Source organism: Klebsiella sp. JN_Kp126 (assembly GCF_033843325.1).
GTDB lineage: Bacteria > Pseudomonadota > Gammaproteobacteria > Enterobacterales > Enterobacteriaceae > Klebsiella > Klebsiella michiganensis.
This window is the reverse complement of the sequence record NZ_JAWXQV010000101.1, coordinates 1-47,251: the sequence shown is the minus strand read 5'-3', so window position 1 is coordinate 47,251 and position 47,251 is coordinate 1. Positions and strand designations below refer to the sequence as shown.

At 53.9% G+C, this 47,251-nt stretch carries 46 protein-coding genes and 3 tRNA genes; 40 read left to right on the top strand and 9 right to left on the bottom strand.

What is annotated here, in order from left to right:
* The first annotated feature begins 1 nt into the window (after position 1).
* The 4 genes from SIK97_RS28740 (at position 2) to SIK97_RS28725 (ending at position 1,076) form a co-directional block, all read left to right on the top strand.
* Positions 2–78, top strand: a tRNA-Met gene (locus tag SIK97_RS28740).
* A gap of 45 nt (positions 79–123) precedes the next feature.
* Positions 124–198, top strand: a tRNA-Gln gene (locus tag SIK97_RS28735).
* A gap of 97 nt (positions 199–295) precedes the next feature.
* Positions 296–370, top strand: a tRNA-Gln gene (locus tag SIK97_RS28730).
* Positions 371–494: 124 nt separating this feature from the next.
* The gene (locus tag SIK97_RS28725) at positions 495–1,076 is read left to right on the top strand and encodes a hypothetical protein (protein WP_032748715.1); all 582 of its coding nucleotides are present in this window, start codon (positions 495–497) and stop codon (positions 1,074–1,076) included.
* Positions 1,077–1,083: 7 nt separating this feature from the next.
* Here SIK97_RS28725 and ubiF read toward each other — a convergent pair whose 3' ends face one another.
* Positions 1,084–2,259, bottom strand: coding sequence for a 3-demethoxyubiquinol 3-hydroxylase (gene ubiF, locus SIK97_RS28720; protein WP_025106392.1), 1,176 nt, complete (start codon positions 2,257–2,259; stop codon positions 1,084–1,086).
* Positions 2,260–2,467: 208 nt separating this feature from the next.
* Between ubiF and miaB the strand changes: the two genes are divergently transcribed.
* The 11 genes from miaB (at position 2,468) to SIK97_RS28665 (ending at position 15,540) form a co-directional block, all read left to right on the top strand.
* Entirely contained in the window at positions 2,468–3,892 is a 1,425-nt protein-coding gene (miaB, locus tag SIK97_RS28715) for a tRNA (N6-isopentenyl adenosine(37)-C2)-methylthiotransferase MiaB (protein ID WP_004111391.1), read from the top strand.
* Positions 3,893–4,036: 144 nt separating this feature from the next.
* A complete protein-coding gene (locus SIK97_RS28710) occupies positions 4,037–5,083 on the top strand; it encodes a PhoH family protein (RefSeq protein ID WP_004134159.1) in 1,047 nt (348 codons plus the stop codon).
* Positions 5,080–5,547 carry an rRNA maturation RNase YbeY gene (ybeY, locus tag SIK97_RS28705; RefSeq protein ID WP_004130446.1) on the top strand — a complete coding sequence of 156 codons (468 nt, stop codon included), beginning with the start codon at positions 5,080–5,082 and terminating at the stop codon, positions 5,545–5,547. The genes SIK97_RS28710 and ybeY overlap by 4 nt, the downstream gene beginning before the upstream one ends.
* Before the next feature lie 98 nt (positions 5,548–5,645).
* A complete protein-coding gene (gene corC, locus SIK97_RS28700; protein WP_004130445.1) occupies positions 5,646–6,524 on the top strand; it encodes a CNNM family magnesium/cobalt transport protein CorC in 879 nt (292 codons plus the stop codon).
* Between the two features lie 22 nt (positions 6,525–6,546).
* A complete protein-coding gene (gene lnt / locus SIK97_RS28695; protein WP_025106393.1) occupies positions 6,547–8,085 on the top strand; it encodes an apolipoprotein N-acyltransferase in 1,539 nt (512 codons plus the stop codon).
* A 358-nt stretch (positions 8,086–8,443) separates the two neighbouring features.
* Positions 8,444–9,355, top strand: a complete 912-nt coding sequence (locus SIK97_RS28690) for an amino acid ABC transporter substrate-binding protein (RefSeq protein WP_004848819.1) — start codon at positions 8,444–8,446, stop codon at positions 9,353–9,355.
* Positions 9,356–9,518: 163 nt separating this feature from the next.
* Positions 9,519–10,259, top strand: coding sequence for an amino acid ABC transporter permease (locus SIK97_RS28685; protein WP_014837812.1), 741 nt, complete (start codon positions 9,519–9,521; stop codon positions 10,257–10,259).
* Complete coding sequence (gltK, locus tag SIK97_RS28680; RefSeq protein WP_004848815.1) at positions 10,259–10,933, top strand: glutamate/aspartate ABC transporter permease GltK; 675 nt, start codon at positions 10,259–10,261, stop codon at positions 10,931–10,933. The genes SIK97_RS28685 and gltK overlap by 1 nt, the downstream gene beginning before the upstream one ends.
* Complete coding sequence (locus tag SIK97_RS28675) at positions 10,933–11,658, top strand: amino acid ABC transporter ATP-binding protein (RefSeq protein ID WP_004848813.1); 726 nt, start codon at positions 10,933–10,935, stop codon at positions 11,656–11,658. Before gltK ends, SIK97_RS28675 begins: the two co-directional genes overlap by 1 nt.
* Positions 11,659–12,029: 371 nt before the next feature.
* Positions 12,030–13,697: a ShlB/FhaC/HecB family hemolysin secretion/activation protein gene (locus SIK97_RS28670; RefSeq protein WP_049101536.1), complete on the top strand. Its 1,668-nt coding sequence runs from the start codon at positions 12,030–12,032 to the stop codon at positions 13,695–13,697.
* Positions 13,698–13,752: 55 nt separating this feature from the next.
* On the top strand, positions 13,753–15,540 hold the full coding sequence (locus tag SIK97_RS28665) for a filamentous hemagglutinin N-terminal domain-containing protein (protein ID WP_057173505.1): 1,788 nt from the start codon (positions 13,753–13,755) through the stop codon (positions 15,538–15,540).
* Between the two features lie 198 nt (positions 15,541–15,738).
* On the opposite strand, the gene SIK97_RS28660 is transcribed toward SIK97_RS28665, so the two are convergent.
* The gene (locus SIK97_RS28660; protein WP_004848806.1) at positions 15,739–16,221 is read right to left on the bottom strand and encodes a zinc ribbon-containing protein; all 483 of its coding nucleotides are present in this window, start codon (positions 16,219–16,221) and stop codon (positions 15,739–15,741) included.
* Positions 16,222–16,447: 226 nt separating this feature from the next.
* Between SIK97_RS28660 and leuS the strand changes: the two genes are divergently transcribed.
* The 15 genes from leuS to lipA all read left to right on the top strand — a co-directional run bounded on the left by leuS (position 16,448) and on the right by lipA (position 31,849).
* Positions 16,448–19,030 (top strand): leucine--tRNA ligase, encoded by a 2,583-nt coding sequence (leuS, locus tag SIK97_RS28655; RefSeq protein WP_025106396.1) that lies wholly within the window; start codon positions 16,448–16,450, stop codon positions 19,028–19,030.
* A 14-nt stretch (positions 19,031–19,044) separates the two neighbouring features.
* Positions 19,045–19,635, top strand: coding sequence for an LPS assembly lipoprotein LptE (lptE, locus tag SIK97_RS28650; RefSeq protein WP_004130425.1), 591 nt, complete (start codon positions 19,045–19,047; stop codon positions 19,633–19,635).
* Positions 19,635–20,666 carry a DNA polymerase III subunit delta gene (gene holA, locus SIK97_RS28645; protein WP_032748700.1) on the top strand — a complete coding sequence of 344 codons (1,032 nt, stop codon included), beginning with the start codon at positions 19,635–19,637 and terminating at the stop codon, positions 20,664–20,666. Before lptE ends, holA begins: the two co-directional genes overlap by 1 nt.
* Positions 20,659–21,309 (top strand): nicotinate-nucleotide adenylyltransferase, encoded by a 651-nt coding sequence (gene nadD, locus SIK97_RS28640; protein ID WP_004848799.1) that lies wholly within the window; start codon positions 20,659–20,661, stop codon positions 21,307–21,309. The genes holA and nadD overlap by 8 nt, the downstream gene beginning before the upstream one ends.
* Positions 21,310–21,355: 46 nt before the next feature.
* Positions 21,356–21,985 (top strand): adenosylcobalamin/alpha-ribazole phosphatase, encoded by a 630-nt coding sequence (locus SIK97_RS28635; protein ID WP_032748697.1) that lies wholly within the window; start codon positions 21,356–21,358, stop codon positions 21,983–21,985.
* 221 nt (positions 21,986–22,206) lie between these two features.
* Positions 22,207–22,524 (top strand): ribosome silencing factor, encoded by a 318-nt coding sequence (rsfS, locus tag SIK97_RS28630; RefSeq protein ID WP_004100162.1) that lies wholly within the window; start codon positions 22,207–22,209, stop codon positions 22,522–22,524.
* Positions 22,525–22,527: 3 nt separating this feature from the next.
* Positions 22,528–22,995, top strand: a complete 468-nt coding sequence (gene rlmH / locus SIK97_RS28625; protein ID WP_004100160.1) for a 23S rRNA (pseudouridine(1915)-N(3))-methyltransferase RlmH — start codon at positions 22,528–22,530, stop codon at positions 22,993–22,995.
* Positions 22,996–23,022: 27 nt separating this feature from the next.
* Positions 23,023–24,924 (top strand): peptidoglycan DD-transpeptidase MrdA, encoded by a 1,902-nt coding sequence (gene mrdA, locus SIK97_RS28620; RefSeq protein ID WP_004130417.1) that lies wholly within the window; start codon positions 23,023–23,025, stop codon positions 24,922–24,924.
* Complete coding sequence (gene mrdB / locus SIK97_RS28615) at positions 24,924–26,036, top strand: peptidoglycan glycosyltransferase MrdB (RefSeq protein ID WP_004100156.1); 1,113 nt, start codon at positions 24,924–24,926, stop codon at positions 26,034–26,036. The genes mrdA and mrdB overlap by 1 nt, the downstream gene beginning before the upstream one ends.
* Positions 26,037–26,046: 10 nt before the next feature.
* On the top strand, positions 26,047–27,147 hold the full coding sequence (gene rlpA / locus SIK97_RS28610; protein ID WP_057173504.1) for an endolytic peptidoglycan transglycosylase RlpA: 1,101 nt from the start codon (positions 26,047–26,049) through the stop codon (positions 27,145–27,147).
* Positions 27,148–27,290: 143 nt separating this feature from the next.
* Positions 27,291–28,490 carry a D-alanyl-D-alanine carboxypeptidase DacA gene (gene dacA, locus SIK97_RS28605; RefSeq protein WP_014228398.1) on the top strand — a complete coding sequence of 400 codons (1,200 nt, stop codon included), beginning with the start codon at positions 27,291–27,293 and terminating at the stop codon, positions 28,488–28,490.
* A gap of 106 nt (positions 28,491–28,596) precedes the next feature.
* Entirely contained in the window at positions 28,597–28,860 is a 264-nt protein-coding gene (gene ybeD, locus SIK97_RS28600; protein ID WP_004100153.1) for a DUF493 family protein YbeD, read from the top strand.
* A gap of 100 nt (positions 28,861–28,960) precedes the next feature.
* Complete coding sequence (lipB, locus tag SIK97_RS28595; protein ID WP_014228397.1) at positions 28,961–29,605, top strand: lipoyl(octanoyl) transferase LipB; 645 nt, start codon at positions 28,961–28,963, stop codon at positions 29,603–29,605.
* A 137-nt stretch (positions 29,606–29,742) separates the two neighbouring features.
* Positions 29,743–30,696: a YbeF family transcriptional regulator gene (locus SIK97_RS28590; RefSeq protein ID WP_032748694.1), complete on the top strand. Its 954-nt coding sequence runs from the start codon at positions 29,743–29,745 to the stop codon at positions 30,694–30,696.
* A gap of 187 nt (positions 30,697–30,883) precedes the next feature.
* Positions 30,884–31,849 carry a lipoyl synthase gene (lipA, locus tag SIK97_RS28585; RefSeq protein ID WP_004848774.1) on the top strand — a complete coding sequence of 322 codons (966 nt, stop codon included), beginning with the start codon at positions 30,884–30,886 and terminating at the stop codon, positions 31,847–31,849.
* 226 nt (positions 31,850–32,075) lie between these two features.
* On the opposite strand, the gene tatE is transcribed toward lipA, so the two are convergent.
* A complete protein-coding gene (gene tatE, locus SIK97_RS28580) occupies positions 32,076–32,279 on the bottom strand; it encodes a twin-arginine translocase subunit TatE (protein ID WP_004130411.1) in 204 nt (67 codons plus the stop codon).
* A 127-nt stretch (positions 32,280–32,406) separates the two neighbouring features.
* Complete coding sequence (locus SIK97_RS28575; RefSeq protein WP_057173503.1) at positions 32,407–33,195, bottom strand: deaminated glutathione amidase; 789 nt, start codon at positions 33,193–33,195, stop codon at positions 32,407–32,409.
* Positions 33,196–33,286: 91 nt separating this feature from the next.
* On the opposite strand from SIK97_RS28575, the gene crcB reads away from it, so the two are divergent.
* The gene (gene crcB / locus SIK97_RS28570; protein ID WP_025106403.1) at positions 33,287–33,670 is read left to right on the top strand and encodes a fluoride efflux transporter CrcB; all 384 of its coding nucleotides are present in this window, start codon (positions 33,287–33,289) and stop codon (positions 33,668–33,670) included.
* Positions 33,671–33,734: 64 nt separating this feature from the next.
* Here crcB and cspE read toward each other — a convergent pair whose 3' ends face one another.
* Positions 33,735–33,944, bottom strand: a complete 210-nt coding sequence (gene cspE / locus SIK97_RS28565; protein ID WP_004100146.1) for a transcription antiterminator/RNA stability regulator CspE — start codon at positions 33,942–33,944, stop codon at positions 33,735–33,737.
* Positions 33,945–34,139: 195 nt separating this feature from the next.
* Positions 34,140–34,709, bottom strand: coding sequence for a lipid IV(A) palmitoyltransferase PagP (pagP, locus tag SIK97_RS28560; protein WP_014228393.1), 570 nt, complete (start codon positions 34,707–34,709; stop codon positions 34,140–34,142).
* A gap of 296 nt (positions 34,710–35,005) precedes the next feature.
* On the opposite strand from pagP, the gene dcuC reads away from it, so the two are divergent.
* The 4 genes from dcuC (at position 35,006) to uspG (ending at position 38,460) form a co-directional block, all read left to right on the top strand.
* Complete coding sequence (gene dcuC / locus SIK97_RS28555) at positions 35,006–36,379, top strand: anaerobic C4-dicarboxylate transporter DcuC (protein WP_057173502.1); 1,374 nt, start codon at positions 35,006–35,008, stop codon at positions 36,377–36,379.
* A gap of 92 nt (positions 36,380–36,471) precedes the next feature.
* On the top strand, positions 36,472–37,266 hold the full coding sequence (gene rna / locus SIK97_RS28550; protein WP_025106404.1) for a ribonuclease I: 795 nt from the start codon (positions 36,472–36,474) through the stop codon (positions 37,264–37,266).
* A gap of 155 nt (positions 37,267–37,421) precedes the next feature.
* A complete protein-coding gene (gene rnk / locus SIK97_RS28545; protein ID WP_032748687.1) occupies positions 37,422–37,832 on the top strand; it encodes a nucleoside diphosphate kinase regulator in 411 nt (136 codons plus the stop codon).
* Between the two features lie 199 nt (positions 37,833–38,031).
* A complete protein-coding gene (gene uspG, locus SIK97_RS28540) occupies positions 38,032–38,460 on the top strand; it encodes a universal stress protein UspG (RefSeq protein WP_004100140.1) in 429 nt (142 codons plus the stop codon).
* 76 nt (positions 38,461–38,536) lie between these two features.
* On the opposite strand, the gene ahpF is transcribed toward uspG, so the two are convergent.
* Positions 38,537–40,102 carry an alkyl hydroperoxide reductase subunit F gene (ahpF, locus tag SIK97_RS28535; RefSeq protein WP_004848755.1) on the bottom strand — a complete coding sequence of 522 codons (1,566 nt, stop codon included), beginning with the start codon at positions 40,100–40,102 and terminating at the stop codon, positions 38,537–38,539.
* A 169-nt stretch (positions 40,103–40,271) separates the two neighbouring features.
* Positions 40,272–40,835 (bottom strand): alkyl hydroperoxide reductase subunit C, encoded by a 564-nt coding sequence (gene ahpC / locus SIK97_RS28530; RefSeq protein ID WP_002894394.1) that lies wholly within the window; start codon positions 40,833–40,835, stop codon positions 40,272–40,274.
* A gap of 869 nt (positions 40,836–41,704) precedes the next feature.
* Here ahpC and citR point away from each other — a divergent pair.
* The 3 genes from citR to SIK97_RS28515 all read left to right on the top strand — a co-directional run bounded on the left by citR (position 41,705) and on the right by SIK97_RS28515 (position 44,558).
* Positions 41,705–42,616 (top strand): DNA-binding transcriptional repressor CitR, encoded by a 912-nt coding sequence (gene citR, locus SIK97_RS28525; protein WP_032748684.1) that lies wholly within the window; start codon positions 41,705–41,707, stop codon positions 42,614–42,616.
* Between the two features lie 104 nt (positions 42,617–42,720).
* Positions 42,721–43,944: a phosphoadenosine phosphosulfate reductase gene (locus tag SIK97_RS28520; protein ID WP_049079612.1), complete on the top strand. Its 1,224-nt coding sequence runs from the start codon at positions 42,721–42,723 to the stop codon at positions 43,942–43,944.
* Positions 43,929–44,558 carry an IbrB-like domain-containing protein gene (locus SIK97_RS28515; RefSeq protein WP_032748682.1) on the top strand — a complete coding sequence of 210 codons (630 nt, stop codon included), beginning with the start codon at positions 43,929–43,931 and terminating at the stop codon, positions 44,556–44,558. The genes SIK97_RS28520 and SIK97_RS28515 overlap by 16 nt, the downstream gene beginning before the upstream one ends.
* On the opposite strand, the gene SIK97_RS28510 is transcribed toward SIK97_RS28515, so the two are convergent.
* The gene (locus SIK97_RS28510) at positions 44,559–45,704 is read right to left on the bottom strand and encodes a pyridoxal phosphate-dependent aminotransferase (RefSeq protein ID WP_162934460.1); all 1,146 of its coding nucleotides are present in this window, start codon (positions 45,702–45,704) and stop codon (positions 44,559–44,561) included.
* 194 nt (positions 45,705–45,898) lie between these two features.
* Between SIK97_RS28510 and mtnC the strand changes: the two genes are divergently transcribed.
* Both mtnC and SIK97_RS28500 read left to right on the top strand, forming a co-directional pair.
* Positions 45,899–46,588 (top strand): acireductone synthase, encoded by a 690-nt coding sequence (gene mtnC / locus SIK97_RS28505; RefSeq protein ID WP_014837800.1) that lies wholly within the window; start codon positions 45,899–45,901, stop codon positions 46,586–46,588.
* Positions 46,585–47,127 (top strand): 1,2-dihydroxy-3-keto-5-methylthiopentene dioxygenase, encoded by a 543-nt coding sequence (locus SIK97_RS28500; RefSeq protein ID WP_004848741.1) that lies wholly within the window; start codon positions 46,585–46,587, stop codon positions 47,125–47,127. The genes mtnC and SIK97_RS28500 overlap by 4 nt, the downstream gene beginning before the upstream one ends.
* The last annotated feature ends 124 nt before the right edge of the window (positions 47,128–47,251 follow it).

Here is a 47,251-nt window from a genome sequence, read left to right as displayed (position 1 = left end):
TGGCTACGTAGCTCAGCTGGTTAGAGCACATCACTCATAATGATGGGGTCACAGGTTCGAATCCCGTCGTAGCCACCATACAAAGGAATTATTGATTCAGTTCGATAAATCCAAAAGAATTGTTGGGGTATCGCCAAGCGGTAAGGCTCTGGTTTCTGATACCAGCATTCCGAGGTTCGAATCCTCGTACCCCAGCCAATTTTAAAAGTCGCCCACGCTGTGCGCGCACCCGTTGGAGTATCTCCAGGCGCTAAGCCACCGGTTTGACCCCGGTACGAAATGGTCAACGTAAAATTGGGGTATCGCCAAGCGGTAAGGCACCGGATTCTGATTCCGGCATTCCGAGGTTCGAATCCTCGTACCCCAGCCAACAAAAAGCAAAAAGCTCGCTTCGGCGGGCTTTTTGCTTTATGAATTCCGAAAAAAGCTGACCTGAAGTGTACCTCGTTCTCAGCTCTGATAAATTACAGAGTCAATGAGTAAAAGGATTTACGATGAACTATCAGGTTTTCCCTCTCTTTACCCGCACCATAACCTTGCTCTTTTTTCTGATCGGCTTCGCTTTCTGCCTGTTCGGGATTTCAGCCTTACTAACCTACAGCATCGTGGTTGGTTTGTTTTTTCCCGTCGGCATATCCATGCGCCTGCATCGGCTCAACGAAACGGGCCTCGCGCTAACGCTCACCGAGGATACCCGCTGGATAACCTACATTCATGGCTTCCCGGCTAAGGAGCAGAGAGACGTCATTAAGAATCCCTGTTTTTGGTCAACAGAAAGAATGCGGCAATTTTTTCTTCGCTGCTTTGCGAGCAAGATGATTCTTCAGGCAGCATGTATCGCCATCCTTGCCTGTGACGTTCTGTCTTCCGAAGGCGACGCGGTAACTGCCATCCTTGCGCTGCTGGCGCTGCTGTTCCTGCTCTATATGTCAGGTAAAAGCGCCTATTCCTTCTATTTGCTCGCCACGAATCAGTGGCAGTGCGAATCCCTGACAACCTCTGGCGGCAGTATCTGGTATCAGGGATTCTTGCCCAAAAAAGAGGGTAAAGACACGCTGTTTGCGCGATTATTTTGAATGCGGATTATAGCCCCAACGCGTATTTCAACGCCTGACGCTTCAGTCCGCCGGCGCGTTCGGCCGCCATCAGCCCAATGTTTCTCAGCATACGCACCGGGGGCAGATCGTTGCTAAACCCGGCGTAAAACAGATCCATCCCAGACTGCATAATAAAGTTGTCCGCCTGACGGCGCGTCTGGTAGCGCTTAAGTACCGGCAGGCTGGCCCACTCTTCGCCGTGGGCTTTTGCTCTGCCAAGAATATCGAGCAGCGCATCGACATCGCGATAGCCGAGGTTAACTCCCTGCCCCGCCAGCGGATGAATGGTGTGCGCAGCATCGCCCACCAGCGCCAGCCCCGGCTTAACATACTGCAATGCGTGGCGGCGGGTGAGCGGGAAGGCGCCCGCGCTCAGCGGCGTAATCTCTCCCAGCCGCGACGGGAAGTGGCGAGTAATTTCCTGCTGTAGCTGAGCCATGCTCATGCCCTGCAGCTGGCGGATCCGCGCCGGCGCGTCGTACCACACCAGCGAGGCCCAATGATCGAACAGCGGTAAAAACGCGCGCGGCCCCGCCGGTGTGAACTGCTGCCAGGTGCTGTCGCCGGGATCGTCCGCACACTGTACGCTGATCAACATACAGGATTGCTGATACTGCCACGCGTGGATGCCGATTCCGGCCAGCTGACGCACCTGCGAACTGGCGCCGTCCGCACCCACCACCAGCCGCGCATCAAGCTGGCTGCCGTCGGTCAGCGTTAAGGAGGCGTACGTTTCTTCCCGACGCATCTCCTGGAGCGATGTCCCCACCTGCAGCGATATGCGCTCATGGGCTTCCAGCGCCTGCCACAGGGCTCGCTGCAGGACGTTATTCTCCACCATATAGCCCAGTTCCGGCAGCTTCAGCTCCGCGGCGTTGAAGACAACATGGGCGCTTTCCCACTCCCAGGTTTCTAGCTGGCGGTACGCATGGGCGCGCATGGACCGCACGCTGTCCCAGACGCCGAGGCCTCTCAGCAGCCCTACCGATGACGCGCTGATTGCCGAAATACGCACGTCAGGCGGTGAAGACGCATCAAAAACCGGTGGCGCGTTTTTTTCAATGACCGTCACCGTAAAGCCCAGCTGCGCCAGGCCAAGCGCGAGGGCGCCGCCAACCATCCCGCCGCCGACGATAACGACATCTGTTGCATGAATTGTCATGGCTATTATCCTTAAACCCGAATCCCCTCAGTTTACCGGATTTTTATTCGGCTTGTGGTGATTACGGTCGTACTGGTCAGGGCGCGGTCAAAGCATTACAATACGCGCCCTGCAATCCTGGCTTTATATCCGTCACCCTTCACATTGCAGAGCAACATCCGGTGAAGACGCTGACTTTGGGTATACCTAATTAAGCATGAGCAAGTCGATGACAAAAAAACTCCATATTAAAACCTGGGGCTGTCAGATGAACGAATACGATTCATCAAAGATGGCCGATCTGCTGGATGCCACCCACGGGTATCAACTCACTGAAGTGGCGGAAGAAGCGGATGTGCTGCTGCTCAATACCTGCTCAATCCGTGAGAAGGCTCAGGAAAAAGTATTCCATCAGCTAGGACGCTGGAAGCTGCTGAAAGAGAAGAATCCCAACCTGATCATCGGCGTTGGCGGCTGCGTGGCCTCTCAGGAAGGCGACCATATTCGCCAGCGCGCCCACTACGTCGATATTATTTTTGGGCCGCAGACCCTGCACCGTCTGCCGGAAATGATCAACTCGGTACGGGGCAACCGCAGCCCGGTCGTCGATATCAGCTTCCCGGAAATCGAAAAATTCGACCGCCTGCCGGAACCGCGCGCCGAAGGCCCAAGCGCCTTTGTTTCCATCATGGAAGGCTGCAACAAGTACTGCACCTACTGCGTGGTGCCATACACTCGCGGTGAGGAAGTGAGCCGCCCAAGCGACGATATCCTGTTTGAAATCGCCCAGCTTGCGGCTCAGGGCGTGCGTGAAGTCAACCTGCTCGGGCAGAACGTAAACGCCTGGCGCGGGGAAAACTATGACGGCACCACCGGTAGCTTTGCCGATCTCCTGCGTCTGGTTGCGGCGATCGACGGTATCGACCGGATCCGCTTTACCACCAGCCATCCCATCGAGTTCACCGACGATATCATTGAGGTTTACCGCGATACGCCGGAGCTGGTCAGCTTCCTGCACCTGCCGGTACAGAGCGGCTCCGACCGCGTGCTGAACCTGATGGGCCGAACCCACACGGCGCTGGAATATAAAGCGATTATCCGCAAACTGCGCGCGGCGCGTCCGGATATTCAGATCAGCTCCGACTTCATCGTCGGCTTCCCTGGCGAAACCACCCAGGATTTCGAGCAGACCATGAAGCTGATTGCCGATGTGAATTTCGATATGAGCTACAGCTTCATCTTCTCCGCGCGTCCGGGAACGCCGGCGGCCGATATGGTCGACGACGTACCGGAAGAGGACAAGAAGCAGCGTCTGTATATTCTCCAGGAGCGCATCAACCAGCAGGCGATGGCCTGGAGCCGCCGTATGCTCGGCACCGTGCAGCGCATTCTGGTGGAAGGCACCTCACGTAAGAGCATCATGGAGCTGTCTGGCCGCACCGAAAATAACCGCGTGGTGAATTTCGAAGGCTCGCCTGAGATGATCGGCAAGTTTGTCGATGTCGAGATCACCGACGTCTGGACAAACTCCCTGCGCGGTAAAGTGGTGCGCACCGAGGACGAAATGGGTCTGCGCATCGCGGAAACCCCGGAGTCGGTGATTGCCCGCACCCGTAAAGAAAACGATCTTGGCGTCGGTATCTACCAGCCATAATCCGTTCAGGCCTGCCGGCTCCGGCAGGCCTTGTATTTCCTCTCCTGAACCCAATATCTATAGCGATGCTTGCGCCATATTCCGATGACGTGAATAATTTCCTGACCGGCTACCTTCCGGCTATCTATGTATAAGAGGAACAGCTTGAATACAGACACTCGCGAAATCACCCTTGAGCCCGCGGACAACGCCCGTCTGCTGAGCCTGTGCGGCCCGTTTGATGACAACATTAAACAGCTGGAACGCCGCCTCGGCATCGAGATTAACCGTCGAGACAACCACTTTAAACTGACCGGTCGGCCGATTTGCGTCACCGCTGCGGCGGATATCCTGCGCAGTCTGTACGTCGATACCGCGCCGATGCGCGGCGAAATTCAGGATATTGAACCGGAACAAATTCATCTGGCGATCAAAGAAGCCCGCGTGCTGGAGCAGAGCGCCGAAAGCGTGCCGGACTACGGTAAGGCCATCAATATCAAAACCAAGCGCGGCGTGATTAAGCCGCGTACGCCGAATCAGGCGCAGTACATCGCCAATATTCTCGACCACGACATTACCTTCGGCGTCGGCCCTGCCGGGACCGGGAAAACCTACCTGGCGGTCGCCGCCGCGGTAGACGCGCTGGAGCGCCAGGAGATCCGCCGTATTCTTCTGACCCGTCCGGCGGTTGAGGCCGGCGAAAAACTGGGCTTCCTGCCCGGCGATTTGAGCCAGAAAGTTGACCCGTACCTGCGGCCCCTTTACGACGCGCTGTTCGAGATGCTCGGCTTCGAGAAAGTCGAAAAGTTGATTGAGCGCAACGTGATTGAAGTCGCGCCGCTGGCCTATATGCGCGGCCGTACGCTGAACGATGCGTTTATCATTCTCGACGAAAGCCAGAACACGACCATTGAACAGATGAAAATGTTCCTGACCCGTATCGGCTTTAACTCTAAGGCGGTCATTACCGGCGACGTCACGCAGATTGACCTGCCGCGCAGCACCAAATCGGGCCTGCGCCACGCGATTGAAGTGCTGGCAGAAGTCGATGAGATCAGCTTCAACTTCTTCCATAGCGAAGACGTCGTGCGCCACCCGGTGGTCGCCCGCATCGTTAACGCCTATGAAGCCTGGGAAGAAGCAGACCAGAAACGTAAAGCAGAACTGGCCGCCGAGCGCAAACGCGAAGCCCAGGAACAGGAGCATAAATGAGTCAGGTCATTCTCGATTTACAGCTGGCTTGCGAAGATAACAGCGGAATGCCGGATGAAGCCCTGTTTCAGCGCTGGGTCGATAGCGTTATCCCACAGTTTCAGGAAGAGTCGGAGCTGACGATTCGCCTGGTTGATGAAGCGGAAAGCCACGAGCTGAACCTGACCTATCGCGGGAAGGACAAACCGACTAACGTGCTCTCTTTCCCGTTCGAAGCCCCGCCGGGTATCGAAATGCCGCTGCTTGGCGACCTGGTCATCTGCCGTCAGGTGGTTGAACAGGAAGCGAAAGAGCAAGGTAAACCGCTGGAAGCGCACTGGGCGCATATGGTGGTCCACGGTAGCCTGCATCTTTTGGGCTATGACCACATCATTGATGAAGAAGCGGAAGAGATGGAATCCCTCGAAACAGAGATAATGCTTGCTCTGGGCTATGAGGATCCGTACATTGCCGAGAAGGAATAACCCGTTGCCGGCTTTGCCGGCGACTGGCCGCTATGCCGGGCGCTGAGTATACGCGTGACGAGCGACTATTTAACTAACATGAGAACCCATACGACGCCATGAGCGACGACAATTCACACAGTAGCGACACAGTAAACAGCAAAAAGGGATTCTTCTCCCTGTTACTCAGCCAGCTCTTTCACGGTGAACCCAAGAATCGTGACGAACTGCTGGCGCTGATCCGTGATTCCGGGCAAAACGACCTTATCGACGAAGATACGCGCGATATGCTCGAAGGGGTAATGGATATCGCCGACCAGCGCGTCCGCGACATCATGATCCCCCGCTCGCAGATGATTACCCTGAAACGCAACCAGACGCTGGACGAGTGCCTCGATGTGATCATCGAATCGGCCCACTCGCGTTTCCCGGTGATCAGCGAAGATAAAGATCACATCGAAGGGATTCTGATGGCCAAAGATCTGCTGCCGTTTATGCGCAGCGATGCCGAAGCCTTCAGCATGGAAAAAGTGTTGCGTCCGGCGGTTGTCGTGCCCGAGAGCAAGCGGGTTGACCGCATGCTGAAGGAGTTTCGCTCTCAACGTTATCATATGGCTATCGTTATCGATGAGTTTGGCGGCGTCTCAGGTCTGGTGACCATTGAAGACATCCTTGAGCTCATCGTCGGTGAAATAGAAGACGAATACGACGAAGAAGAAGATATCGATTTCCGTCAGCTGAGCCGCCACACGTGGACGGTGCGCGCGCTGGCCTCAATCGAAGATTTCAACGAAGCGTATGGCACCCACTTCAGCGATGAAGAGGTCGACACCATCGGCGGTCTGGTCATGCAGGCGTTTGGTCATCTGCCTGCCCGCGGCGAGTCTATCGACATTGATGGTTACCAATTCAAGGTCGCAATGGCTGACAGTCGACGTATTATTCAGGTACATGTAAAGCTTCCTGATGATGCCCCGCAGCCGAAGCTGGAAGACTAATCCAACGGGACGATTAACCTAAATGGTATTTGCCTCTCTTATTGAACGCCAGCGCGTACGTTTGCTGCTGGCGCTGTTATTCGGAGCCAGCGGAACGCTGGCTTTTTCACCTTATGACTTCTGGCCCGCAGCCCTTATTTCGTTAATTGGCCTACAGGGTTTAACCCTCAACCGACGTCCCCTGCAAAGCGCCGCAATTGGCTATTTCTGGGGATTAGGGCTGTTCGGCTCCGGTATTAACTGGGTCTACGTGAGCATCGCGCAGTTCGGCGGTATGCCCGGTCCGGTCAACGTTTTCCTGGTGGTTCTGCTGGCGGCCTATCTGTCGCTCTATACCGGATTATTTGCCGGCATTCTTTCGCGCCTGTGGCCGAAAACCAGCTGGATACGCGTTGCCATCGCCGCCCCGGTGATATGGCAGGTTACCGAGTTTCTGCGCGGCTGGGTGCTGACCGGCTTCCCGTGGCTACAGTTCGGCTACAGTCAGATTGACGGCCCGCTCAAAGGCCTGGCGCCCGTGATGGGCGTTGAGGCAATTAACTTCCTGCTGATGCTCGTCAGCGGCCTGCTGGTATTGGCTATCGCGCAGCGTAACTGGAAGCCGCTGATTGCCGCCGTCGTGCTGTTCGCCCTGCCCTTCCCGCTTCGCTACATTCAGTGGTATCAACCGCTGCCGGCGCGCGCGACCACGGTTTCGCTGGTACAGGGCGATATCCCCCAGGCGATGAAATGGGACCAGAATCAGCTACTCAACACCCTGAAAACCTATCTGGATCTCACCCAGCCGCATATGGGTAAATCGCAGCTGATCGTCTGGCCGGAGTCCGCGATTCCGGATCTGGAAATTAACCAGCAGCGCTTCCTCAGCATGATGGACGACCTGATGCGGTCGAAAAATAGCTCGCTGATCACCGGCATCGTCGATGCGCGTCTGAACGCGCGGAATCGCTACGATACGTACAACACCATTATTACGCTGGGCAAAGATAACCCATACAGCTACGACTCAAAGAATCGCTACAACAAGAATCATCTGGTGCCGTTTGGTGAGTTTGTGCCGCTGGAATCGATTCTGCGTCCGCTGGCGCCGTTCTTCGACCTGCCAATGTCCTCTTTCAGCCGCGGGCCGTACGTGCAGCCGCAGCTGGTGGCGCATAATATGCGTCTGACGGCGGCTATCTGCTACGAGATCATTCTTGGCGAGCAGGTGCGGGATAACTTCCGCCCGGATACGGATTTTCTGTTAACCATTTCGAATGACGCATGGTTCGGCAAATCTATCGGCCCGTGGCAGCACTTCCAGATGGCGCGAATGCGCGCGCTGGAGCTGGCCCGTCCGCTGCTGCGCAGCACCAATAACGGCATTACCGCGGTCATCGGCCCACGCGGTGAAATACAGGAGATGATCCCGCAGTTCACCCGCGCCGTATTAACCACCAAAGTGACCCCAACGGCAGGACTGACGCCGTACGCGCGTACGGGGAACTGGCCGCTGTGGGCGTTAACCGCCTTGTTTGGCTTTGCTGCGCTGCTGATGAGCCTGCGCCAGCGCCGTCAATAATTGCTTCTCCCGCGGCGGCACTCGTCGCCGCGGTCATCTCCCCTTCTTATCCATTCTGGCACGACCATTGCTTAATAAATTCATGTCGCAACGCGATCCTCGGGGGGTACAACCCGGTTGCACCACCATCGATCGTCAGGCGGCGCTATTTTGGTGCAATGGGGGATTTTTGCCTTTAAATGGTGCGGTGCGCTTCGCAAAAATCAACAATATAAGAGCAAAATCTTTACATTAAGCCAAACTAAATGCTAACAAACACATACAAATGCTGCACGCAAAGACGGCAGCGATAAAAAAGCACACACATTCACAATGGGTATCAATAGCGTCTGACGGCGCTGAGGATAAGGAGTCGGATATGCAATTACGTAAACTGGCCGCAGCAATGCTGGTCATGGGCCTCACCGCTGGGGTGGCGCATGCAGAAGATGCGGCATCCACCGCTGGCCAGAGCACTCTGGATAAAATTGCCAAAAACGGCGTTATCGTCGTTGGTCACCGTGAATCATCCGTTCCGTTCTCTTACTATGACAACAAGCAGCAGGTCGTTGGCTACTCTCAGGACTACTCGAATGCGATCGTTGATGCCATCAAGAAGAAGCTGAACAAACCGGATCTGCAGGTCAAACTGATCCCGGTTACCTCACAAAACCGTATTCCGCTGCTGCAAAACGGCACGTATGATTTCGAATGCGGCTCCACCACCAACAACCTTGAACGCCAGAAACAGGCGGCCTTCTCCGATACGATTTTCGTCGTCGGTACCCGTCTGTTGGTGAAAAAAGGCGGCGCGATTAAAGATTTCCCGGACCTGAAGGATAAAGCCGTCGTCGTCACCTCCGGCACCACCTCCGAAATTCTGCTGCACAAGCTGAACGACGAGAAAAAAATGAATATGCGTATTATCAGCGCAAAAGATCACGGTGACTCTTTCCGTACTCTGGAAAGCGGTCGCGCGGTGGCCTTTATGATGGATGACGCGCTGCTGGCGGGCGAACGTGCGAAAGCGAAGAAACCGGATAACTGGGAGATTGTCGGTACCGCTCAGTCTCAGGAAGCCTACGGCTGCATGCTGCGCAAAGATGACCCGCAGTTCAAAACGCTGGTCGATGAGACGGTCGCCCAGGTTCAGACCTCCGGTGAAGCCGAAAAATGGTTCGATAAGTGGTTTAAAAATCCTATTCCGCCAAAGAACCTGAATATGAACTTTGAACTCTCTGACGAGATGAAAGCGCTGTTCAAATCACCTAACGATAAAGCTCTTAACTAATTAAAAAAACAAAGGGCGGGGAATCCTGCCCTCCCGATTGTTGCTACGGCGCGGACAGACTATACGGCGGCTGGTCGTTCCCCAGCGGCCGCGAATACCGAAACAGGCTGAGCAACAATCTTCGAGGGTAGCGCTGCTACCCTTTTTTTTCCAGGAGTCATTTATGTCAATAGACTGGAACTGGGGAATATTCCTGCAACAGGCCCCGTTCGGCAACACCACCTATTTAGGCTGGCTGTGGAGTGGTTTTCAGATCACCGTCACCCTGTCGGTAACGGCCTGGATTATCGCATTCTTTGTAGGTTCGCTCTTCGGTATTCTCCGTACGGTCCCGAACCGTCTGCTGTCGACTATCGGCACCTGCTACGTTGAACTTTTTCGTAACGTCCCGCTTATCGTTCAATTTTTCACCTGGTATCTGGTGGTGCCTGAACTGCTGCCGGAAAACATCGGCATGTGGTTTAAGTCCGAGCTGGATCCGAATATTCAGTTTTTCGTTTCTTCGATGCTGTGTCTGGGATTGTTTACCGCCGCGCGCGTCTGCGAGCAGGTTCGTTCCGGTATTCAATCCCTGCCGCGCGGCCAGAAAAACGCCGGGCTGGCGATGGGGCTAACGCTCCCGCAAACTTACCGTTACGTTCTGCTGCCCAACGCCTATCGCGTTATCGTGCCGCCAATGACCTCTGAAATGATGAACCTGGTGAAAAACTCGGCCATCGCTTCCACCATTGGTCTTGCCGATATGGCCGCCCAGGCGGGTAAGCTGCTGGACTACTCGGCCCATGCCTGGGAATCGTTTACCGCTATCACCCTCGCCTACGTGTTTATCAACGCCGTTATTATGCTGATCATGTACGTGGTCGAACGTAAAGTCCGCCTGCCGGGCAATATGGGGGGTAAATAATGTACGATTTTGACTGGAGCTCCATTATTCCTTCCATGCCATACCTGCTGGCAGGGCTGGTGATTACCTTAAAAATTACCGTGACCGCGATTGTTGTCGGGATTGTGTGGGGGACGATCCTGGCCGTGATGCGCCTGTCGAGCTTCCTGCCGCTGGCGTGGTTCGCCAAAACCTACGTTAACGTTTTCCGCTCCATTCCGCTGGTGATGGTACTGCTGTGGTTTTATCTGATTGTTCCCGGGTTCCTGCAGAACGTGCTTGGCCTGTCGCCGAAAACCGATATCCGCCTGATTTCAGCGATGATCGCCTTCTCCATGTTTGAAGCGGCCTATTACTCGGAAATTATCCGTGCCGGCATTCAGAGTATCTCGCGCGGCCAGTCCAGCGCCGCGCTGGCGCTGGGCATGACCCACTGGCAATCCATGAAGCTGGTGATTCTGCCGCAGGCCTTCCGCGCCATGGTACCGCTGCTGCTGACGCAGGGCATCGTCCTGTTCCAGGATACCTCGCTGGTTTATGTTCTGAGCCTGGCCGACTTTTTCCGCACCGCCTCAACTATCGGCGAGCGTGATGGAACCCAGGTAGAAATGATCCTGTTCGCAGGCGCCGTATATTTTGTGTTTAGTCTCAGCGCATCGCTGTTGGTCAGCTGGTTGAAGAAAAGGACTGTGTAATGATTACCCTGAAAAATGTTTCAAAATGGTATGGTCACTTTCAGGTGCTGACCGATTGCTCCACGGAAGTGAAAAAAGGCGAAGTGGTGGTGGTCTGCGGGCCTTCGGGTTCGGGTAAATCAACGCTGATTAAAACCGTAAACGGCCTGGAGCCCATTCAGCAAGGTCAAATCATCGTCGACGGCACCACCGTCAACGATAAAAAGACCAACCTGGCCAAACTGCGCTCGCGCGTCGGGATGGTATTCCAGCACTTTGAGCTGTTCCCGCATTTATCGATTATCGAGAATCTCACCCTGGCGCAGGTCAAGGTGCTCAATCGCGACAAAGCCGCCTCCCGGGCGAAAGGGCTTAAGCTACTGGAACGCGTGGGGCTTTCCGCTCATGCCGAAAAATTCCCCGCCCAGCTCTCGGGCGGCCAACAGCAGCGCGTGGCCATCGCCCGCGCGCTGTGTATGGATCCTATCGCCATGCTGTTTGATGAACCCACTTCCGCGCTGGATCCGGAGATGATTAACGAAGTGCTGGACGTTATGGTTGAACTGGCAAATGAAGGGATGACCATGATGGTGGTCACCCATGAAATGGGCTTTGCGCGTAAGGTAGCCAACCGGGTTATCTTTATGGATGAAGGAAAAATTGTCGAAGACGCCGATAAAGAAGCGTTTTTTGCTAACCCGCAATCTGAACGCGCCAAAGACTTCCTCGCCAAAATTCTGCACTAATCTTCCGGCGTGTACGGTACCGTACACGCCTTTTATCTCTTCCCGCTCCTGTCTCTCTCCATAGTTATGGCAATAGCTTTGCCGCTCTCAAATACGCGTCATAAATATATCCAGCCTCACGCCAAATAATTCACGACCTGAAACGCTCAATTCAACAAAAATTCACTCTTTACATCGTGGATTACATAATCTGTCATAGATAACATGGCGCGGATTTGACAACAACGCTGAGCGCCGGCAGCGGATTTTTTTGATTTTAGAAAATTAAGATTCTTAAGATTGAGAACCCGGCTTCGTTAACCCTACTCAGTTAACGCTAAACATTCTTGACAAGGCTATAACGGACGAGTGAAACAAATGGATATTGCTTCGTGAATAATAAAAGTCTCATAACCGCCCTTTCTCTTTATATTCTGTTAACCGCATCGACATTGGCGAATGTATCGATTAGCAATACCAATCAGGTGGAACAGGATAAGGCACGTCAAAGCGCATTGGCACCAGCACAGCAGGAATATTCGGCATCAGGTACAGGATCGCAAAAATATAAACTCGCCTTTCCACTTGAAGCAACCTGCCGATATATTAACCATGTTGAAATTATTTCCGCTGACCACAAGTTGACCCGCGGTCTGTTAGGCAATATCGCTCGCCAGGCAGAAAAAAAGTGCCTGGGTATTGAAGGCATACGTCTACTCACCACAACCTTGCAAAATGAACTCATTGCCCGGGGATATATCACTTCGCTTATTGATGTACCTTCACAATCCTTGAATGATGGCATTCTGAGCATCACGTTGAGCTATGGCTATATCGGTAATATTAGCTGGGCTGCCGGCAATAGCGCGACAACCAGCCTGTGGAATGCCATACCGGCTAAAACAGGGGATATTCTGAAGCTAACCGAACTGGAACAGGGGATGGCTAACCTGCAACGTTTACCCGGCTCATCGGCGCAGATGAAAATCATGCCGGGTAAGAACCATGCGGAAAGCGATATCCAAATCTCCCGGCATCTGGCACGAAACTGGCAAGTAGGCGCATGGCTGGATGATGCAGGAAGCCGTAGCAGCGGGCGTTACCAGGCCGGTGGCGCGCTTTATCTTTATGACCTGACGACGCTAAATGACATTTTCTATTTATCCATGGGGGGCGATGTCGAGTTTAATCAACATAACGATGGCAACCAGAATAAAAGCCTCTATTATTCTATTCCCTTTGGATTTTGGTCACTCAATCTTTACGGTTCACAAAGTGAATATCGTCAGCAGTTCAATGGCAGATACTCCACCATTGAATATAAAAGCAAAAATGATTATGCCAGCGCAACCTTAACGCGTCTAATTTCGCACACCCGCCAGCAAAAAACAACCATTGATGCGCGAATAGCAAAAAGTACCTCACATTATTATTTTGGTGGCAGCGAACTGAGCGTTATGCGCAAACAGAATCCTGCCTGGGATATTACGGCACATCATCAGCGATATTTTACCCATACAATCGTAGATGCCAGCCTGGGCGTACAGCGTAGCCTTCCCTGGCTCAGTTCAATGCCAACTCCGGAGGAAAAAGCCGGTCTGTACAGTAAGCTTTCGCGCATTATTCATGCCGACCTTCAAGCCTTAATGAAGTTTGAATCAACGGGGGATAAATTCAGCTATGCTCCGCATATTAATATACAAATTAGCCCCGATATCTTATCCGCAGACAATCAATTTAATATAGGCAATCGTTGGACGGTACGAGGTTTTGACGGTGAAAGAACCCTTTCAGGAAATCAAGGCTGGTACTGGCGCAATGATTTCATCTGGGATATGCCCGCCCCGGAACGACAGCTGTACTTAGGCATAGACGTTGGACGCATTACAGGAACAGAGCAGTACGGAAATGGCAAAGTCATGTCTGGCGCCACGGTGGGAATACGCGGAAGCATAATTTCAACTCAGTATGATTTATTCATCGGAACCCCACTGATAAAGCCAAACGGTTTTCATACAGACCCTGCAAACCTGGGATTTTCATTACAATGGAGGTATTAAAATCAGTTTTTCAACGCATCAGTTAACCTCATTTATTTCTAAAGGACTCTATTAAATGTTTAAATTCAATTTAACCTATGTTGCGCTAGCAGCAGCATTGAGCTCAAGCTTTGTTTATGCCGACCCGACAACTTACACCCATTTATCAGGCGCCAAAGTCATTGATATTGAAAAACCCAATGCCGCCGGCGTCTCACATAATATGTATCGTGAGTTTAATGTTGATAGTAAGGGTGTTGTTCTGAACAATAGCCCCAGCGATCTCTCCCATGCGACGTTGGGGAATATCGCTAAAAATAACAATCTGACTAATGGTAGTGCTTCTGTTATTCTTAACGAAGTTACCTCAAACCGTGCAAGCTCACTGAATGGATTTATTGAAGTTGCGGGTCAGCGAGCTGATGTGGTTATTGCTAACCCCAATGGTATTTCCTGCTCAGGATGTAGTTTCATCAACACCAATAAGGCGATTTTAACGACAGGAAAGGTAACATTCTCTGATACTGGCGCTATCGCCAGTTATGACGTTACCGGGGGTAAACTGTCCATCGACAAGAATGGAATGGATGCCAGTAATAGCTATGCGGTTCTGCTCGCCGATGCGATAGCCATTAACGGTACGGTTAATGCTACGAACGCGATAGTGGCCGCAGGAAACTTCACCTTTGATAACGGCTCTGGCGCGATAACCTCAGCGGGCAAAGCGGCAACGGCACGGCAGTATGTTTACCCTGAATATAGTATCGACATTAGTGATCTTGGCGGCATCAAAGCCAATAGTATTACTATGGTTGGCAATAATTTAGGTTTTGGCGTTCGAAATAAAGGCGCTATTGTTGCTAACACCAGCCTCTCTTTGACCAGCTTTGGCTCACTCACCAACGAAGGCTCTATCGCCAGTAATGGTATGATGACTCAGGTACTCTCTGCAGGCAATTTTAAAAACACGGGAAATATATCCTCGAATAATATCGCTTTACTGAATAGCCTCAGTTCGATAAGCAATAGCGGAACCATTTCCAGCACAGGAAATTTATTAGTCAACGCATCCGGAAATATCGAAAACACGGGTAAATTCAAAGCAGCCTCCACATTGAGCGTAATGACTAACGGTGACCTGAAAACGACATATGGTTCCAATTTACTTTCAGATAATCAGTTGATAGTCACCGCCGCCGGTAATATTGACAATGGAGGTTCAACAAGAGGTAAAAACACAACGGTGACCTTTGGAGGGGATTCGCTTAAAGTCACTGGCAATATTTTTGGCTACGATACTCTGCTGGTTCAGGCGAAAATAAATGACCAAGCTACATCTGGGGAAATTACCAATTCTGGCACCACCTCCGGCGGCAACGTGACCGTAAAAACCGATGGTACTCTGACGTTAAAAAAAGGGAGTTTTATGGAAGGTGCTGATACGCTGACAACAAAAAGCTACCAGCTAAAGAATGAAGGATATATTGGTGGACACAATATGAATATCGAAAATGATGTTACCAGCAACTATGGCGCGATTGTTGGCCGTGATAACGTTGTAATTAAAACCTATAACGATCTTTACAATGAAGGTGAAATTTTAAGTTCAACAAACATGACCTTGGATACACAAAATCACGGTAATATCACTAACCGTTATCACATTGGTGCTGGCGCCACATTAACCATGTCGGCTAAAAAAGTGATTAACGGAGGATACCGCTGCGGTTTCCTGGGGTGGACAACCTGTGGCAAAGGCACGATTTCCACGACTAATCTGGTTTTAAATTCTTCACATAAATACGCCAGTGAAATGGGCGGCACTCAGCAGTTTAAGAGCGCGACCATTAACACCATCAATTAACATGAAGTTATCATTGAAAATGCGCGTCTTTTTTTAAAAGAAAGTTAATGCTGGTGCTTCGGCACCAGCATTTTTACGCATACAGATGAAGGGTTAGCCTGCCCTTTAAAAGGAAGGCCAATATATTAACGCGCTTTATATTGGCCCTCGGGCTGGCTTAACGCCAGTGTAAAGGCTCCGCAAATATCTCTCCCGTATTTACGGCTCGAATGGCCGGCGCTGGAACTGATCGTGCCCGCATTTTGGACAACGCGGTAGCACATCCGGCGTATAAACCGGCAGATGGTAATGGCACTTCTCACACACCAGATTGCCGAGCCCCACGACTTCGCCGCTGTGATAGACGCCGTGGTGGCTGAGATCCTGGAACACCTCGCGCCACTCAAGCTGAGTTTTATCGGTAATATCCGCCAGCTCCTGCCACAGGCTCTCTTTGATCACCCGCATAAAGACGCTATCAGTTAGCTCATCCTGACTCTCTTCATAACTGAGCGCGAACTCTTCCAGATCGCGTCTGACAGCGCGGATCACATTCTCGATTTCGCTCTGCGTTAACTCGCCGGACTGGCTAATCCTGACCCTGGCCTGCTCCACCAGCGCATCAATATCGCGTTCTCCATTGCGTAACCGCTCGCTGAGCGTCGACACCAGCTCTCGGTAGAATTGAGCAACCTTGTTCATCTTTTCGCCTCCGGTGTGGTTAACTTCTTCTTATGATAGACGTTATCTGCGGATTGCTCTGCCAGCCAAGCCACAGAGTCGCGAAATATTCTCCACCGCTTTCATCTCTGTAAGTGTGTGAAAGGCTGTTTTGACGTTGGCGTTTGGGCTATGCTATGCCGATCTGAAATAACACATCCATTGGCTACATTTTGTAGCTGTATTGAAAACAGGACCACTGGCTGCCATGCAAGAGCAATACCGCCCGGAAGAGATAGAATCAAAAGTCCAGCAACACTGGGACGAGAAGCGTACCTTTGAAGTTACAGAAGACGAGAGCAAAGAGAAGTATTACTGCCTGTCGATGCTTCCCTATCCTTCTGGTCGACTACACATGGGCCACGTGCGCAACTATACCATCGGCGACGTGATTTCCCGTTACCAGCGTATGTTGGGCAAAAATGTTCTGCAGCCTATCGGCTGGGATGCGTTTGGTCTGCCTGCGGAAGGCGCCGCGGTGAAAAACAACACCGCTCCAGCCCCGTGGACCTACGACAATATCGCCTACATGAAAAACCAGCTGAAAAAGCTGGGCTTCGGCTATGACTGGAGCCGTGAAGTGGCAACCTGCACCCCGGAATACTACCGCTGGGAGCAGAAGTTCTTCACCGAGCTGTATAAAAAGGGGCTGGTCTATAAAAAAACCTCCGCGGTAAACTGGTGCCCGAACGATCAGACCGTTCTGGCGAATGAACAGGTTATCGACGGCTGCTGCTGGCGCTGCGACACGAAAGTTGAGCGTAAAGAGATCCCGCAGTGGTTTATCAAAATCACCGCCTACGCTGACGAGCTGCTGAACGATCTGGATAACCTGGATCACTGGCCTGATACCGTTAAAACCATGCAGCGCAACTGGATTGGTCGCTCCGAAGGCGTCGAAATCTCCTTCGACGTTAACGACTACGCCGACAAGCTGACCGTTTATACCACCCGCCCGGACACCTTTATGGGCTGTACCTACCTGGCCGTCGCTGCGGGTCACCCGCTGGCGCAGCAGGCAGCAGCCAATAACTCCGCGCTGGCGACGTTTATCGACGAATGCCGTAATACCAAAGTTGCCGAAGCCGAAATGGCAACCATGGAGAAAAAAGGCGTCGATACTGGCTACAAAGCGATTCACCCGCTGACCGGCGAAGCGATCCCGGTATGGGCGGCAAACTTTGTGCTGATGGAGTACGGCACCGGCGCGGTGATGGCCGTTCCGGGTCACGATCAGCGCGACTACGAGTTTGCCAGCAAGTACGGTCTCAACATCAAGCCGGTCATCCTGGCCGCTGATGGCTCCGAACCCGATCTCTCCGAACAGGCGCTGACCGAAAAAGGCGTGCTGTTCAACTCCGGCGAATTCGACGGTCTGGATCACGAAGCTGGCTTTAATGCCATCGCGGATAAGCTCGCGTCTCTTGGCGTCGGCGAACGTAAAGTGAACTACCGTCTGCGCGACTGGGGCGTTTCCCGTCAGCGCTACTGGGGTGCGCCGATCCCAATGGTGACCCTTGAAGACGGTACCGTGATGCCGACGCCGGAAGATCAGCTGCCGGTTATTCTGCCGGAAGACGTCGTGATGGACGGCATCACCAGCCCAATCAAAGCCGACCCTGAGTGGGCGAAAACCACCGTTAACGGCCAGCCGGCGCTGCGCGAAACCGATACGTTTGACACCTTTATGGAGTCTTCCTGGTACTACGCGCGCTACACCTGCCCGCAGTATGACCAGGGTATGCTCGACCCCGAAGCAGCCAACTACTGGCTGCCGGTCGATATCTATATCGGCGGTATCGAACACGCCATTATGCACCTGCTCTATTTCCGCTTCTTCCACAAGCTGATGCGCGACGCGGGCATGGTGAACTCTGACGAACCGGCTAAACAGCTGCTTTGCCAGGGCATGGTGCTGGCAGATGCCTTCTACTATGTTGGCGAAAACGGCGAGCGTAACTGGGTCTCTCCGAAAGAGGCGACCACCGAGCGCGACGAGAAAGGACGTATCGTTAAAGCCTTCGATCCGCAGGGTCGCGAGCTGGTCTATACCGGCATGAGCAAGATGTCCAAGTCGAAAAACAACGGCATCGACCCGCAGGAGATGGTGGAACGCTACGGCGCGGACACCGTGCGCCTGTTTATGATGTTCGCTTCTCCGGCCGACATGACGCTGGAGTGGCAGGAATCCGGCGTGGAAGGTGCGAACCGCTTCCTGAAACGCGTCTGGAAACTGGTTTACGAACACACTACCCTGGGTGAAGCCCCTGCGCTGGACGTTGCCAGCCTCAGCGAAGATCAAAAAGCGCTGCGCCGCGACGTGCACAAAACCATCGCGAAAGTGACCGATGACATCGGCCGTCGTCAGACCTTCAACACCGCGATTGCGGCGATTATGGAGCTGATGAACAAGCTAGCGAAAGCGCCGCAGGAAAACGATCAGGATCGCGCGCTGATGCGTGAGGCCCTGCTTGCCGTGGTTCGCATGCTCAACCCGTTCACCCCGCACGCCAGCTTTACCCTGTGGCAGGAGCTGGGCGGCGAAGGTGATATTGACAACACGCCGTGGCCGGTCGCTGATGAAAGCGCAATGGTTGAAGACACGACTCTGGTCGTGGTCCAGGTAAATGGTAAAGTTCGTGGTAAAATTACCGTTGCGGTGGATGCAACTGAAGAGCAGGTTCGTGAGCGCGCGGGTCAGGAGCATCTGGTCGCGAAATATCTCGACGGTGTGACCGTACGTAAAGTGATCTACGTTCCGGGTAAACTGCTCAATCTGGTCGTTGGCTAAGCGCAGGAGGAAGCGTGCGATATCTGGCAACATTGTTGTTATCTTTGGCGGTGTTAATCACCGCCGGTTGCGGCTGGCACCTGCGTAGCACTACGCAGGTTCCGACCGCAATGAAAACCATGATCTTCCAGTCGGGCGATCCCAATGGACCATTAAGTCGTGCTGTCCGTAATCAGCTGCGTCTGAACGGCGTTGAACTGGTCGATAGCAGTACCCTGCGCAAGGATATTCCTTCCCTGCGTCTGGAGACATCGTCCATTCAGAAAGATACAGCATCTATTTTCCAGGACGGCCGTACTGCGGAATATCAGATGGTGATGACGGTAAATGCCAGCGTCCTGATCCCAGGCCATGATATCTATCCCATCACGACCAAAGTCTACCGCTCGTTCTTCGATAACCCGCAGGCGGCGTTAGCGAAAGATGCCGAGCAGGACATGATCGTTCAGGAAATGTACGACAAAGCCGCGGAGCAGCTGATCCGTAAGCTGCCGAGCGTACACGTTGCGGATGTCGAAGCCACCAAAGAGGATGAGAAGCCGGTCACGACGACCCCAGCCGCTTCAACCTCCGGCAATCGCGTCTCCACCACGCTGGGTAACTGATGATTCGGTTGTACCCGGAACAGCTCCGCGCGCAGCTCACTGAAGGGCTGCGCGCGGCCTATCTGCTGCTTGGCAACGATCCGCTGCTGTTGCAGGAAAGCCAGGACGCCATCCGCGAAGCCGCGGCCGCCCAGGGCTTTATCGAACATCACACCGCCACCGTTGATGCCAGTACCGACTGGCCTGCCCTGTTCTCGTTAAGCCAGGCCATGAGCCTGTTTTCCAGCCGCCAGACGCTGCTGCTCATCCTGCCCGATAATGGCCCTAATGCGGCAATTAACGAACAGCTCGCGACGCTTGTCGGCATGCTGCATGACGATTTATTGCTCATCGTTCGCGGTAATAAGCTGACGAAAGCGCAGGAGAACGCCGCATGGATGACGGCGCTGACCAGCCGGGCGGTGCAGGTAAGCTGCCAGACGCCGGAATATGCCCAGCTGCCGCGCTGGCTCGCCGCGCGCGCAAAGCAGAATAATCTGCAGCTTGATGACGCGGCCAGTCAGCTGCTGTGCTACTGCTATGAAGGTAATCTTCTGGCGCTGGCGCAGGCTCTGGAGCGTCTGTCGCTGCTGTGGCCGGACGGTAAACTGACGCTGCCGCGGGTTGAGCAGGCGGTGAATGATGCCGCGCATTTCACCCCCTATCACTGGGTTGATGCGCTGCTGGCCGGGAAAAGTAAGCGCGTACTCCACGTTCTGCAACAGCTGCGTCTGGAAGGCAGCGAGCCCGCTATCCTGCTGCGCACCCTACAGCGCGAGCTGCTGCTGCTGGTCAACCTGAAGCGGCAGTCGGCCCATACGCCGCTGCGTTCGCTGTTTGACAAACATCGCGTGTGGCAGAACCGCCGCCAGCTGGTTAGCGATGCGCTGGCCCGCCTCAGCGCCGACCAGCTGCGCCAGGCCGTCACGTTGCTGACCCGTGCCGAACTCACCTTCAAGCAGGATTACGGGCACTCCGTATGGCCCGAGCTGGAAAGTCTCTCTTTATTGCTCTGCCATAAAGCGCTGGCAGACGTTTTTATTGATGGTTGATATGACTCAGTTACTGGCAATGTACGGCGGCACCTTCGATCCGGTGCATTATGGTCACCTTAAACCGGTGGAAATTCTGGCCAACCAGATTGGCCTTAATCAAGTCACCATCGTGCCCAACAACGTGCCGCCGCACCGCCCGCAGCCCGAAGCCACCAGCGACCAACGCAGGCATATGCTGGAGCTGGCCATCGCGGATAAGCCGCTGTTTATCCTCGACGATCGCGAACTCAAGCGCGACACGCCGTCATACTCCGCGCAAACCCTGCGCGAGTGGCGCCAGGAGCAAGGGCCAAAACGGTCGCTGGCGTTTATTATTGGCCAGGATTCGCTGCTCACCTTTACCACCTGGCACGACTATGAAAGCATTCTTGACAACGTGCATCTGATCGTTTGCCGGCGCCCGGGCTATCCGCTGACCATGGCGTGCGAGCAGGATCAGCAGTGGCTGGATAAACATCTCACTCATGACGTCGAGCGGATGCATAGCAGCCCGGCGGGGGTTATCTACCTGGCCGAAACGCCGTGGTTTGATATCTCAGCCACCCTGATTCGCCAGCGTCTTGAATCCGGCGAATCCTGCGCGGACATGCTGCCGGAAACCGTACTCGACTATATCCATGAGCAGAAGCTCTACTGCTAGCCTTGCCACAAGGACAGTCTCATAGACTCCTTTCGAGAGGGTCATCATGAAGTTATGGTTAGTTCGTCATGGCGAAACCGAGGCCAACGTCGCGGGCCTCTATAGCGGTCACGCGCCCACTGCGTTAACCGAGCGCGGAATCAGACAAGCGCAAACGCTGGGAAAGCGGCTGCGGGCCGTTCCGTTTCAGCGCGCGTTTTGCAGTGAGCTTGAGCGCACCCAGCGCACGGCCAGCCTCCTGCTGGGCGACCGTGACGTCCCCCGCCAGTCCTTCGCCGCGCTCAATGAAATGTTCTTCGGCGACTGGGAAATGCGCCACCACCGCGATTTACAGCAGGAAGATGCCGAAAACTACGCCGCATGGTGCGCCGACTGGCAGCACGCGGCGCCCACCAACGGGGAGGGCTTCCAGGCGTTTGCCGAACGCGTCCGCGGCTTTACCGTCACCCTCTCTCAGTTTCGGGAACTTGACCATCTGCTTATCGTCGGTCATCAGGGCGTGCTTAGCCTCTTAGTCGCGCAACTTCTGAACATGCCGGATTCTGCGATGTGGTACTTCCCCATCGAGCATGGCGCGTGGAGCCTTGTCGATCTCCAGCCTGATTTCACCACGCTGCGCGTACTAAATAGCCGGGCCGTTTGGCTGGCGGAAGAAGAATTGCGCGCAGACCATTGACAGTGCAAAGCAGGCTGTTATTCTCCGCAGCCAGGCTGCATCCGCCATTTGAACTTTGCAGAAATTGTTTTACAAAAATGGCGATGCAATCATCGGCGATGGATGGGATGATAGCCGCCTTCACCGCCCGTTTATCGACATTTATCCCGACTTTGCCAACAGTTCGGGTATACTGTCAGGCTGTTTATTGTTATCACTCTTCACACACCCAGGGGGAACTCTTGCAGGGTAAAGCACTCCAGGATTTTGTTATCGACAAAATTGATGACCTGAAAGGTCAGGACATCGTAGCCATTGACGTTCATGGCAAATCCAGCATTACAGATTGCATGGTTATCTGCACAGGCACTTCCACGCGCCATGTTATGTCCATTGCCGACCACGTTGTGCAGGAGTCTCGCGCCGCCGGGATGCTGCCGCTGGGCGTTGAAGGCGAAGCCGCCGCGGACTGGATCGTGGTCGATCTCGGCGACGTTATGGTTCACGTTATGCAGGAAGAGAGCCGTCGTCTGTACGAGCTGGAAAAACTCTGGAGTTAGCGCGTGAAGCTGCACCTGGTAGCCGTTGGCACCAAAATGCCGGACTGGGTTCAGACCGGCTTTAGCGAATATCTGCGCCGTTTTCCAAAGGATATGCCGTTCGAACTGGTGGAAATTCCCGCCGGTAAACGCGGCAAAAACGCCGACATCAAGCGCATTCTCGAAAAAGAAGGTGAAATGATGCTGGCGGCTGCAGGCAAAAACCGCATCGTCACCCTGGATATTCCGGGGAAACCTTGGGATACGCCGCAGTTGGCGCGCGAACTGGAACGCTGGAAACAGGATGGCCGCGACGTTAGCCTGCTTATCGGCGGCCCGGAAGGCCTTTCACCCGCCTGCAAAGCGGCGGCGGAACAAAGTTGGTCGCTCTCAACGCTCACCCTACCTCACCCGCTGGTTCGCGTACTGGTGGCCGAGAGTCTGTATCGGGCGTGGAGCATTACCACCAACCACCCTTACCACCGTGAGTAATGATGACCAGGGTAGACTAAGCAGCGAATGAAATTACAGAATTCTTTCCGCGACTATACGGCTGAATCCTCGCTGTTCGTGCGCCGGGCGCTGGTCGCTTTTTTGGGGATTTTGCTGCTTACCGGCGTACTGATCGCCAACCTTTATAACGTGCAAATTGTGCGTTACACCGACTATCAAACGCGTTCAAACGAAAACCGCATCAAGCTGGTCCCGATTCCGCCGAGCCGCGGCATTATCTACGATCGCAACGGCACGCCGCTGGCGCTCAACCGTACGATTTACCAGCTGGAGATGATGCCGGAGAAGGTCGACAACGTTCAGCAAACGCTGGATGCGCTGCGCGATGTTATCGACCTCACCGATGACGATGTGGCGAACTTTAAAAAAGAGCGCGCCCGCTCGCACCGCTTTACCTCTATTCCGGTCAAAGTTAATCTCAGCGAAGTGCAGGTCGCCCGTTTCGCGGTGAACCAGTACCGTTTTCCCGGCGTGGAAGTCAAAGGCTATAAGCGCCGCTACTATCCCTATAACTCCGCCCTGACCCACGTTATCGGCTACGTCTCTAAAATTAACGATAAAGACGTCGATCGCCTGGATAAAGAGGGGAAGCTGGCTAACTACGCCTCCACGCACGATATCGGCAAGCTGGGCATCGAGCGCTATTACGAAGATGTCCTGCACGGGCAAACCGGCTATGAAGAGGTTGAAGTGAACAACCGCGGCCGCGTGATTCGCCAGCTGAAAGAGGTCCCGCCGCAGGCCGGGCGCGATATCTATTTAACGCTCGACCTGAAGCTACAGCAGTACATTGAAACGCTGCTGGCCGGCAGCCGCGCGGCGGTCGTGGTCACCGACCCGCGCACCGGCGCAATCCTCGCGCTGGTCTCGACGCCAAGCTACGACCCTAATCTGTTCGTTGACGGTATTTCCAGCAAAGACTACTCCGGACTCCTCAACGATCCCAATACGCCGCTGGTTAACCGCGCGACTCAGGGCGTTTACCCACCGGCGTCGACGGTTAAGCCATACGTGGCCGTCTCGGCGCTCAGCGCCGGGGTTATTACCCGCAACACCAGCCTGTTTGACCCCGGCTGGTGGCAGCTTCCCGGCTCGGATAAACGCTACCGCGACTGGAAAAAGTGGGGCCACGGCCATCTGAACGTCACCAAAGCGCTGGAGGAGTCGGCCGACACCTACTTCTACCAGGTCGCCTACGACATGGGCATCGATCGCCTGTCGGAGTGGATGGGCAAATTTGGCTATGGCCACTATACCGGCGTTGACCTGGCGGAAGAGCGCTCCGGCAATATGCCGACCCGCGAATGGAAGCTCAAGCGCTTCAAGAAACCGTGGTACCAGGGCGATACTATCCCGGTCGGCATCGGACAGGGCTACTGGACGGCGACGCCTATCCAGATGAACAAGGCGCTGATGATCCTGATTAACGACGGCGTGGTTAAAGTACCGCACCTGCTGCAGAGCACGGTGGAGGACGGCAAACCGGTGCCGTGGGTTCAGCCGCATGAACCGCCGGTCGGCGATATTCACTCCGGTTTTTGGGAAATCGCCAAAGACGGGATGTTTGGCGTAGCCAACCGCGGCAACGGTACCGCGCATAAATACTTCGCCAGCGCGCCGTATAAAATTGCGGCCAAATCGGGTACCGCTCAGGTCTTCGGCCTGAAAGCCAATGAAACCTATAACGCGCACAGAATCGCTGAACGCCTGCGTGACCATAAACTGATGACGGCGTTTGCCCCTTACAACAACCCCCAGGTTGCCGTGGCGATTATTCTTGAGAACGGTGGCGCAGGTCCGGCAGTCGGTACCATTATGCGTCAGATTCTCGATCATATAATGCTGGGTGATAACAACACCAATCTGCCGAGTGAAAACCCGGCGGTAACGGCTGGGGAGGATCAATAATGACTGATAATCCGAATAAAAAATCGCTATGGGATAAAATCCACCTCGACCCCACCATGCTGCTTATCCTGCTGGCGCTGCTGACCTACAGCGCGCTGGTGATCTGGAGCGCAAGCGGTCAGGACATGGGCATGATGGAGCGCAAAATCGGCCAGATCGCCATGGGGATTGTTATCATGATCGTCATGGCGCAAATCCCGCCGCGGGTCTATGAAGGCTGGGCGCCCTATCTCTATATCTTCTGTATTATCCTGCTGGTGGCGGTTGACGCCTTCGGCGCCATCTCCAAAGGGGCGCAGCGCTGGCTGGATCTCGGCATCGTCCGTTTCCAGCCGTCGGAAATCGCCAAAATAGCCGTACCGCTGATGGTGGCGCGCTTTATCAACCGCGACGTTTGCCCGCCATCGCTGAAAAATACCGCTATCGCGCTGGTGCTGATTTTCCTGCCTACGCTGCTGGTCGCCGCGCAGCCTGACCTCGGGACCTCGATTCTGGTCGCCCTGTCCGGTCTGTTTGTCCTCTTTCTGTCTGGCCTGAGCTGGCGTCTGATTGGTATTGCCGTGGTGCTGGTCGCCGCCTTTATTCCCATCCTCTGGTTCTTCCTGATGCATGATTATCAGCGCCAGCGCGTAATGATGCTGCTCGACCCGGAAACCGATCCGCTCGGCGCGGGTTACCACATTATTCAGTCAAAAATCGCCATCGGCTCCGGCGGACTGCGCGGAAAAGGCTGGCTACACGGAACCCAGTCGCAGCTGGAGTTTCTGCCTGAGCGCCATACCGACTTTATCTTTGCCGTCCTGGCGGAAGAGCTGGGGCTGATCGGCGTGCTGATTCTGCTGGCGCTCTATATTCTGCTGATTATGCGCGGGTTGTGGATTGCCGCCCAGGCGCAAACCACCTTTGGCCGGGTGATGGCCGGTGGTTTAATGTTGATTTTATTCGTTTATGTCTTCGTAAATATTGGTATGGTAAGTGGTATTTTACCGGTGGTGGGGGTACCTTTGCCGCTGGTCAGCTACGGGGGCTCTGCCCTAATCGTATTGATGGCCGGGTTTGGTATCGTCATGTCGATCCATACTCACAGAAAAATGTTGTCGAAAAGCGTGTAAGGGGTTCGCGATGCGTAAGCAATGGCTGGGGATCTGCATAGCAGCAGGGCTGCTGGCGGCATGTTCGAGTGAAGACGTTCAACAGAAAACGGTCAGCACTCCACAGCCGGCCGTTTGCAATGGCCCAACGGTGGAGATTAGCGGCGCCGATCCGCAGTACGAAACGCCTAACGCCACGGCGAATCAGGATTATGAACGCGACGGCAAAAGCTACAAAATCGTCCAGGATCCGTCTAACTTCACCCAGGCAGGCTTCGCAGCCATCTACGACGCCGAGCCTAACAGCAATCTGACCGCATCGGGAGAAGCGTTCGATCCCACGCAGCTTACCGCGGCCCATCCTACGCTGCCGATCCCAAGCTACGCGCGGATCACCAACCTGGCGAACGGCCGCATGATCGTCGTGCGCATCAACGATCGCGGGCCTTACGGTAACGATCGCGTGATTTCACTGTCCCGCGCCTCAGCCGATCGTCTGAATACCTCGAACAATACCAAAGTGCGCATCGACCCGATCGTCGTCGCACCGGACGGCTCGCTTTCCGGTTCGGGTATGGCCTGTACCACCGTAGCCAAACAGACCTACGCGCTGCCCGCCCGCCCGAATCTTGACGGCGACAGCGGCGCGGCAATGAGTCAACCCGCGCAAACTGACGTGCACGCCATCAGTAATTCAACGCTGAAGCCGGAAGACGCCACCGGCGCGCCGGTCAACAGCGGCGGTTTCCTCGGCGCCCCGACGCCGCTGAATAATGGCGTGCTGGAAGGCAGCGAGCCTGTCGTTCAAAGCGCGCCGGTGACCGCCCCGGGTTCAGTACAAGGCAGCGTTGCGCCCGCCGTGGCCGCCACCGCTGCCGTAGCGCCTGCCGCAGCGGCCAGCGCCAGCGGCGATTTCGTCGTACAGGTCGGCGCCGTCAGCGACCAGGCCCGCGCGCAGCAGTACCAGCAGCGTCTGAGTCAGCAATTTTCCGTCCCGGGCCGCGTCACGCAAAACGGCGCGGTATGGCGTATTCAGCTCGGCCCATTCAGCAGCAAAGCGCAGGCCAGCACGATTCAACAGCGTCTGCAAAGCGAAGCTCAGCTGCAGTCATTTATTACTCGCGCCAACTAAAGGCATCGCACCCGCCTCCCCTGCTCGTTGCGCATGACAAAGTCATTAACAAAGTCGTGCGCAATGTCGGATGCTGGTTCGTAGTGCGTTTGTTATAGTAAGGCACTTTTTTTAACTCCATCACGGATGCCGTTGTTCAGACCATGAAGACCTCTTTTACCGCTCGCTTACTCGTTACGGCGCTCTCCGTGGCAGCGCTGTCCTCCGCTGCCCGCGCCGATGACCTGAATATCAAAACGATGATCCCAGGCGCCCCGCAGATTGACGCCGAATCCTGGATTCTTATCGATTACAACTCAGGCAAAGTCCTGGCAGAAAACAACGCCGACTCCCGCCGCGACCCGGCGAGCCTGACCAAAATGATGACCAGCTACGTGATTGGTCAGGCCATGAAAGCGGGCAAGTTTAAAGAGTCCGATCTGGTCACCGTGGGTAACGACGCGTGGGCGACCGGCAACCCGGTCTTTAAAGGCTCCTCGCTGATGTTCCTTAAACCGGGTATGCAAGTGCCGGTTTCGCAGCTGATCCGCGGCATCAACCTGCAGTCCGGCAACGACGCCTGTGTGGCGATGGCCGACTACGTCGCCGGCAGCCAGGATGCCTTCGTCAGCCTGATGAACAACTACGTTAACGCCCTCGGTCTGAAAAACACCCACTTCCAGACCGTACACGGCCTGGATGCCGATGGTCAGTTCAGCTCCGCGCGCGACATGGCGCTTATCGGCCAGGCGCTGATCCGCGATGTCCCGAATGAATACACCATCTATAAAGAAAAAGAGTTTACCTTCAACGGTATTCGTCAGCTCAACCGCAACGGGCTGCTGTGGGATAACAGCCTGAACGTCGACGGGATTAAAACCGGCCATACTGACAAAGCGGGCTATAACCTCGTGGCGTCGGCAACCGAAGGCCAGATGCGCCTGATCTCCGCCGTGATGGGCGGCCGCACCTACAAAGGCCGCGAGTCTGAAAGCAAAAAGCTGCTGACCTGGGGCTTCCGCTTCTTTGAAACCGTTAATCCGATTAAAGCCGGTAAAGAGTTCGCTTCTGAGCCCGCCTGGTTTGGCGATACCGATCGCGCCTCGCTCGGCGTGGATAAAGACGTTTATCTGACTATCCCGCGCGGTCGCATGAAAGATCTGAAAGCCAGCTACGTGCTGAATAACGCTGAGCTGCACGCGCCGCTGCAGAAAAATCAGGTGGTAGGCACCATTAACTTCCAGCTGGATGGCAAAACGATCGATCAGCGCCCGCTGGTCGTACTGCAGGAAATCCCGGAAGGCAATTTCTTCGGTAAAATCATTGATTACATTAAATTAATGTTCCATCACTGGTTTGGTTAAAAATCGACCACTTGAAAGTGTGATTTACATCCCCATATACTAGGTATCCTGATAACTCCCACACGTCGTGGGAGTTATTATTTTTTGTTGTAACACCGGAGCTGACATGAAAACCAAACTTAACGAACTGCTTGAATTCCCTACACCATTTACTTACAAAGTAATGGGACAGGCGTTGCCGGAGCTGGTTGACCAGGTGGTTGAAGTGGTACAGCGCCATGCACCAGGTGATTACTCTCCGACGGTAAAACCCAGCAGCAAAGGCAACTACCACTCTGTCTCTATTACCATCAATGCAACCCATATTGAGCAGGTAGAAACCCTCTACGAAGAGCTGGGCAATATTGAAATCGTACGAATGGTGCTGTAAATCTCTTCCCCTGACCCGGCATCCACGCCGGGTCATTCTCGCTTTCTCGCTGTGATATACTGCCCCACTCAAATCATTCTCTCTCTGCGGAGACGTTGTTTTGCAGCACAATAAAATCCTCATCCGCCAGCTCGGCCTGCAACCTTACGAACCTGTCTCGCAGGCAATGCATGAATTTACCGACACCCGCGACGATGCCACGCTGGATGAAATCTGGCTGGTAGAGCATTACCCGGTGTTCACCCAGGGTCAGGCCGGAAAGGCCGAACATGTTCTGGTTCCCGGCGAGATCCCCGTTATTCAGAGCGATCGCGGCGGACAGGTCACCTATCATGGTCCCGGACAGCAGGTGATGTACGTTCTGCTGAACCTGAAACGGCGCAAGCTGGGCGTACGTGAGCTGGTCACGCTGTTAGAGCAAACCGTTGTGAATACCCTGGCGGAGTACGGTATTGAATCGCACCCGCGAGCCGACGCCCCCGGCGTCTACGTGGGCGATCGAAAAATCTGCTCCCTGGGCTTGCGCATTCGCAAAGGCTGCTCATTCCACGGCCTGGCGCTGAATATCAACATGGATCTGTCACCGTTCCTGAGGATTAACCCCTGCGGTTATGCCGGAATGGAGATGACCCAGATGCGCCAGTGGCTGCCCGATGCCCGTACGGAGACCGTGTCTCCACGCCTGGCCGCCAATCTGCTGGCGTTGCTCAACGATCCACCCGCGGAATATCTTCAAGGCCGCTAGCCATCACGTCCCGCTACCGCGGGACGTCACATTTATCCCTCAGGCGCGATTAAGCCTTTATTTTTGCAATCAATTATCACTAATAAAATAATTGTGGCCGCTATAATGGTGCTAATCATCACTAGCGGAAATACAGAGTGGAAGAAAATAACGCTCAGAGCGTACCAACCGAACGAGTTGACGATCGCTACGATCGTCAGATGTTTCGCATTTTGCGCAACATAGACCTCAATTTACTCACTATTTTTGAAGCGGTTTACGTCCATAACGGTATCGTCAACGCGGCAAAAATACTGAATATCACGCCGTCGGCGATTAGTCAGTCCCTGAACAAACTGCGTGCCCTCTTCCCTGACCCGCTCTTTATTCGCAAGGGCCAGGGCGTGACGCCAACGGCCTACGCCACGCATCTGCATAAGCATATCAGCCAGGGGATGGAGGCGTTTCTCAACGCCCTGGATTTAACCGGCAATACGCAGCGGGAACGGGTAATAACCGTTGCCACCTCCCCGGCTATCGGCGCGTTGATCATGCCGGTTATCACCAAAAAGCTGCGGAGCGTCTTTCCCCAGATTTTGCTGCACAACGTCGCCATTACCGACGCGGCCAGCCAGTTAAACCAGCGTCAGGTTGACCTGCTGGTCGATAGCTTCCCCCACAGCGGGCAGGCGATTGCGCACCATGTGCTATTTCAGGATAGCGTACATATCTTCTGCCGGGCAGGGCATCCGGTCCTCGCGCTCCCCGCAAACTCAGCAAACCTGAGCCAATATGAATTCGCTCTCCTGCAGCCCGAAGGCCAGCGCTATACGACCATCCTGCGTCACCTGGAGGAGCATCTCGGCGAACGCCGCTATGGTTTCAGCAGCTACAATCTGTTAACTCAAGCAGCCCTGGTCAACGACAGCGATATGCTGGGGCTAATCACTTCCGGAATGTTTTCCCTGGTCGAGAAGATTTGGCCCTTAAAAATGCTCGATTTCCCGCCGCTGCGGGAAGAAAAAATTGATATTGCGCTGCACTATAACAAGCTCAGCGCGCAGGAGCCCTTGCTGAAAGAGATCGTAGAGACGATTCGTCAGGCTTTTTAGCCGATAAGGCACGAGAGGGAAAAGCATAAAACAACAACTATTTTACAATTTGCCCGGCCAGCAGGCTGCTTTATGCCCCGTATCAATGATATACTGCCTGCGTTTAATTCAAAAATAGTTGATAAATGCAACATTTACTTGAATTGATTCGCTTTCCTTCGTCACTCGCAACTGGAACACGCACGCTATGAGTAAACCCATTGTGATGGAACGCGGTGTAAAATACCGCGATGCCGATAAAATGGCCCTTATCCCGGTGAAAAACGTGGCAACTGAGCGTGAAGCTCTGCTCAGAAAACCGGAATGGATGAAAATCAAACTTCCGGCTGACTCGTCCCGTATCCAGGGGATCAAGGCAGCGATGCGTAAGAACGGCCTGCACTCCGTGTGCGAAGAAGCCTCTTGCCCTAACCTCGCGGAATGTTTTAACCACGGAACGGCAACCTTTATGATCCTGGGCGCCATCTGTACCCGTCGTTGCCCGTTCTGCGATGTTGCCCACGGTCGCCCGGTGACGCCGGACGCCAACGAACCGCAAAAGCTGGCGCAAACCATCGCCGATATGGCGCTGCGCTATGTGGTGGTGACTTCCGTGGATCGCGACGATCTGCGCGATGGCGGCGCTCAGCACTTTGCCGACTGCATCAGCGCGATTCGCGAAAAAAGCCCGACGATTAAAATTGAAACCCTGGTGCCGGACTTCCGCGGCCGTATGGATCGTGCGCTGGAAATCCTTCAGGCGACGCCGCCGGACGTGTTTAACCATAACCTGGAAAACGTGCCGCGCCTGTATCGCCAGGTCCGCCCGGGGGCCGACTACAACTGGTCCCTGAAGCTGCTGGAACGTTTTAAAGAAGCCCACCCGGAGATCCCGACGAAATCGGGCCTGATGGTGGGTTTAGGCGAAACCAATGCTGAAATCGTAGAAGTGATGCGCGATCTGCGCCGCCACGGCGTCACCATGCTGACGTTAGGCCAGTATTTACAGCCGAGCCGCCACCACCTGCCGGTACAGCGCTACGTCAGCCCGGATGAGTTCGAAGAGATGAAAGCCGAAGCGATGGCCATGGGCTTTACCCATGCTGCCTGCGGGCCGTTCGTTCGTTCCTCCTATCATGCCGATCTACAGGCCAAAGGCATGGAAGTGAAGTAATCTCTGCCTCGACCGCGGCGTGATATTTTTAGCGCAGCGGTCCGTTCTGCCGATGCGTTTCGTTACCCGCTAAAAATCCCACCCCGGTAACAGTTGGTTGCATCTTTTTCGTCAAAACCCAGTGCAAATAACAAAAGAGGCCGCAGCGCTATCGCTGCAGCCTCTTTGCCGACGCGGTTTATCCCCGCCGGTAGCGAGCCCCCTCGTTCAGGAAACTCGTCGCGAATTACTCTTTATGAGAGAGCTTCTGTGCCGGCGCTTCTTCAGCACTGGTCTTTTTCGCACTGTCATCGTCATCGTTCATGGCTTTTTTAAAGCCTTTGATAGCCGAGCCCAGGTCTCCACCCAGCGTGCGTAACTTTTTGGTACCAAACACCAGGATAATCAGCGCTGCGACTACCAGCAGTTTGGTAATACTAATCTCACCCATAGCTAACCTTCTTCTCTAATACAAGCTGCGAATACGCCATCATACACGCATACAATTAACGGCTATTTGACGCGCGGACACAATAGCAATCTGTAACAAGGTGAATCAAGCCTTGTTTAAAAAAACGTCATAATAATTGCGGTGGCGCAAAGCGGCGATTCTGCAACACCGGCAGACGCTCGCGTACCTGCTGAATATAATCAGCTGAAAGTTCGGCAAAAATCAACTGCGGCCGCTCTCCTGCCCCGGCAAGCGTTGTTCCTAAGGGATCGACAATACGACTCAGGCCGATATTACGCGTCCCGCACTCCCCGGCGGCGACAATATAACAGGTAGTATCCAGGGCCCGCGCCGCCAATAGCGTCGCCCAGTGGTGCTCCTTCAGCGGCCCTTTTACCCACGCGGCGGGCAACACGATGAGCTGCGCACCGCTGAGCGCTAACGACAGCGCCAGCTCAGGGAAACGTAAATCGTAGCAGGTCATCAGCCCGACGCGCATCCCATCCACCTCGATAAGCGGCGGAATCTGCCGCCCGGCATCGACCAGCCGGGACTCCTGAATATTGAAAGCATCATACAGATGCAGTTTCTGATATTGCGCAATAATCTTGCCCTGACGTAGCACCACCAGCGTATTCGCTGCCCGTCCTTCGCCGGAAGGTATATGCAAGGTCAGCACCGTCGTCAACGCGCTGTTTTCGCTCTCTGCCAGCAAGAGCCGTAGAAAGCCGCCATCAAGGCGCTGGGCGGATTTAACCGATAAGTCCGCATCGCTATCGTCTCGCGCCAGCAGCGCTTCCGGGAGAACCAGAAGCGCAGCCCCCCGCTCCGCAGCCTGACGCATCATGCTCACGCAGGTCTGCGCGTTTTCCGTCCAGTCCGGCGTTACGGCAAATTGTCCGGCAGCAACAAGCATCTTTTCTCTCCCGTCAGGTTAGTCATAGCCAGTGAGGTCTTTCGCGCGCTACACTCGAAGTTTAGTCTCGATCAATAAACAGGGAATGACCGTGTTGCAACTCCTTTTGGCTGTGTTTCTTGGCGGCGGCACCGGCAGCGTTTTGCGCTGGTGGCTGGGTATGAAGTTTAACCCTATGCATCATGCTATCCCCATTGGTACGCTCACCGCTAACCTGCTGGGCGCTTTTATTATCGGCGCAGGGCTGGCATGGTTTAACCGCCTGACGGATATCGATCCTATGTGGAAGCTGCTTATCACCACCGGCTTTTGCGGCGGGCTGACCACCTTCTCCACGTTTTCCGCCGAAGTGGTGTTTCTACTCCAGCAGGGGCGCTTTAGCTGGGCGTTACTCAACGTACTGGTCAACTTGTTAGGCTCATTTGCCATGACGGCCACCGCGTTCTGGCTGTTTTCACATGCGGCCAGCCGCTAGCCCCTGACCGCAGGCAAAAAAAAACCCGCCATGAGCGGGTTTTTATATTCTACTGACGCGTTGCTTAGATAGGCATTACGTTTGCAGCAGAAGGGCCTTTGGCACCGTTAGTGATTTCGAACTCTACGCGCTGACCTTCAGCCAGAGTTTTGAAACCGTTGGACTGGATTGCAGAGAAATGTACGAATACATCTTTGCTGCCATCTTCCGGAGTAATGAAACCGAATCCTTTGGACTCATTAAACCACTTAACGTTACCTTTAATCTTAGACATCAAAATTACCTTTATATGAAAAAATCGACACTAATACTGTGTCGGGTATCAGTACACCAATTGTGGTACCTTTTGTCCAGCGCAACTTTGCTAAAAAGTGATAAAAGTCTCTATCTTTTTGCACCGGGCTCACGTTAGTCATTGTTTTTCAACAAGACAGTCCGCTTATCTCTTTTATTGCTATAAAAAATCGCATCAAAACTGAATGCGCGCCCAGGCAAAGTAAACGTTTCCGTTGTTATAGGTGCCCGGGATATAGGTCATCTGGAACGTGGCCGGGCCGTAACCGATAGAAGCCAGAGGCAGCACGACCGGAATCGGGATGTAGTTCCAGTTATCGCGCGCCGTCACGCCAAGCGTATAGCCTAAACCCAGATGGAAATTATCGTCTGCTAAGGGACGCCAGGTTTTCTCCCAGCCATAGCCGCCGATAGGCTCCCACTTATTATAAGAGTCTTTAAAGGCCATCAAATAGATGCCATGCCAGTTCCCTTTATCATCCCAGCGCGAGACGCCGAAGCCGGCGCCCCAGGGACGTTCGTTGTAGCGGTCCGTTTTCTCTTTGTCATAGGCGAAACGGGCGTGCCAGGTCACCGCGGGGATATAAAGATCATAGTGCTCAGGCTCATTCCAGGTCTGCGCGACGTTATCGCTCAGCGTATTGTAGCCGTCGCGAAGCGTCGAACTAAACGAAGCATTAGCGGAGGTGGATGATAGCAGCAGGCCCAGGCATCCCAGAAACAACCCTATAAATCGACGTCGCATTACACTTTTCTCTTACCAGTATCATTTTTAAAGCGGAGTAAGATAACAAAGATAATCTTAATACTACCTTAACGGTATTAGGCAAACTCTTGATTTATCCGGTGCAAAAAATCTGAAAATCTCTCGCATCCTGGCTTTGACCAGGCGGGCATGGTATCGCCTGACAGGGATTCTCATCGATTTATTGATTTGCGTCAGCGAGTTTTGCCCGCTTTTTAGGCACATTCCCTCACTAAATTTTTTCTTCGCTTCATTTATTAGTAGATTCTTTGGGTAAATGGTTTAGGGGTAAAAGAATGCTTACGCTAGTAGAGATCCTGATTGGGATTGTGGTCATTGTGGGCGTCGCCCGCTATATCATTAAAGGCTATTCCGCCACCGGCGTGCTGTTCGTCGGTGGCTTAGTATTACTCATCACCAGCGCGCTGATGGGGCATAAGGTTTTACCAGGCGACGCAAAGAGCACCGGTTATTCTGCAACCGATATCGTTGAATATATTAAGATACTGCTGATGAGCCGCGGCGGCGACCTCGGCATGATGATCATGATGCTCTGCGGTTTCGCGACTTATATGACGCACATCGGCGCCAATGACATGGTGGTGAAGCTGGCGTCAAAACCGCTGCGCTTCATTAACTCCCCCTATCTACTGATGATCGCCGCTTATTTCGTTGCCTGCCTGATGTCGCTGGCCGTCTCCTCCGCTACCGGTCTGGGAGTACTGCTGATGGCGACACTGTTCCCGGTGATGGTCAATGTGGGCATAAGCCGCGGCGCTGCCGCCGCTATCTGCGCTTCTCCGGCGGCGATTATTCTCTCCCCCACTTCTGGGGATGTCGTGCTGGCCGCCAAAGCCGCCGAAATGCCGCTGATTGACTTTGCCTTTAAAACCACGCTGCCTATTTCTATTGTGGCCATTATCAGCATGGCGATCGCTCACTTTTTCTGGCAGCGCTACCTGGATAAAAAAGAAAACGTCGCCCATGAAATGCTCGATGTAAACGAGATAACCACGACCGCCCCCGCTTTCTACGCCATTCTGCCGTTTACGCCGATAATCGGCGTACTGATTTTCGACGGAAAATGGGGCCCGGAGCTGCACATCATCACCATTCTTGTGCTCTGCATGCTGCTGGCGGCGGTTCTGGAATTCTGCCGCGGCTTTAACACCAAAAATGTGTTCAATGGCCTGGAAGCGGCGTATCGCGGCATGGCTGACGCGTTTGCCGGTGTGGTGATGCTGCTGGTAGCCGCCGGCGTCTTTGCTCAGGGTCTGAGTACCATTGGCTTTATTAACGGTCTGATCTCTATCGCCACGTCGTTCGGTTCCGCCAGTATCATTCTGATGCTGGTGCTGGTCATTCTGACCATGCTGGCGGCGATGACCACCGGTTCCGGTAACGCCCCCTTCTATGCTTTCGTTGAGATGATCCCGAAGCTGGCGCACTCTTCCGGCATCAATCCGGCTTATCTCTCGATCCCGATGCTGCAGGCATCTAACCTTGGCCGAACCATTTCTCCGGTCTCCGGCGTGGTGGTCGCCGTGGCCGGGATGGCAAAAATTTCGCCGTTCGAAGTGGTGAAACGGACCTCTGTCCCGGTGCTGGTTGGTTTGTTAGTGGTGATTATCGCCACCGAAGTTCTGGTTCCCGGCAGCGCAATCCGCTAACGCTGAAACCGTGTGAAAAGGCGCCTGTTGGCGCCTTTTTTATGCTTTAATAACTCAATGTTATCAATGACCATTTGTCATCAGGAATAAAAATGTTCAGGAAGGATTTCGTTGCCATTGCCCTTTTGCTCAGCGCCGCCCAGGTCAGCGCAGATCCGCTGATCGCCACGCAATACGGTGATTTTGACCGCTACGTGCTGGCTCTCTCCTGGCAAACGGGGTTCTGCCAAAGTATGCAAGACCGAAACCGCAGCGAACCGGAAGAGTGCCGCCTGCAGCAGGAACTCAGCAATAAAGCCGATTTTCTCACCGTTCACGGCCTGTGGCCGAGCCTGCCAAAATCTATTGCCGCGCGCGGGGTGGACGAGCGGCGCTGGATGCGCTTTGGCTGTGCGACCCGCCCTGTTCCCAATATGCCGGAAGCAAAAGCCGGGCAAAAATGTCGGGCGGCTGAAACCGGACTCTCGCTGGAAATGGCCAATAAGCTTAACGGCGTGATGCCGGGTTCGGGCGGTAACTCATGTCTCGAACGTTATGAATATGCCAAGCATGGCGTTTGCTTTGGTTTCGATCCTGACAACTATTTCGGCACCATGGTGCGCCTGAACGGCGAGATCAAACAGAGCCATCTGGGCGCCTTCCTGGCCAGGCACTATGGGCAAACCGTTAGCCGGGATGACTTCAACGCCGCGGTTGCTGAAGCCTATGGAAAACAGAACGTCAGGGCTTTCAAGTTAACCTGCAACGGCAACCCCGCCTATCTGACTGAGATGCAAATCTCCATCAAAGCCGCGGCCATTAATGCCCCTCTCTCCGCTGATTCATTCTTACCCCAACCCCATCCGGGGAACTGCGGTAAGCAATTTCTGCTGGATAAAGCCGGCTAGATTTCATACAACTTCGCTATGGTTCGTTGATGAATGTGCGTTTAATCACTTCAAACCACCAGCAAGTCTCAGTATGATGAGAGGACATTAACCCTTGCCATTTTCGGTGAGGGTTTTCTTTTACGGACAGGTTCCTGGATAACATGGAGTATGAGATGACCAGACCCGCAATTATCATTAATGAACTGGATGCAGAACGCATCGACAGGCTGCTGGAACAACCGGCTTTCGCCAACTCACCGGTAGCGGACGCGCTGAATGACGAGCTCGACCGCGCGCAGATGCTGGCCCCGGAAGCCATGCCGCATGATGTTGTCAGCATGAATAGCCAGGTCAGATTTCGCGATTTAACCACCGGTGAAGAGCGCATCCGCACGCTGGTTTTCCCGGCGCAGGTCACGGATAGCGCCACCCAGCTTTCGGTGATGGCGCCGGTTGGCGCAGCCCTGCTGGGCCTCAAAGTCGGCAGCACCATTCACTGGGAATTACCGGGCGGCACCTCAACGCACCTTGAAGTGCTGGAATTGCTGTATCAGCCGGAGGCCGCTGGCGATTTCCACCGTTAATCTCCCCGCTGCCTGAAGCGTTTCGCGCTTTATCCAGAGGATGTGACTGCATCCTCTTTCTGCATCTTTCGCTCTTCTCCTCTCTTTTGACAAACTTTTACGCCGCCCTCGTACCGTTCTGACAATTTTGCGACCTGAATGGCACAATACTTTCCTATAATGTGTTGATATAAAAGCAGACGAACAAGGAGGAATGCATATGTATAAAACCATCATTATGCCCGTTGATGTCTTTGAAATGGAGTTAAGCGATAAAGCCGTTCGCCATGCGGAGTTTTTAGCCCAGCAGGACGGGGTTATCCATCTTCTCCACGTACTGCCCGGTTCATCAAGCTTCACGATGAGTCGTTTTACCGCCGATCTGCGCCGCTTTGAAGAGCATTTGCAGCATGAAGCAGAAACGCGCCTGAAAACGATGGCCGGCCATTTCAGCATTGACCCGTCGCGAATCAAAATGCACGTCCGCTTTGGCAACGTGCGCGATATGGTCAATGAACTGGCCAATGAAATTAAAGCCGATGTGGTGGTGATAGGCTCCCGCAACCCTTCAATCAGCACCCATCTGCTGGGTTCCAACGCCTCAAGCGTGATTCGCCATGCGCATATTCCGGTGATGGTGGTCAGGTAGCGGCAGTAAGGTAAAAAAAGAGGCTACCCCAGGGTAGCCTCTTTGCTGTGCAGGTTTGGTCTTACTTTATTATGAATTATGCAGTCTTAGTGCGAATCAGGTAATCGAATGAGCTCAAGGACGCCTTCGCACCTTCGCCGGTGGCGATAATAATCTGTTTGTACGGAACGGTCGTGCAGTCGCCGGCAGCGAAAACGCCCTTCACGTTGGTTTCACATTTCGCATCAATGATGATTTCACCCATGCGGTTGCGCTCAATCGCGCCTTCCAGCCAGTTGGTATTCGGCAGCAGACCGATCTGCACGAAGATCCCCGACAGCGCCACGTGATGCTCATCGCCGCTCACGCGGTCGCGGTACTGCAGGCCAGTGACTTTGCTACCGTCGCCCACCACTTCCGTGGTCTGCGCGTTGAGAATGATATCGACGTTTTTCAGGCTGCGGACTTTATCCTGCAGAACCTGGTCGGCCTTCATTTCCGGCGCGAACTCCAGCAGAGTAACATGTTCAACAACGCCAGCCAGATCGATTGCCGCTTCCACACCGGAGTTACCGCCGCCGATAACCGCCACGCGCTTACCTTTAAACAGCGGGCCGTCGCAGTGCGGGCAGTAGGTCACGCCCTTGGTACGATACTGATCCTCACCCGGCACGTTCATGTTACGCCATTTCGCGCCAGTGGCAATGATAACGCTACGCGCTTTCAGCACCGCGCCGGAGGCGGTCTCAACCTGATGCAGGCCGCCTTCAACCGTCGCCGGGATCAGTCTGGAGGCGCTCTGAGAATCGATCACATCAACATCGTATTCGCTGACGTGCGCTTTTAATGCGCCAGCCAGTTTCTGGCCTTCCGTTTTGGGTACGGAAATATAGTTTTCAATATCAACGGTATCCAGCACCTGGCCGCCAAAGCGTTCACCCATCAGGCCGGTACGAATGCCTTTACGCGCGGAGTAAACGGCTGCCGCTGCGCCGGACGGGCCGGAGCCGACGATTAACACATCATAGGCTTCACGTTTATTCAGCTCTTCCGCCGCGCGTTTTTCCGCGCCGGTATCCACTTTGGCAACGATTTCCGTCAGCGTCATGCGACCCTGACCAAATTCCTTACCGTTCATAAATACCGCCGGTACGCCCATCACGTTGCGTTCCGTGATTTCATTCTGATACGTTCCGCCGTCAATCGCCGTGTGCTTGATGCGCGGGTTCAGTACCGCCATCAGGTTCAGCGCCTGAACCACATCCGGGCAGTTATGGCATGAAAGCGAATAGTAGGTTTCGAACTCAAAATCACCGTCGATATTGCGGATCTGCTCCAGCAGGGTCTGCGCTTCTTTTGACGGATGACCGCCGGTCCACAGCAGAGCCAGAACTAAAGAGGTGAATTCATGTCCCAGCGGAGAGCCGGCAAAGCGCGGCCCCTGGCTGGAGCCGGGATTGGTAATCAGGAATGACGGCTTACGCACCGCCAGGCCGTTATCTTCTTTGAAGGTAACTTTATCTGACAGTTCAGCAATTTCAGCCAGCAGTTCCCTGATTTCTGCCGATTTAGCGCCGTCATCCAGCGTGGCAATCAGCTCAACAGGTTTGGTCAGCTTCTCAAGATAAGCCTTGAGCTGGGTTTTCATGTTGGTGTCGAGCATTTTTATCTCCTGGGCTTAAAACATCATCATGCAAGCGACCTCGTCCGGGCAGCCTGAATACGCTTGCATCATGGTGTTGGAATGAAATGGGCGCCGGTGCGCCCATGACTGAAATAATTTCCCAAGTATTTCACGCCATAGCTGCGTTGGCGTGAAAGACGATGGAAATTTAGATTTTGCCGACCAGGTCCAGAGATGGAGCCAGAGTCGCTTCACCTTCTTTCCATTTAGCCGGGCAAACTTCGCCTGGGTGAGAAGCTACGTACTGAGCTGCTTTGATTTTACGCAGCAGGTCAGACGCGTCGCGGCCGATACCTTCAGCGGTAACTTCGATAGCCTGGATGATACCCTGCGGGTCAACAACGAAGGTGGCACGATCTGCCAGGCCTTCATCTTCACGCATGTTGTCGAAGTTACGGGTCAGGGCGCCAGTCGGGTCGCCGATCATCGCGTATTTGATTTTCGCGATGGTTTCAGAGCTGCTGTGCCACGCTTTGTGGGTGAAGTGAGTGTCGGTAGAGACGGAGTAAACGTCTACGCCCAGCTTCTGCAGTTCTTCGTAGTGGTCTGCCACATCGCCCAGTTCGGTCGGGCAAACGAAGGTGAAGTCAGCCGGGTAGAAGAAGAAGACGCTCCAGCGGCCTTCAGTATCTTTCTCGGTAACTTCGATGAATTCACCGTTTTTGAACGCCTGGTTTTTGAAAGGTTTGATTTTGGTATTAATTAAGGACATCTATACTTCCTCCGTGTTTTCGTTGAGGTCTAAGTTAACGAATTTTTCCTGACTCGACCAATGCGTTTGCATTATCGAATCAATAAGCGTTATCTAACAACCGGAACAAGACAACTTTGTGAACCTGTCAACGCGATGGCAATCTTCTACCGCGTTTCGCATTATATGCGCTGAAAAGTAAAAAGGCCGCCCTCGCAGGCGGCCCCGTTACCTGAAACACCCGCAGGTAGGTTCAGCGCCAGTAGCTGGCAGTGTGTTGCGCTCTACACCTTAATGTAACAGCTATGGGATTACATCACCCGCTGAACGAAAGGGCAATCCGCGCGGCGGCAGGTCTTACCTATGGCTGTAATAGGTTTTACCGCTCCCCATACCTATTCCGGTGATTTCCCCGGGCATCACCATGTCGAAACGCCCGTTCTTTCTGACATGTTTCCCGCGTTAGCGCGATGCAGACCGTCCCCGCTGCCGCTCTTCCAATTACCATACTTGCCCGCAGGACCAGCGAAAGCCGGAGAATAAAAATATTTAATTACCGCCCGCAGTTGATGAACATCCTCAGTGCCACTCGCGGATCAGTAATTTATAATATGAATAACCCAATAGACTTCAACAAGCGTTCGGGCTTCCCGTTAAAGAAAAACTACAGATGATAAGCGGGGCAAGGTAAGTATTTATATATGACCGTCTCCCCTGCCTTCAGCGGTACACAAAAGGATCTGGTAGAATGCGCAACGCTGGTATATATTTAGATAAACTTAATAACGGCGCCTGCATTAAATAATAAGAAACAAATATTCATACAATGAATATAATACAAATATATATTCACCAGTTTCCCTTACCGCCAGCTTAACAGGACGTTGATAATGGCTAATCTTTACGATCTCAAGAAATTTGATCTGAACCTACTCGTTATTTTCGAATGCATTTACCAGCATTTGAGCATCAGTAAAGCGGCGGAAACGCTATTCATTACGCCTTCTGCCGTCAGTCAGTCGCTACAGCGGTTACGCACCCAGCTGAATGACCCGCTATTCGTTCGTTCAGGTAAAGGAATTACGCCTACCACCGTAGGGGTTAATCTCCACCATCATCTTGAAAAAAATCTTAATCAATTAGAACAAACTATTTATCTCACCAATCGTTCTGAATTAAAGAAACGTCTGGTTGTTTATGCGCCGCAGCTTTTTATTACCCCTAAAACAACCAGCCTGATCCATATGTTATTAGATGATTCAAACCTTCACGTTGAACATCATGACCTGCTGGCGTCAGGAGAGTCGGTAGAAAGCCTGCTGGCCTACCGTAAAGCCGACCTGATATTCAGCACCACCCCCCTGTCATCGCGAGCCACGGTGTGTAAACGTATCCAGGAGCTGGACATTTCACTGGTTTGTAGCGAAAATCATCCACGGCTGGCATTGCTAACAACGACGAAAGCCATACTGCAGGAGCGCTTTACTTATTATATTTGTAACGATCAGGGAACGAAGTCTTTTCAAAGCCAGGCTGCCGGCATACTTTCTGATAGAAAAATTTCTTTCAGTAGCGACTCATACACCGCTATCCTTAATGTTATTCAGCAAACTGATATTATTGGTTTTGTGCCTACCTGTATTTTAGAGCACATCAGTTTCTATAATAAATTTAAAATTATAGAGGCGCCATTTAAGATCCCCTCCATCGCTATTTATATGATTTACAATCGGGTAAACCTTGACGACCCGAACTTTGCAAACTTTATCGACGAGTGCGAAAAGAATAATATTATTGAATAATTTAAGCCATTTGATTTAATTGATGAATGATAACTAATCGCTTGATTAAGAAATAAATATGATATAAGTACACAGTATCTTTAAGAATTAAAGGAATAATGGCTGTGTCTTTTATAAAACTTCCATTACCCGAGTCCGTTCTGCAGGCCAGTCAGCAGCGAATAGAATGGGTAATGGAAAACTTCTCCCGTATTTGCGTCTCTTTTTCTGGCGGTAAAGATTCTACAACCATGCTGCATCTCACGGCGCAGCAGGCCCGCCGTACAGGCAAAAAGATTTGCGTCCTGTTTGTCGACTGGGAAGCGCAGTTCTCCTGCACCATTGCGCATTGTGAAAAGATGCGCGCAGAGTATCGCGACGTTATTGAGCAATTTTTCTGGGTCGCGTTGCCTCTCACCACGCAGAACTCTCTGACCCAATATCATCCCGAATGGCAGTGCTGGGAACCCGGCGCGCGCTGGGTGCGCCAACCGCCAAAGGACGCGATTACCGATCCCGGCTTTTTCCCGTTTTATCAATCGGGCATGAGTTTTGAAACGTTTGTTCGCGAATTTGCCGATTGGTTTTCGCGAAATCGTCCCGCGGCGATAATGATCGGCATCCGCGCCGATGAATCGTTAAATCGGTTTATCACCATCTCCTCGCAGCGCAAGCTTCGCTTCGCCGACGATAAACCCTGGACCACCTCCGCGCCGGGCGGACACGCGTGGTACATCTACCCTATCTACGACTGGAAAACCGCCGATATCTGGACCTGGTTCGGTAAAAGCGGCCTTTCCTACAACCCGCTCTATAACCTGATGTATCAGGCGGGCGTTCCGCTGCGCTATATGCGTATCTGCGAACCCTTTGGCCCGGAGCAGCGCCAGGGGCTGTGGCTCTACCATGTGCTGGAGCCTGAACGCTGGGCCGCCATGTGCCAGCGCGTCAGCGGCGTCCACTGCGGCGGGGTCTACGCCGGTCACGATAATCAGTTCTACGGCCATCGTAAGCTGGATAAACCCGCGCATCATACCTGGAAAAGCTTCGCCCTGTTTTTACTCGACAGCATGCCGGAGAAAACGGCGGAACATTACCGCAATAAAATCGCCGTCTATCTTCACTGGTACCAAAAAAAGGGAATGATAGATATTCCGGACACGCAACCGGCGGATATTGGCTCGAAAGACGTCCCGTCCTGGCGGCGCATCTGTAAGGTTCTGTTGAACAATGATTACTGGTGCCGCCAGCTCTCTTTCAGCCCGACCAAAGCAACGCAATATAAACGCTATCGCGAACGGATGAATAAGAAGCGCCAGCAATGGGGAATACTATGCAACGACAATTAATCCAGGATCTCGAACGCTATCTACAATCGCTGGAAGATGAAGAGGAAAAGATTACTGCGCTTAACGCCTTTCGCCAGATTCTGCATGAATATAGCCCCTTCAAATCACAACCGGTTGACTGCGTATTGTGGGTAAAACAGGACGCCGTTTTGCCTAATGATTACAACCCAAATAACCTTGCTCCACCGGAAAAACGCCTGCTGTTCACCTCGCTGGAAACGGACGGCTTCACGCAGCCCATTGTGGTAGTGAAACAGGATCAGGAGCGCTATTCCATTATCGACGGTTTTCACCGTCATGAGCTGGCGAGCGGCAGAGCGGCGCTGAAAAAACGGTTGAAAGGCTACCTTCCCGTCACCTGCCTGGAAAAGAGCAGCCCCGGGCGTGATTCTCTGATGGCCGCCACCATCCGCCACAACCGGGCGCGCGGACGTCATCAGATTCATGCGATGTCGGAAATCGTCCAGGAGCTGGCGCATCTCGGCTGGTGTGACGAGAAAATCGGCAAAGAGTTAGGGATGGACTCAGACGAAGTATTGCGCCTGAAGCAAATCAACGGCCTGGTGGAGATGTTCAGCGACCGTCAATTTTCTCAGGCGTGGACCGTTAAATAACTACAGACGACACAGTCGTTCCGCCGCAGCCAGCAGCGTGGCTGGCTGTTTGGCGAAGCACAGGCGTATCAGCTTATGCGGGAACGGATCGGCGCAGAACACCGACAGCGGAATCGCCGCGACGCCGATCTCGGTGGTGAGCCAGCGGCAGAAGTTGACATCATCCAGATCGGAGACCGCGCTGTAGTCCGCCAGCAGGAAGTAGGTCCCTTCGCAGGGCAAAATTTCCAGACGGCTGGCGCGCAGCGCATCAATAAACAGGTCCCGCCGCTCGCGGTAAAACGTCGGCAGCTGGCGATAATGCTCCGGCTCGCTGCGCAGCATATCGGCGATCGCCAGCTGAGCGGGGGTGTTGACGGCGAAGGTCAGATACTGATGCACTTTACGCAGCTCGGCGCTGATAGCGGCAGGCGCCACGCAGTAGCCCACCTTCCAGCCGGTCATATGAAACGTTTTACCGAATGAAGAGACCGCCACCGCCCGCTCGCGCAGCTGCGGATGCGCCAGCACGCTGGCATGCCCTTCGGCGGCAAAGCAGATATGTTCGTAAACCTCATCGCTCAGCACATAGATTTCACGATCGGCAATCGCCTGCCACAGCGCGGCAAAATCTTCCCGCTGCCATACCGTCGCTGACGGGTTGTGCGGCGTATTGAGGATAACCAGCCGGGTTTTGTCGCTGAGGCTCGCGGCGAACTGCTGCCAGTCAACGCGAAAATGCGGCGGCTGGAGAGCAATGCGCTTCAGCACGCCGCCCGACAGCTCAATCGCCGGGGCGTAGCTATCATAGCTAGGGTCAAAGCAAATGACTTCGTCGCCGGAACGTACCAGCGCGGTAATCGCCGCATACAGCGCTTCCGTCGCGCCGGCGGTAACGGTCACGTCGCTGTTGGCATCGGGACGGTAGCCGTACAGCTCTTCCGTTTTATCGACGATGGCGTCGCGTAGCGCGGCCACGCCGGTCATCGGCGCGTACTGATTCGCCCCCTGCGCCACGTGATGCGCCAGACGCTCCTGCAGATAGCGCGGACCATCGAAATCCGGGAACCCCTGCGACAGGTTAATCGCCTGATGCTGCTGGGCCAGAGCGCTCATTTGGGTAAAGATCGTGGTGCCCAGTGAAGGAAGTTTACTCTCAGGAATCAGTGGCTTATTGCTCATTCTTTTTGTACCGTCTGTGATGCTGTTGTTGAAGCCACTATAACACGATGTTAATATTTGGCAATCAAGACGCTTAGACGTCTAAATGATAATGTTATTTCGCTTATGCTTATGAGTGGAAAACAGCGAGCAGCACAACGCCACCGTCAGCACGACCTACCGCTCACTCTGGAGAACTCATGATCCGCGCTATCGTGACCGATATTGAAGGCACCACCAGCGACATTCGCTTCGTCCACAACGTCCTGTTCCCGTACGCTCGCGAACGCCTGGCCGGCTTCGTGACCGCCCAGCAGTTTGTCGATCCGGTAAAGACCATTCTCGATAACCTGCGCGAAGAGATCGCCCAACCGGCGGCCAGCGTCGAGCAGCTTATTGCTACCCTGTTCGCCTTTATGGATGAAGACCGCAAATCCACCGCCCTCAAGGCGCTCCAGGGGATTATCTGGCGCGAAGGCTACGTCAATGGCGACTTCACCGGCCACCTGTATCCTGACGTCCTGCCGTCGCTGGAAAAATGGAAGTCACAGGGTATTGATTTATATGTATATTCCTCAGGCTCTGTCGCCGCGCAGAAATTGTTATTTGGCTACAGCGACGAAGGTGATATTACTCATCTGTTTAACGGCTATTTCGATACCCTGGTAGGCGCCAAGCGCGAAGCGCAGTCCTACCGCAATATTGCTGAGCAGCTGGGACAGCCTCCTGCCGCCATCCTGTTCCTGTCCGATATCCATCAGGAGCTGGATGCCGCCGAAGAGGCCGGCTTCCGCACCCTACAGCTGGTGCGCGGCGACCGTGACCCGGCCAGCCACCATCCGCAGGTTCAGCGTTTTGACGATATTCATCCGGAGCAGATCCCAGCATGAGCGCATTAACCATTTTTTCCGTGAAAGACCCGCAAAACTCTCTCTGGCACAGCACGAACGCCGAAGAGATCCAGCAGCAGCTCAACGCCAAAGGCGTCCGCTTCGAGCGCTGGCAGGCCGACCGCGATTTAGGCGCGGCGCCAGCCTCAGAAACGGTTATTGCCGCCTATCAGCATGCGATTGATAAGCTGGTGGCTGAGAAGGGTTACCAGAGCTGGGACGTGATCAGCCTGCGTGCGGATAATCCGCAGAAAGAGGCGCTGCGGGAAAAATTCCTCAACGAGCATACCCACGGGGAAGACGAAGTGCGCTTCTTCGTCGAGGGGGCCGGCCTGTTTTGCCTGCATATTGGCGACGAGGTATTCCAGGTGCTCTGTGAAAAGAACGACCTGATTTCCGTTCCGGCGCACACGCCGCACTGGTTTGATATGGGCTCGGAGCCCAACTTCACCGCCATCCGCATCTTCGACAACCCGGAAGGCTGGATTGCCCAGTTTACCGGCGACGATATCGCCAGCGCCTACCCGCGGCTGGCGTAACGCCGCGATTCAACGGGTGAACAGGCTTATCATCACTCTCAAGGCGCTTTCCCGGAGGCGGCGCGTAACGCGCCTGTCCGGGCTTGTATGATTACTCCGTCAGAAAGAACCGGCCAGTTCTCTC

Bases quoted from the DNA above. Each gene is read 5' to 3' on its own strand.
- mrdA (WP_004130417.1), top strand. From the start codon at position 23,023: ATGAAATTACAGAATTCTTTCCGCGACTATACGGCTGAATCCTCGCTG.
- ahpF (WP_004848755.1), bottom strand. From the start codon at position 40,102: ATGCTCGACACCAACATGAAAACCCAGCTCAAGGCTTATCTTGAGAAG.
- SIK97_RS28575 (WP_057173503.1), bottom strand. From the start codon at position 33,195: ATGCTTGTTGCTGCCGGACAATTTGCCGTAACGCCGGACTGGACGGAA.
- uspG (WP_004100140.1), top strand. From the start codon at position 38,032: ATGTATAAAACCATCATTATGCCCGTTGATGTCTTTGAAATGGAGTTA.
- corC (WP_004130445.1), top strand. From the start codon at position 5,646: ATGAGCGACGACAATTCACACAGTAGCGACACAGTAAACAGCAAAAAG.
- SIK97_RS28685 (WP_014837812.1), top strand. From the start codon at position 9,519: ATGTCAATAGACTGGAACTGGGGAATATTCCTGCAACAGGCCCCGTTC.
- gltK (WP_004848815.1), top strand. From the start codon at position 10,259: ATGTACGATTTTGACTGGAGCTCCATTATTCCTTCCATGCCATACCTG.
- ybeY (WP_004130446.1), top strand. From the start codon at position 5,080: ATGAGTCAGGTCATTCTCGATTTACAGCTGGCTTGCGAAGATAACAGC.
- lnt (WP_025106393.1), top strand. From the start codon at position 6,547: ATGGTATTTGCCTCTCTTATTGAACGCCAGCGCGTACGTTTGCTGCTG.
- citR (WP_032748684.1), top strand. From the start codon at position 41,705: ATGGCTAATCTTTACGATCTCAAGAAATTTGATCTGAACCTACTCGTT.
- lipA (WP_004848774.1), top strand. From the start codon at position 30,884: ATGAGTAAACCCATTGTGATGGAACGCGGTGTAAAATACCGCGATGCC.
- rlpA (WP_057173504.1), top strand. From the start codon at position 26,047: ATGCGTAAGCAATGGCTGGGGATCTGCATAGCAGCAGGGCTGCTGGCG.
- SIK97_RS28725 (WP_032748715.1), top strand. From the start codon at position 495: ATGAACTATCAGGTTTTCCCTCTCTTTACCCGCACCATAACCTTGCTC.
- pagP (WP_014228393.1), bottom strand. From the start codon at position 34,709: ATGCGACGTCGATTTATAGGGTTGTTTCTGGGATGCCTGGGCCTGCTG.
- ubiF (WP_025106392.1), bottom strand. From the start codon at position 2,259: ATGACAATTCATGCAACAGATGTCGTTATCGTCGGCGGCGGGATGGTT.
- tatE (WP_004130411.1), bottom strand. From the start codon at position 32,279: ATGGGTGAGATTAGTATTACCAAACTGCTGGTAGTCGCAGCGCTGATT.
- cspE (WP_004100146.1), bottom strand. From the start codon at position 33,944: ATGTCTAAGATTAAAGGTAACGTTAAGTGGTTTAATGAGTCCAAAGGA.
- SIK97_RS28665 (WP_057173505.1), top strand. From the start codon at position 13,753: ATGTTTAAATTCAATTTAACCTATGTTGCGCTAGCAGCAGCATTGAGC.
- dacA (WP_014228398.1), top strand. From the start codon at position 27,291: ATGAAGACCTCTTTTACCGCTCGCTTACTCGTTACGGCGCTCTCCGTG.
- holA (WP_032748700.1), top strand. From the start codon at position 19,635: ATGATTCGGTTGTACCCGGAACAGCTCCGCGCGCAGCTCACTGAAGGG.
- SIK97_RS28690 (WP_004848819.1), top strand. From the start codon at position 8,444: ATGCAATTACGTAAACTGGCCGCAGCAATGCTGGTCATGGGCCTCACC.
- rna (WP_025106404.1), top strand. From the start codon at position 36,472: ATGTTCAGGAAGGATTTCGTTGCCATTGCCCTTTTGCTCAGCGCCGCC.
- nadD (WP_004848799.1), top strand. From the start codon at position 20,659: ATGGTTGATATGACTCAGTTACTGGCAATGTACGGCGGCACCTTCGAT.
- dcuC (WP_057173502.1), top strand. From the start codon at position 35,006: ATGCTTACGCTAGTAGAGATCCTGATTGGGATTGTGGTCATTGTGGGC.
- miaB (WP_004111391.1), top strand. From the start codon at position 2,468: ATGACAAAAAAACTCCATATTAAAACCTGGGGCTGTCAGATGAACGAA.
- SIK97_RS28675 (WP_004848813.1), top strand. From the start codon at position 10,933: ATGATTACCCTGAAAAATGTTTCAAAATGGTATGGTCACTTTCAGGTG.
- mrdB (WP_004100156.1), top strand. From the start codon at position 24,924: ATGACTGATAATCCGAATAAAAAATCGCTATGGGATAAAATCCACCTC.
- ahpC (WP_002894394.1), bottom strand. From the start codon at position 40,835: ATGTCCTTAATTAATACCAAAATCAAACCTTTCAAAAACCAGGCGTTC.
- SIK97_RS28500 (WP_004848741.1), top strand. From the start codon at position 46,585: ATGAGCGCATTAACCATTTTTTCCGTGAAAGACCCGCAAAACTCTCTC.
- ybeD (WP_004100153.1), top strand. From the start codon at position 28,597: ATGAAAACCAAACTTAACGAACTGCTTGAATTCCCTACACCATTTACT.
- SIK97_RS28660 (WP_004848806.1), bottom strand. From the start codon at position 16,221: ATGAACAAGGTTGCTCAATTCTACCGAGAGCTGGTGTCGACGCTCAGC.
- SIK97_RS28635 (WP_032748697.1), top strand. From the start codon at position 21,356: ATGAAGTTATGGTTAGTTCGTCATGGCGAAACCGAGGCCAACGTCGCG.
- SIK97_RS28515 (WP_032748682.1), top strand. From the start codon at position 43,929: ATGCAACGACAATTAATCCAGGATCTCGAACGCTATCTACAATCGCTG.
- mtnC (WP_014837800.1), top strand. From the start codon at position 45,899: ATGATCCGCGCTATCGTGACCGATATTGAAGGCACCACCAGCGACATT.
- leuS (WP_025106396.1), top strand. From the start codon at position 16,448: ATGCAAGAGCAATACCGCCCGGAAGAGATAGAATCAAAAGTCCAGCAA.
- rnk (WP_032748687.1), top strand. From the start codon at position 37,422: ATGACCAGACCCGCAATTATCATTAATGAACTGGATGCAGAACGCATC.